The sequence below is a fragment of the Maribacter chungangensis genome, from assembly GCF_042676845.1.
Classification (GTDB): domain Bacteria; phylum Bacteroidota; class Bacteroidia; order Flavobacteriales; family Flavobacteriaceae; genus Maribacter; species Maribacter chungangensis.
In genome coordinates this window covers 115,343-164,960 of sequence record NZ_JBHTHY010000024.1, presented here as the reverse complement: position 1 = coordinate 164,960, position 49,618 = coordinate 115,343, and the positions used below count along the sequence as shown (strand labels likewise).

The 49,618-nt window shown below is 39.7% G+C and carries 44 protein-coding genes and 2 tRNA genes; 27 read left to right on the top strand and 19 right to left on the bottom strand.

Annotated features, from left to right (window positions below; all coding sequences use genetic code 11):
- Positions 1-525: 525 nt before the first annotated feature.
- The 6 genes from tpx to ribB all read left to right on the top strand — a co-directional run bounded on the left by tpx (position 526) and on the right by ribB (position 7,233).
- Positions 526-1,029 carry a thiol peroxidase gene (tpx, locus tag ACFQZJ_RS18740; RefSeq protein ID WP_379936502.1) on the top strand — a complete coding sequence of 168 codons (504 nt, stop codon included), beginning with the start codon at positions 526-528 and terminating at the stop codon, positions 1,027-1,029.
- A gap of 16 nt (positions 1,030-1,045) precedes the next feature.
- Positions 1,046-1,411 carry a diacylglycerol kinase gene (locus tag ACFQZJ_RS18735; RefSeq protein ID WP_379936501.1) on the top strand — a complete coding sequence of 122 codons (366 nt, stop codon included), beginning with the start codon at positions 1,046-1,048 and terminating at the stop codon, positions 1,409-1,411.
- Between the two features lie 62 nt (positions 1,412-1,473).
- Complete coding sequence (locus tag ACFQZJ_RS18730) at positions 1,474-3,855, top strand: FtsK/SpoIIIE family DNA translocase (RefSeq protein WP_379936500.1); 2,382 nt, start codon at positions 1,474-1,476, stop codon at positions 3,853-3,855.
- 75 nt (positions 3,856-3,930) lie between these two features.
- Complete coding sequence (locus tag ACFQZJ_RS18725) at positions 3,931-4,575, top strand: LolA family protein (RefSeq protein ID WP_379936499.1); 645 nt, start codon at positions 3,931-3,933, stop codon at positions 4,573-4,575.
- A 26-nt stretch (positions 4,576-4,601) separates the two neighbouring features.
- Positions 4,602-6,113, top strand: coding sequence for an LptF/LptG family permease (locus ACFQZJ_RS18720; protein ID WP_379936507.1), 1,512 nt, complete (start codon positions 4,602-4,604; stop codon positions 6,111-6,113).
- Positions 6,091-7,233: a 3,4-dihydroxy-2-butanone-4-phosphate synthase gene (gene ribB, locus ACFQZJ_RS18715; RefSeq protein WP_379936498.1), complete on the top strand. Its 1,143-nt coding sequence runs from the start codon at positions 6,091-6,093 to the stop codon at positions 7,231-7,233. Before ACFQZJ_RS18720 ends, ribB begins: the two co-directional genes overlap by 23 nt.
- Position 7,234: 1 nt before the next feature.
- Here ribB and ACFQZJ_RS18710 read toward each other — a convergent pair whose 3' ends face one another.
- The 4 genes from ACFQZJ_RS18710 to ACFQZJ_RS18695 form a co-directional block, all read right to left on the bottom strand.
- Positions 7,235-8,434, bottom strand: coding sequence for a DegT/DnrJ/EryC1/StrS family aminotransferase (locus tag ACFQZJ_RS18710; protein ID WP_379936497.1), 1,200 nt, complete (start codon positions 8,432-8,434; stop codon positions 7,235-7,237).
- 273 nt (positions 8,435-8,707) lie between these two features.
- A complete protein-coding gene (locus tag ACFQZJ_RS18705; RefSeq protein ID WP_379936496.1) occupies positions 8,708-9,463 on the bottom strand; it encodes a sulfite exporter TauE/SafE family protein in 756 nt (251 codons plus the stop codon).
- 156 nt (positions 9,464-9,619) lie between these two features.
- Positions 9,620-9,705, bottom strand: a tRNA-OTHER gene (locus ACFQZJ_RS18700).
- 123 nt (positions 9,706-9,828) lie between these two features.
- Positions 9,829-10,194 (bottom strand): pyruvate kinase, encoded by a 366-nt coding sequence (locus ACFQZJ_RS18695; protein WP_379936495.1) that lies wholly within the window; start codon positions 10,192-10,194, stop codon positions 9,829-9,831.
- Between the two features lie 197 nt (positions 10,195-10,391).
- Here ACFQZJ_RS18695 and ACFQZJ_RS18690 point away from each other — a divergent pair, with 197 nt between their 5' ends.
- Entirely contained in the window at positions 10,392-11,912 is a 1,521-nt protein-coding gene (locus ACFQZJ_RS18690; RefSeq protein WP_379936494.1) for a sulfatase family protein, read from the top strand.
- 1,021 nt (positions 11,913-12,933) lie between these two features.
- On the opposite strand, the gene ACFQZJ_RS18685 is transcribed toward ACFQZJ_RS18690, so the two are convergent.
- The 5 genes from ACFQZJ_RS18685 to ACFQZJ_RS18665 all read right to left on the bottom strand — a co-directional run bounded on the left by ACFQZJ_RS18685 (position 12,934) and on the right by ACFQZJ_RS18665 (position 20,981).
- Entirely contained in the window at positions 12,934-14,151 is a 1,218-nt protein-coding gene (locus tag ACFQZJ_RS18685; RefSeq protein WP_379936493.1) for a glycoside hydrolase family 18 protein, read from the bottom strand.
- A gap of 653 nt (positions 14,152-14,804) precedes the next feature.
- Positions 14,805-15,764: a sterol desaturase family protein gene (locus ACFQZJ_RS18680; RefSeq protein ID WP_379936492.1), complete on the bottom strand. Its 960-nt coding sequence runs from the start codon at positions 15,762-15,764 to the stop codon at positions 14,805-14,807.
- Positions 15,765-15,871: 107 nt separating this feature from the next.
- On the bottom strand, positions 15,872-16,306 hold the full coding sequence (mscL, locus tag ACFQZJ_RS18675; protein WP_379936491.1) for a large-conductance mechanosensitive channel protein MscL: 435 nt from the start codon (positions 16,304-16,306) through the stop codon (positions 15,872-15,874).
- A gap of 8 nt (positions 16,307-16,314) precedes the next feature.
- The gene (locus tag ACFQZJ_RS18670) at positions 16,315-19,083 is read right to left on the bottom strand and encodes a DNA gyrase/topoisomerase IV subunit A (protein ID WP_379936490.1); all 2,769 of its coding nucleotides are present in this window, start codon (positions 19,081-19,083) and stop codon (positions 16,315-16,317) included.
- A 38-nt stretch (positions 19,084-19,121) separates the two neighbouring features.
- Positions 19,122-20,981, bottom strand: a complete 1,860-nt coding sequence (locus ACFQZJ_RS18665; RefSeq protein WP_379936489.1) for a DNA topoisomerase IV subunit B — start codon at positions 20,979-20,981, stop codon at positions 19,122-19,124.
- 241 nt (positions 20,982-21,222) lie between these two features.
- On the opposite strand from ACFQZJ_RS18665, the gene ACFQZJ_RS18660 reads away from it, so the two are divergent.
- Positions 21,223-22,119: a DnaJ C-terminal domain-containing protein gene (locus tag ACFQZJ_RS18660; protein ID WP_379936488.1), complete on the top strand. Its 897-nt coding sequence runs from the start codon at positions 21,223-21,225 to the stop codon at positions 22,117-22,119.
- The gene (locus ACFQZJ_RS18655) at positions 22,119-22,412 is read left to right on the top strand and encodes a chaperone modulator CbpM (protein ID WP_379936487.1); all 294 of its coding nucleotides are present in this window, start codon (positions 22,119-22,121) and stop codon (positions 22,410-22,412) included. The genes ACFQZJ_RS18660 and ACFQZJ_RS18655 overlap by 1 nt, the downstream gene beginning before the upstream one ends.
- On the opposite strand, the gene ychF is transcribed toward ACFQZJ_RS18655, so the two are convergent.
- On the bottom strand, positions 22,409-23,503 hold the full coding sequence (gene ychF, locus ACFQZJ_RS18650) for a redox-regulated ATPase YchF (RefSeq protein ID WP_379936486.1): 1,095 nt from the start codon (positions 23,501-23,503) through the stop codon (positions 22,409-22,411). The two genes, ACFQZJ_RS18655 and ychF, sit on opposite strands and share 4 nt — an antisense overlap.
- Positions 23,504-23,760: 257 nt before the next feature.
- Positions 23,761-24,114 carry a 4Fe-4S dicluster domain-containing protein gene (locus tag ACFQZJ_RS18645; RefSeq protein WP_379936485.1) on the bottom strand — a complete coding sequence of 118 codons (354 nt, stop codon included), beginning with the start codon at positions 24,112-24,114 and terminating at the stop codon, positions 23,761-23,763.
- 137 nt (positions 24,115-24,251) lie between these two features.
- Between ACFQZJ_RS18645 and ACFQZJ_RS18640 the strand changes: the two genes are divergently transcribed.
- From ACFQZJ_RS18640 to ACFQZJ_RS18605, 8 genes are all read left to right on the top strand, one after another.
- A complete protein-coding gene (locus ACFQZJ_RS18640) occupies positions 24,252-25,316 on the top strand; it encodes an acyl-CoA reductase (protein ID WP_379936484.1) in 1,065 nt (354 codons plus the stop codon).
- 205 nt (positions 25,317-25,521) lie between these two features.
- Entirely contained in the window at positions 25,522-26,586 is a 1,065-nt protein-coding gene (gene serC, locus ACFQZJ_RS18635; protein WP_379936483.1) for a 3-phosphoserine/phosphohydroxythreonine transaminase, read from the top strand.
- 2 nt (positions 26,587-26,588) lie between these two features.
- A complete protein-coding gene (locus ACFQZJ_RS18630) occupies positions 26,589-27,539 on the top strand; it encodes a D-2-hydroxyacid dehydrogenase (RefSeq protein WP_379936482.1) in 951 nt (316 codons plus the stop codon).
- 62 nt (positions 27,540-27,601) lie between these two features.
- Entirely contained in the window at positions 27,602-28,237 is a 636-nt protein-coding gene (locus ACFQZJ_RS18625; RefSeq protein WP_379936481.1) for a DUF937 domain-containing protein, read from the top strand.
- A 68-nt stretch (positions 28,238-28,305) separates the two neighbouring features.
- On the top strand, positions 28,306-28,776 hold the full coding sequence (locus ACFQZJ_RS18620) for a DUF6146 family protein (protein ID WP_379936480.1): 471 nt from the start codon (positions 28,306-28,308) through the stop codon (positions 28,774-28,776).
- 29 nt (positions 28,777-28,805) lie between these two features.
- On the top strand, positions 28,806-29,132 hold the full coding sequence (locus tag ACFQZJ_RS18615) for a DUF6787 family protein (protein WP_379936479.1): 327 nt from the start codon (positions 28,806-28,808) through the stop codon (positions 29,130-29,132).
- Positions 29,133-29,549: 417 nt separating this feature from the next.
- Positions 29,550-31,946 (top strand): TonB-dependent receptor, encoded by a 2,397-nt coding sequence (locus ACFQZJ_RS18610; RefSeq protein ID WP_379936478.1) that lies wholly within the window; start codon positions 29,550-29,552, stop codon positions 31,944-31,946.
- A 16-nt stretch (positions 31,947-31,962) separates the two neighbouring features.
- On the top strand, positions 31,963-32,535 hold the full coding sequence (locus ACFQZJ_RS18605; RefSeq protein WP_379936477.1) for a type 1 periplasmic binding fold superfamily protein: 573 nt from the start codon (positions 31,963-31,965) through the stop codon (positions 32,533-32,535).
- Between the two features lie 5 nt (positions 32,536-32,540).
- Here the strand turns inward: ACFQZJ_RS18605 and ACFQZJ_RS18600 are convergent, their stop codons facing one another.
- From ACFQZJ_RS18600 to folE, 3 genes are all read right to left on the bottom strand, one after another.
- Positions 32,541-33,425, bottom strand: coding sequence for a sterol desaturase family protein (locus ACFQZJ_RS18600; protein ID WP_379936476.1), 885 nt, complete (start codon positions 33,423-33,425; stop codon positions 32,541-32,543).
- Between the two features lie 178 nt (positions 33,426-33,603).
- A complete protein-coding gene (locus tag ACFQZJ_RS18595) occupies positions 33,604-33,903 on the bottom strand; it encodes a hypothetical protein (RefSeq protein WP_379936475.1) in 300 nt (99 codons plus the stop codon).
- Between the two features lie 105 nt (positions 33,904-34,008).
- Entirely contained in the window at positions 34,009-34,608 is a 600-nt protein-coding gene (gene folE / locus ACFQZJ_RS18590) for a GTP cyclohydrolase I FolE (RefSeq protein WP_379936474.1), read from the bottom strand.
- A gap of 236 nt (positions 34,609-34,844) precedes the next feature.
- Between folE and ACFQZJ_RS18585 the strand changes: the two genes are divergently transcribed.
- From ACFQZJ_RS18585 to ACFQZJ_RS18575, 3 genes are read left to right on the top strand one after another with little or no spacing between them, the layout of a single operon-like run.
- Entirely contained in the window at positions 34,845-35,525 is a 681-nt protein-coding gene (locus ACFQZJ_RS18585) for an ABC transporter ATP-binding protein (RefSeq protein ID WP_379936473.1), read from the top strand.
- 13 nt (positions 35,526-35,538) lie between these two features.
- Positions 35,539-36,093, top strand: a complete 555-nt coding sequence (locus tag ACFQZJ_RS18580; protein ID WP_379936472.1) for a CPBP family intramembrane glutamic endopeptidase — start codon at positions 35,539-35,541, stop codon at positions 36,091-36,093.
- On the top strand, positions 36,090-36,854 hold the full coding sequence (locus ACFQZJ_RS18575; protein WP_379936471.1) for a TIGR02757 family protein: 765 nt from the start codon (positions 36,090-36,092) through the stop codon (positions 36,852-36,854). The genes ACFQZJ_RS18580 and ACFQZJ_RS18575 overlap by 4 nt, the downstream gene beginning before the upstream one ends.
- Before the next feature lie 51 nt (positions 36,855-36,905).
- On the opposite strand, the gene ACFQZJ_RS18570 is transcribed toward ACFQZJ_RS18575, so the two are convergent.
- A complete protein-coding gene (locus ACFQZJ_RS18570) occupies positions 36,906-38,039 on the bottom strand; it encodes a Gfo/Idh/MocA family protein (RefSeq protein WP_379936470.1) in 1,134 nt (377 codons plus the stop codon).
- 122 nt (positions 38,040-38,161) lie between these two features.
- On the opposite strand from ACFQZJ_RS18570, the gene ACFQZJ_RS18565 reads away from it, so the two are divergent.
- A complete protein-coding gene (locus ACFQZJ_RS18565; RefSeq protein WP_379936469.1) occupies positions 38,162-39,649 on the top strand; it encodes a S10 family peptidase in 1,488 nt (495 codons plus the stop codon).
- Between the two features lie 3 nt (positions 39,650-39,652).
- On the opposite strand, the gene ACFQZJ_RS18560 is transcribed toward ACFQZJ_RS18565, so the two are convergent.
- A complete protein-coding gene (locus tag ACFQZJ_RS18560) occupies positions 39,653-40,111 on the bottom strand; it encodes a hypothetical protein (protein ID WP_379936468.1) in 459 nt (152 codons plus the stop codon).
- Between the two features lie 110 nt (positions 40,112-40,221).
- Between ACFQZJ_RS18560 and ACFQZJ_RS18555 the strand changes: the two genes are divergently transcribed.
- Positions 40,222-40,677 (top strand): hypothetical protein, encoded by a 456-nt coding sequence (locus ACFQZJ_RS18555; protein ID WP_379936467.1) that lies wholly within the window; start codon positions 40,222-40,224, stop codon positions 40,675-40,677.
- A gap of 193 nt (positions 40,678-40,870) precedes the next feature.
- Positions 40,871-41,536: an SGNH/GDSL hydrolase family protein gene (locus ACFQZJ_RS18550; protein ID WP_379936506.1), complete on the top strand. Its 666-nt coding sequence runs from the start codon at positions 40,871-40,873 to the stop codon at positions 41,534-41,536.
- A gap of 200 nt (positions 41,537-41,736) precedes the next feature.
- Here the strand turns inward: ACFQZJ_RS18550 and ACFQZJ_RS18545 are convergent, their stop codons facing one another.
- Entirely contained in the window at positions 41,737-42,606 is an 870-nt protein-coding gene (locus ACFQZJ_RS18545) for a phytanoyl-CoA dioxygenase family protein (protein ID WP_379936466.1), read from the bottom strand.
- Between the two features lie 356 nt (positions 42,607-42,962).
- On the opposite strand from ACFQZJ_RS18545, the gene ACFQZJ_RS18540 reads away from it, so the two are divergent.
- Positions 42,963-44,507 (top strand): M28 family peptidase, encoded by a 1,545-nt coding sequence (locus tag ACFQZJ_RS18540; RefSeq protein WP_379936465.1) that lies wholly within the window; start codon positions 42,963-42,965, stop codon positions 44,505-44,507.
- Between the two features lie 122 nt (positions 44,508-44,629).
- Here the strand turns inward: ACFQZJ_RS18540 and ACFQZJ_RS18535 are convergent.
- Positions 44,630-44,705 (bottom strand) — tRNA-His (locus ACFQZJ_RS18535).
- Between the two features lie 344 nt (positions 44,706-45,049).
- Here ACFQZJ_RS18535 and ACFQZJ_RS18530 point away from each other — a divergent pair.
- The 3 genes from ACFQZJ_RS18530 (at position 45,050) to ACFQZJ_RS18520 (ending at position 49,084) form a co-directional block, all read left to right on the top strand.
- Positions 45,050-47,086 carry a tetratricopeptide repeat-containing sensor histidine kinase gene (locus ACFQZJ_RS18530; RefSeq protein WP_379936464.1) on the top strand — a complete coding sequence of 679 codons (2,037 nt, stop codon included), beginning with the start codon at positions 45,050-45,052 and terminating at the stop codon, positions 47,084-47,086.
- A 468-nt stretch (positions 47,087-47,554) separates the two neighbouring features.
- Complete coding sequence (locus tag ACFQZJ_RS18525; RefSeq protein ID WP_379936463.1) at positions 47,555-47,818, top strand: helix-turn-helix transcriptional regulator; 264 nt, start codon at positions 47,555-47,557, stop codon at positions 47,816-47,818.
- Positions 47,819-47,821: 3 nt separating this feature from the next.
- Entirely contained in the window at positions 47,822-49,084 is a 1,263-nt protein-coding gene (locus tag ACFQZJ_RS18520) for a type II toxin-antitoxin system HipA family toxin (RefSeq protein WP_379936462.1), read from the top strand.
- Between the two features lie 285 nt (positions 49,085-49,369).
- Here ACFQZJ_RS18520 and ACFQZJ_RS18515 read toward each other — a convergent pair whose 3' ends face one another.
- Complete coding sequence (locus ACFQZJ_RS18515; RefSeq protein WP_379936461.1) at positions 49,370-49,582, bottom strand: Arm DNA-binding domain-containing protein; 213 nt, start codon at positions 49,580-49,582, stop codon at positions 49,370-49,372.
- Positions 49,583-49,618 lie beyond the last annotated feature (36 nt).

Here is a 49,618-nt window from a genome sequence, read left to right as displayed (position 1 = left end):
ACAGTAAGATAACGTACTTTTATAAACCAATTAAAGGCTTCCGAGGTACGAGGATTAGTTCAACAATGCTATAGCAAATAGGGCATCAGGTCCTGTTCTCATTGGTTTAGGCGTGTTTGCCAGCACCGCCGAATCTTATGGATTCGGCATTTAAAAAGGAAAAGATAAATACGAACGCAAAAGATTCTGCTAAAGGCTCGGCGGAATGGCCGGTGCCGCCCAAACACCCTACTTGCCATAGCCTGACCGGTATCTAGTATAACGCTCCTTGGATAAACGGATATCCCTATTGCCAGCACACAAAACGGGTCGTGGCCACACCCCAAAACATCCATTTAAACTCAAATCGGTGCATTTTAAAAGGCAAAAAACATCCCAATCATCAACAGAACTCTTACGGAAAACTACCGCAGGGAAAACAAGCACCCTAGAAACACCAAGACACGCAAAAAAATTACTTTCATAAAGCCTTACATTTCCTACTTATATTTTTTAATTTCACATTAAAATATAAAAGACAATAACATGGCTACAGTAACATTAAAAGGAAACAGTATACATACACTAGGAACTTTACCTGCAAAAGGAAGCAAAGCTCCCGATTTTCATCTGACCACAAATGATTTGGCCACGGTTAAACTCTCGGACTACGAGGGTTCTAAAGTGGTACTTAATATTTTCCCAAGTGTAGATACCGGTACTTGCGCACAATCCGTTAGGCAATTCAATACCGAGGCCGCGGAACTGGATAACACTATTGTACTTTGTGTTTCCAAAGACCTACCCTTCGCCCAAGCTCGTTTTTGTGGTGCGGAAGGCATTGAAAACGTTGAAATGCTTTCGGATTTTAAAGATGGTAATTTTGGAAAAGCCTATAACCTTGAGTTTACAGATGGGCCTTTAGCACCATTACACTCAAGAGCGGTTGTAGTGCTAGACGAGAAAGGAACCGTATTGTACTCGGAACAAGTGCCGGAAATCGTAGACGAACCCAACTATAAAGCGGCCCTAGAGGCATTAATGGCGTAAAAAGCTTCAACGTATTATGCCCAAAGAATCCTTTCTAGTGAATAGAATTAAGAGTGTTGGCTTCGCAATTCGCGGAGCCATACTTTTGGTACGTACAGAAGCCAGCATAAAAATTCAGGTATCCCTTGGGTTGATTATGACCGCTGCCGGTTTTTATTTTGATATCAGCGCAACGGAATGGATGGTACAACTCTTCGCTATCGCCCTTGTTTTGGGTACCGAAGGCATGAACACCGCGGTAGAGAAATTATCGGATTTTGTACAACCGGAGTTTGATGAAAAAATTGGTTTCATAAAGGATATTTCGGCCGGAGCGGTCATGTTGGTATCCATTTTAGCAAGTATTATAGGTTGTATCATCTATTTTCCTAAGATTTTTTAAGTAAACAAAGCGGCCGGCTTAGGTCGTAAATTTGTAATTTAGCCCCAAGAATAAAACAGTTCATGGCAAAGAAGGCAACTAAAAGAAAGCCCACACCTACGAAAAGAAAATCACCTTTTATCTTGTCCAAGCAGAATAAGATTATATTGGGCAGTCTGTTGGCACTTTTTAGTATTGCCCTGTTTTTCTCTTTTATCTCTTTTTATTTTACGTGGCAAGAAGATCAAAGTATGTTAACGGAGTTTAAGAACCGTAACGAAGAAGCCAAGAATCTATTGAACAAATTTGGTGCAAGTGTAAGTCACTTTTTTGTGTATAAAGGTTTTGGAATCTCAGCCATAATCTTTCCAATTTTGCTATGCATAAGTGGCATTTACATGTTTTTGGGCCTAGACAGGAACGGCCTCCTCAAAAAATGGATATGGGGACTCATTTTCGTTATTTGGATTTCGGTAACCCTTGGATTTTTTGCTACGGAAAGTCCGCTTCTGGGTGGATTGATAGGATACGAAATAAATGATTTCCTTCAGGATTATGCCGGGAAAATCGGTGTACTCCTGCTACTGGTGTTTGGTCTTGTTTTTATAGCTGTACGCCTCTTTAAACTTACCCCCGAGGGAATCGCCTCTTTTTTTAGGTCAAAAAAAGAGGCCTTGGCATCAGAATTTAAATCGTCTAAAAAACCAGAGCCCGAAACAGAAGAATCATTTTTACCATTGGGACAGGACGACGAACCGATTATTATAGACACCTACACGCATAAAGCGGAAATCCCGCATCTAGAAAAAGAACCGGTAGAAAACGATTTTGAAATTACGGTGCAGACCGAACCACAGGCAGAGGAACCCCAGTTGAATATGGAAGTGGAGCACATCGTAGAAGAACAGGAAGAGATAGATCTTCTCGCCAATAAACTAGTAGACGATTTTGGTGAATTTGACCCTACCCTCGAATTAGGCAATTACAAATTCCCGACGCTGGAACTATTGGACCAACATGGTGTTACGGGCGGCATTACGATCAATCAACAAGAGCTGGAAGAAAACAAGGACCGTATAGTAGATACCCTTAAAAACTATAAAATTGGGATTGCCCAAATCAAAGCGACCATAGGCCCAACGGTAACTTTATACGAAATTGTTCCTGAGGCAGGAGTTCGTATTTCTAAAATAAAAAACCTAGAAGACGATATTGCCCTATCCTTAGCTGCATTGGGCATACGTATTATTGCCCCGATACCCGGAAAGGGAACTATTGGTATAGAGGTGCCCAACAAAAATGCGAGCATAGTTTCCATGCGTTCTGTAATTGCTTCCAAGAAATTTCAAAACGCAGAAATGGAACTCCCTATCGCTTTTGGTAAAACAATAAGCAACGAGACCTTTGTGGTCGATCTGGCAAAAATGCCACACTTACTAATGGCGGGCGCTACAGGTCAAGGTAAATCGGTGGGGCTTAATGCTGTTTTAACCTCGCTGCTGTATAAAAAACATCCAGCGGAAGTAAAGTTTATTTTGGTCGACCCAAAGAAGGTAGAACTTACACTGTACAATAAAATAGAACGTCATTTCTTGGCTAAACTACCGGATTCCGAAGAGGCCATAATCACGGACAATACCAAAGTGATACATACCTTGAATTCGCTTTGCATAGAAATGGACAACCGTTATGAGCTGCTTAAATTAGCCATGGTTCGAAATCTTAAAGAATACAATACCAAATTTAAGGCCAGAAAATTAAATCCTAACGATGGACATAAATTTCTACCGTACATTGTTTTGGTTATCGATGAGTTTGCCGATTTGATTATGACAGCGGGCAAAGAAGTAGAAACTCCTGTTGCCAGACTAGCACAGCTTGCCCGGGCCATTGGCATTCACCTTATCATTGCCACCCAAAGACCTTCCGTAAACGTAATTACGGGGATTATTAAGGCAAATTTCCCAGCACGATTAGCATTTAGGGTAACCTCAAAAATAGATTCCAGAACTATTTTGGACGCCCAAGGAGCGGACCAACTTATAGGTCGTGGAGACATGCTCTTTACCCAGGGCAACGATGTTACACGTATACAATGTGCCTTTGTAGATACACCGGAAGTTGCTAAAATCACGGAATTCATAGGTAGCCAACGCGCCTATCCGGAGGCACATGAACTGCCCGAGTACGTGGGTGAGGATTCTGGCACGAGTGTTGATAATGATATTTCCGAAAGAGATGGTAAGTTTCGCGAGGCGGCAGAGGTAATCGTAATTGCACAGCAAGGCTCCGCTTCATTAATACAAAGAAAGTTAAAGCTTGGCTATAATCGTGCGGGCCGCATTGTTGATCAATTGGAAGCGGCCGGTATCGTAGGCCCTTTTGAAGGCAGTAAGGCAAGACAGGTGTTAATTCCCGATCTTGCTTCATTACAGATTTTCTTGGATAACGAAGGAGCTTCCTAAGCGCTTCAACATTAGGCCCAGAAGTATAGATTAGGACATAGTATATTAGCTCGACATATTTATAAAATTAAACCAATGAACAAATTAAGAGTAGTATTCGCTTTTTTATTTATCGCTAGTTTTTCACAAGCCCAGAGTTCAGAAAAGGCAAAAGCCTTGCTGGACGAAGTGTATGCAAAAGTCAAAAGCTATGATAATATATTTGTGGATTTTAAATTTGACCTTAACAATACAGAAGCCGGAATAAAGCAGGAAACCCGTGGCGATGTTACCTTGGCAGGGGAAAAATACATTTTTAATTACTTGGGCGCGCAACAATTATATGACGGCAACAAAGTGTATACGATAGTACCTGAAAATGAAGAGGTGACCATTGAGGACCAAGCCGAGGACGAAAATGCTATGACTCCCTCAAAAATGCTAACGTTCTATCAGTCCGGTCATAATTATGAGATGGACATTCTACAAAACGTACAAGGCCGTAAAATACAGTATGTAAAACTTACGCCTATAGACTCGGATACCGAGATAAAATCCAGATTGTTGGGCATAGATCAAGAAACAAAGCATATTTACAGACTTATTGAAACAGGTAAAAACGGAACAAAGACCACCATAACTGTTAATTCTTTTAAAACGAATCAACCTTTATCCAAAACCTTATTTACTTTTGATGAGGCAAAGCACAAGGAAAAAGGCTACTACATCATTAGAAATTAGGACATTTGAGAATTCTAGACCGGTATATACTATCAAGGTTCGTTTTTAATTTTATCACTTCGTTCGTAATATTGATGTTCATCTTCATATTCCAAACGATTTGGCTTTTTATAGACGATTTAGCCGGCAAAGGTCTGGATATTGTTATCATTGGTAAATTCCTGTTTTATTTGACACCCGATCTCACGGAAAAAGTACTCCCTTTAACCGTATTGCTATCCTCTATACTAACCTTTGGGAACCTTGCCGAAAACTATGAATTTGCCGCAATGAAGGCTTCTGGTATTTCCTTACAGCGCGCAATGCTTACCCTAATTATTTTCGTAACCCTTCTGGGCGGCGTTACGTTCTTTTTTGCCAATGACGTTATTCCCACATCACAACGAAAAATATTTAACCTTAGACGCAATATTGCGAAGGTAAAACCTGCAGTCGCGGTAGCAGAAGGGGTATTCAGTGATTTTGAAGGTACCGGTATGAACATCAAAGTAGATGAGAAATACGGGGACAACGACCGATTTCTGCGGAATGTTATCATTCATGAAAAATCGGATAGAAACGTAAATACTACCGTAATTAAAGCGGAGACCGGCGAATTAAAGAGTAGCGAAAATTCCGATATTTTACAGTTAATTCTTAAAGACGGGCATTACTATAAGGATGTCATTAGCAAATCGAACAAAAACAAGCTTAAGTTCCCCTTCGCTCAAGGAGATTTTGACACGTATATCATAAATATTGACCTCTCAGATTTCAATAACGTAGATCTGGATGAGGAACGTGACATAAGTACGGCAAAAATGAAGAATATCTCTAGGTTGACCCTGGATATAGATTCCATCAAAAAGGATAATTATAGGATTGTACGTGCCTTCTCCAAAAACATAAGCTCAAGGGCAGGCATGTTTGTAGACCTAGCCCCAGACACCACCATTGTTAAAAGTGATGCAAGTCTTAGAAAAGATTCGATTTTAGCCGCAAAAATAAAAGCAGTTAAGGAGAACCCTATAAAACAGGACTCTATAAAAACGGATATTCTACATTTATTCCCGGAATGGCAACGGATTCAATTAATGAATAATGCAAAAAATGCAACCACTGGTATCCTAGGTTCCATAAGGGGGAAAAAAGAAGAAATGGAAAATAGGTACAAGAATTATAACCTCCATATCCTATCGTTACACAACAAATATGCCTTGGCATTCTCCTGCATCATTCTCTTTTTTGTGGGAGCACCCTTAGGGGCGATCATTAGAAAGGGAGGACTAGGACTGCCCATGGTCATCGCTATTGTACTGTTTTTAATATACTATTTTATTGGCGTTTTTGCTGGAAATTATGCCAAGGAAGGAAATATAAATCCTATTTTAGGAGCCTGGTTGTCTACCCTGATCATGCTGCCGTTAGGGATTTTCTTAACAAAAAGAGCCACAGAGGATAAGGGAATGATAAACTTTGGTGCCGTTACGGATTTTTTCCAAATGATCTATAAAAAATTGAAGAAAAAGAAAGTTGATGACAACGAAAACACAGCGTAAAATACAGTTGGATAGCATAAGTGATGCCATTGCGGATATTCAGAAAGGCAAAGTAATCATTGTGGTCGATGATGAAAACAGGGAAAACGAGGGAGACTTTTTAGCAGCCGCGGAACTGGCAACCCCAGAGACCATAAATTTCATGGCCACCCATGGCAGGGGACTTATTTGTGCCCCGTTAACGGAGGGCAGATGTAAAGATCTAGGACTGCACATGATGGTTACCAATAATACAGATCCTATGGAAACTGCATTCACCGTATCGGTAGACCTTAGGGGAAAAGGGGTTACTACGGGGATATCTGCTTCGGATAGATGCAAAACCGTTTTGGCGCTTACAGAAACCGTTACCAAACCACATGATCTGGCCAGACCGGGTCATATATTTCCGTTGGTAGCCAAAGAAGGCGGAGTACTTAGGAGAACCGGGCATACAGAAGCTGCTATAGATTTTGCTCGTTTGGCAGGATTACAACCGGCAGGAATCATTGTGGAGATAATGAACGAGGACGGTTCCATGGCCCGCTTACCAGAGCTTATGAAAGTAGCCGAAAAATTTGACCTGAAAATTGTATCCATTGAGGACTTGGTGGCGTATAGGATGGAACACGATAGCCTCATCGATAAAGAAACGGATTTCGATATTACCACCCGTTTTGGTGAGTTTAGGCTACGCGCTTACAAACAAACTACGAACAACCATGTGCATATTGCATTGACCAAAGGCCACTGGGGCAAGGAGGAGGAAGTACTTACTCGTATTAATTCTACCTTGATCAACAATGATATTTTAGGCACCTTGACCAACAGTCCAGATGAGAAATTGGAGAACATGTTCAAAGCTATCAACAAGGAAGGAAAAGGAGCCATCGTTTTCATAAACCAGGATTCGGAGTCCTTAAATCTGTTAGCGCGTTTAAAGGAACTTAAAGAACTTCAAAAACAAGGAGAATTCAGGGCTCCTAAAATAGAAATGGATACGCGCGACTTTGGAATAGGCGCACAGATACTTCATGATCTCGGTATTTCTAAAATGAGGCTAATGACCAACAGTCAACAGGCTAAACGGGTTGGTATTGTGGGCTACGGATTGGAAATTGTAGATTACGTCTCCTATTAAATTACGGTTTTAAGGTATCGGCAATTATATTGGCAAGCAATTCCGCTCTTTGTTCCACTTGTTGCTTCGTCCAACTTAATTTCACCAATGAGGATATGGTTCTTCCCATCCAAGCATCCGACTTCGAAAAATCAGCAGTTTCATAGTTGGGCATACCATGAATTATTTCATGTGGAAACTTACCTAAGGTCCTTAAACCTGTTAAGTGTTCCCATTTTCGATAATAATGCCAATTGTTATCGAACCAGTAAAAACAGGCGTCCACACCAGCTGCACCTAATGCTTTATGTGCTTTTCGTGTTAGCTCCTCGGTTGGCAAAAAGAAATTAAGGAAGGAATAATTTTCCACTCCACCTTCTGGCACACGTCTAAAGGTGACACCTTCAACACCTGTTAGTGCGTTACGCAATACCGAATAATGTTCCTTTTGAATGGCTATAAATTCATCTAAACGTTTTATCTGAGCGCAACCAACAGCAGCATTCAATTCAGAAATTCTATAATTATACCCCAAGAACGGATGGGCCTCGGCTCCCCTATCGTTACCCATGTGATCATGGCCGTGATCGGAGTAATGGTCCGCATGTTTATAATAAACTTCATTATTGGTAATTAAGGCCCCACCTTCTCCACAGGTAATGGTCTTGACAAAATCAAACGAAAAACAACCCAAATCTCCGTAACTGCCCAAAGGTTTTCCTTCGTAAGTACCACCTATCGCCTGACAGGCGTCCTCTAAAAGCAACAAATTATATTTTAGGCAAATAGCTTTCAAAGCCGATAAATCTGCCATGGAACCGCACATGTGCACGGGCATCACCACTTTGGTCTTTGGGGTAATCGCTTTTTCTACCGCTACCGGATCCAGGGTTAAGGTATCATCAATATCGACCAGTATAGGGATAGCACCAATAGCGAGAATAGATTCAAAACTTGCTACAAAGGTAAATGTTGGCATAATCACCTCATCACCTGCTCCTATTCCCGCTGCTTGCAGGGCTACGGTAAGTGCAGCCGTTCCGCTACTAAGCAATTGTGCGTACTTGGTCTGCATGCGTTCGGCTACCGCTTTTTCCAATTCTTTTGCTTTCCAATGACCGTTTCGCATGCCATCGAATCCATAGCGCATCAAAACACCGGAATCCAATACATCTTGCACCTGTGCCTTTTCCGCTTCCCCAAATAATTCAAATCCTGGCATCTATTTGTACGTTTTATAGAGTATTAGCCTTAACCAAGGTATTTTTCAAAGTTACGATACATCTTTAGAAGGGCAAATATAAAATCAAATACAAGTTCAGAGTTCAAGTTCAAAGTTTCGGGCGTAGACATGAAATAAAAAACTTGATTAACTCTTACGGAGTTCTTAAAAATAGTGTTGAAGTACAGAAAATATAGGTAATTTGACTAGGAGTTGACAATAAAAACGACTAAAGAACTACAACGTAAATCTCCATTAACGAGTAACATCCTATTATGTAAAAAACCAAAGTTTAACTGCCATAATAACGACCATAACAACCAAAAATACTTTTATAAATCCGTCGCCCTTTTTTACGGAAAACCGACTTGCCAGCCACGCTCCACTGCCGTTGCCTATGGCTAGGATAAGGCCTATTTTCCAATTTACCTTATCGTTGTACGCAAACACTGCCAACGCTGAAAGCATATACAAAAATACAACTGCCACTTTGGTAGCATTGGACCGCACCAAGGACATTCGGTTAACGTAATGCAAGAATAGCATCATAAGAAAACCAAGTCCAGCATTAATGAATCCGCCATAAATACCAAAAAAGAAAAAGGCCAGCATCCCAAGCCAAAGATACTTGCCGGTAAGCCGTTCCTGTAGGTGTACCATGCTCATCTTGGGACTAAAAACAATAATGAAAACAACCGCGATCATTACGATGGCAAGGATACGGTTAAACAGTTCCCCACTTACATCTACCGCAATGTAGGCCCCTATTATAGAACCGAGAAATGCGGCTGTACCCAAATAAGTATTAAACGGGAACGTAGAAACACCCTTGCTCCTAAAGCCAGCGGTAGCCATGGCCGTCTGCACTACTATCGCAACCCGGTTGGTACCATTGGCAATATTGGACGGCAAACCAATAAATATCAAAAAAGGGAGCGAGAGCAACGATCCACCACCCGCAACGGTATTTATAAATCCTACCGCAAAACCCACTAAAATAAGTAGGGGATAATGGTACCACTCTTCCATAGCGCAAAAATACGGTTTGAAAGTGAATTTGATACAATTGACCTTACCATTGGTTTATATATTAACTATTATATAATTCCGCAGTTACGGTTATGTTATTTTTTACAAAAAACGACCAAAAAAAAAACCTCACGAATTACGTGAGGCGTACTTTTGCGGAGGAAGAAGGGATTCGAACCCTCGGAAGCTTGCACTTCACAAATCCGGAGATTTGCTACATTAGACCACTCTGCCATTCCTCCATTATTTCAAAACTTAAAGTATAACGGGCATAGATTTGGTTTAGTATCCCAAACTCAAAAAAAAAATTTATGAAATAACAGTTGTTGTACCAAAATGGCTAAAAGGCAAGCCAATCAAAACAGTTATTGCTTATTTTCTTTAACGGCGAGTTTTTTGAACTGTTTATAGATAAATCTCTTCTCTTCCAAGCTAAACTCCTTTCCTTCGAACCAATCGTAAGCGGCAATTTTTTCGTTTTCGACCTGCGCTTTTCTGATGGCCTCCAAAGACACCAAATGCCAATGTAAACCTCTCTGTCTGGAAACAGAATAGCCTACTTCCTCGGTAATATATGAGATTCGTGGTTCATTGTATAATTTAATTCCGTTTTTAAGAACGGCCAAGGTTTTGGTCAGCGCTACTACTTCGGAAAAAGAATACCTTACAAAATCCGAAAATCCGTTTTGTCTTGCGTTATACACTTTATCGCCTATTTCCAGTTTTCTCATCTGTTTATAAAATCGACAAAAATAGCAGCTTTAGCACCTTTGCCCCAAGAGCACTACGGATATGTTATCAACAAAAACGAATATCCTATTTAAGGTTTGCAAGCCTAATGCTGGCAGATTGAGCATTATCCTTAGGCTGCAACAAACCTTATATTTGTTTATATTAGATATTTTATTCATTCTCAATACATATCGTTATGAAAATTTCGAACCCCATACTAACCTTTGCTGTCTTTTGCTCACTGTCCCTAGGCGCATGCAAAAAGACAGCCACATCACAAAAAACCGCTTCCGCGCCACCGAATATTGTAATTATCTATGCCGATGATCTGGGATATGGAGAACTGGGTGCTTACGGTGCTACAAATTTAAAAACACCTAATCTGGATAAACTGGCCAATGGCGGTATCCGTTTTACCAATGGGTATGCTTCTTCGGCTACCTGTACGCCAAGCAGGTACGCCCTATTAACAGGCATCTATCCCTGGCGTAACCAACGGGCAAAGATTCTACCTGGCACAGCCCCTTTAATTATAGATACCGCTCAAATGACCCTCCCTAAACTGTTGAAGCAGGAAGGCTACCATACCGGAATCGTGGGAAAATGGCATTTAGGCCTTGGTAATGGAAACGTTGATTGGAACCAATATATAGCACCTGGCCCAAATGAAGTGGGTTTTGACCAGAGCTACATCATGGCGGCAACACAAGATCGTGTGCCAACGGTGTATATTAAAAATGGCAGAGTAGATAATCTTGACCCTACAGATCCCATAGAAATTAATTATGTGGAAAATTTTGAAGGAGAAGTAACCGGAAAGGAAAATCCCGAGCTCCTGAAAATGAAGCCATCGCATGGCCATGACAACAGTATCGTCAACGGTATTTCCCGTATCGGATACATGAAGGGCGGCGCGGATGCCAAGTGGATAGACGAGGATATGGCCGACCAATTTTTGGCAAAAGCCCAGACCTATATAAAATCACATAAAACCGAACCTTTTTTTCTTTATTATGCCCTACAGCAACCACATGTACCAAGAACTCCGCATCCAAGATTCGTAGGCACATCCGGCATGGGGCCTCGCGGAGACGTCATTGTCGAGGCAGATTGGTGTGTTGGGGAATTAATAAATACCTTAGAGGAAGAAGGACTCTTAGAGAATACGTTAATTGTATTTAGCAGTGATAACGGGCCTGTAGTAGATGATGGTTACCACGACGATTCCGTAGAAAAATTAGGCGACCACAAACCCGCCGGCCCTTTAAGAGGCGGGAAATACAGTCTCTTTGAAGCCGGCACACGTGTTCCCTTTATCACCTATTGGAAAGGAACCATACAACCTGGGGTATCCAATGCCTTGGTGTCACAGCTAGACCTTCTTAGCTCTATAGCAGCGCTAACGGGAAGTACGGAAAGAGGAAGGGATAGCGAAGACCTTTTGGACACATTTTTAGGCAAGACCAAAATCGGAAGGAAAGAAGTAATTATAGAAGCGACCTCTAGAACTGCATTTAGACAAGGAGATTGGGCCATGATTCCCCCTTATAATGGAAGACGCGTAAATACGCAGGTTAATATTGAGCTTGGAAATGATACCATTTACCAATTGTACAATCTCAAAGATGACCTTGAACAGCAAAACAACCTGGCAGAATCCCGACCGGAAGTGTTAGCGAAAATGATTTCCGAGTATGAAGCCATTCTGCTTAAATAACAGTGCATCTTGGCACACCTGGCTTACCGCACCAAAGTATGTGCCAGCGCGCTAACCTAAGGCTGTATACGTGCATCAATTATTCAGGTTCTAATACGAACGTTTTTGAAACTAAAATCAGATTATCTCGCTTAGGACTAAAAAATGTAGGAACTAAGAAGTCATTTAAACTTTTTCCGTTTGTTGAAAAATTGCTCTTTTTGGTTGCGCGCGGCAGCTGGCTACTCATTCAAAAGCCAAATTGTCGGCATTTGTTTAGGCCCTGTCCTTTTTTCCTTCCATAGCGATGCTATGCAATTCAAAAAAGTATTCAAATATTCAAAAAATCTCTAGTCTTTGTTTGAACGCAAAAAGTTTAGGTAACTTGTAATACCAATTTAAATTCTAGATGTCGTATAAAACAAGTTTCTTTTTAACTCATTTGTCGTCATAATATAGAACCATAGCTAATGCTATGCTTAGATTTCATTCCTAAACTGAGAAAAAATAATTCAAATTTTCAATACGACATTCAAAACTTAAATTGCTATAAGACAAAATATGTTCAAATACAGAACACCATAAGGTAAATTGTTATAAATAATACCATTTCTTGAAACTGACTATCCCCGAGGCAAGCCGTAGGGGTATTTCGCAAGTTTCATTTTGGCCAAAGGGGCCAAAACCGAAATTTTATATTTTGCCTCACCCGGAACTGCAAAAATGCAGTTCCGACCTATCCCAACGAGAGCTGCATGGTAAACTTCGAGGCACGGCCGTCGGGAAATGATTAAAATTCATGCACATAAAATTTAATATACTTCCTCCGCCCAGCCAGAGGATGAATCAGGAGTAATTAGCTGCGCAAAGTAATAATAGAACAATTCGTATACATCTTAAGTACGGGCGGGCAGTTATGAGAATTAAGGCCAATGTGAATGAAGCTCAATCAAATAAATCTATCAAGCGTATTGACTTGAAATAGTTTGAGAAGTATACGATTTTATTTCGACCAATTACACGATGTTTTTTTACAACATATTTAATTTTGGGCGGCTTTATGGATAGCATCAAGCAAGCTTCCATCTTCCTTGGTATCGTTTCCCAATTCCCAAAACATAATTCCACCTAATCCCTTTTCCATGGCGTACCTGGTTTTTCTGGCAACGGAAACGGTATCGTCATAAGAAAGCATCAAACTATCTACTGCATTATACATATAGGGCGCTTCTGCATTTTCGTCCCAATACCGCTTAAAATTAGCATCCTCTTCATAGGATTTCCTAATTTGATTGTAGGCCAACCAGCCAATATGCATACCCCCACTACGTTGGTACAACCCGTTATTTTCCGGTACTACCCCTTTCCAAACCCTGCCATAGAAAGCTCCACCGATTACTATTTGCTTAGGGTCTACAGATTGCCCGATCAAATAGTCCACAATTTTTTGTGTTGAACGTGGGTTTGGATCCGAATACCGACCGTTCTTATAAAGACTATCCAAATGTTTATGAAATGGCGTGCCCAATATATCATTGCTAGCTACATCTCCCAAAGCCGTGTGATGACCCGTATATTCCGAAACACCGGAAACCAAGTCGTAAGTCATCACGTTCATATAATCTGCATACTTCATCACCTCGTTGGTTTCGATAAAATCATAGTAGCGTTTCCAACCGGCCGATGCAAATGTTAGCACTTTTGACGTTTCGAATGCATCCAACATCTCACGCAGGCCTTTCATCAAGGCCGTAAAATTTTGGGTGTCCTCATCACGTGCCATAGTTCCCGCTCCGGATATACCCGGATACTCCCAATCCATATCCAAACCATCTAGCTGGTATTTCTCTATAAACTCAGATGCACTAGCTATAAATTTTGTCCTACCTTCTGTAGTGAGTGCCATATCGGAAAAACCATCTGCTCCCCAACCTCCACATGCTATCATTACCTTTAAATCCGGATTACGTTGTTTTTGCTTTACAAGCGCTTCCAGCTTTGGACCAGCAATATCCGGATTCCTAAATTTCATTTTCCCATCTATTACATTCGTAAAGGAATAAATGATGTGGGTAAGCTTTTCTACAGGTATCTTTTCCGGTTCATAATTAGGTTCCGGCACATAATACGCCATAATTACCGTTCCCAAAGAGGATTTCACCACTTGGGCATGCTCCTTGTCTTTCTTTGCTTTTGGGGAACAGCCCAGCACAAATACTACGATTAAAAGTTGAGCGATGATTGTTTTTTTCAAAGTCATGAGCTTGTGTTTTATCTTATTCGTAACTAAATAATGTAGTCTTTCGGCTATTTTAAAAATAACTTTAAATCTACTTAAGAACGGCTCCCACTATAATGAGGAGCATAACAAATATCCTTGTACTATTAATGACCATCCATCGTAAAATTAAATCAAAATACCCTATTGTAGCACAATACTACAACATATTACGCCTCCAAAACGGTTCAGAATTTCCCCATAGCGACAAAGCGGCTCATTTGACAAAGCTATGTAGTTGCTGGGAAAAGATTTCCAAGACTAAACATTGCAGCAGAAGACCACAACCAATCATAAAATACTCGAGGGTGATTATGAAGTCATTTAAACTTTTTCCGTTAGCTAAAAAATTGCTCTTTTTCGCCGCGGGCTGCAGCTGGCTCCTCATTCAAAAGCCAAATTGTTGGCTTTTGTTTCGGCCCTGTCTTTTTTTCTTTCCTTAGCTATGCTATGCAACTCAAAAAAGCCTTCAAATGGTCATAAAATTTCTAATTTTCGCTTGAACGCGAAAAGTTTAAACCACTTCTATAAACTAAATCTAAATTCCAAAGGTAATGAAGACTAATCAAAACTTTTATAACTGAACAAAATAACCGCAACTCCTATCTAAATTAGAGACCTAAGGAACCTATAGCTTAATTAGGCCTACTAAACGCAACTTCGGGATTCTTGCTTTTTTGCTCCCGAAAAAGCTTTTGCTGTTGTTTTACGGTCATAGTACTGCCATCATGGCTCCATCCCGGAGGACCAAAAATATACATGAGCTTATCCCCTATTTTGCTGGACTTCTTTGTATCGTTCCAGATATCCTTGAACTCATGTGTTAGGATAACGATCGGGTTGTTGGAGTTAGGAGCATGAATTACACCATATTTTACATCTATAGAATCATCCAAAGGCAACCAAGTACCGAACATTCTATCAAAAATATTCAAGAAACCGCCATGGTTCTTATCCAGGTATTCTACGTTCTGTGCATGGTGTACCTGATGCATGGTGTGGGTGTTCATGAACTTCTCAAAAATTCCAAGTTTAGGGAGTAATACGGTGTGTAGTTGAAATTGCCATAAGGCTTCGATTCCTAAACAGAAAACCACCATTTCCGGGGCAAAACCGAGTGCCGGCATCCACATGTAGAAAAAAGGTTTATACAAAAGGGTAAACCAACCGTTGCGTACCGCGGTTCCTAAATTAAAGTTGTCTGAGGAGTGGTGTACAATATGTGCCGCCCATAATATTCTAATTTCATGATTTGCCCTGTGAAACCAGTAGTAGGTAAAGTCGTCCGCTAATTGACACAACAACCAAACATACCAAGCATAGCCAAAAGATTCGTACCCTAAAACATGGGTGCGCACACCATCAACCAAAGGATTGAACAGCTCGTAAACATAAGTGAAAATAACAATAGCGGATACTACTTTCAAAAGTGCTGCAAGAACCGCAGAACCAACACCCATGAATCCACTGGCAAAAAGATCTTTCCAATCATAAAGATCGTGATGTTCATCATGATTTTTGCTGTAGGTTAATTCCAGTAAGATAAATATTATAAAACAAGGTGCGCCGTACACCAACGGGTTTGTCAAATCCATATATTCCAATCAATTTTTTATAAATATAGCTATTAATGTTCCTAAACAACAACTTGTTTAACCTTTGGCTTTCGGCAATTAGGATTACAGCTGTATGCCTAAACAAGCTACTCTCCTTTTGATTTTTTCAAAATCTGATTTTGCTCTGTCATCAATTTTTCAAGGTTCGATAATAATTCTATCTGCTTTGGTGTCTCAACCTCTTTATTACTAGGATCCTCGGCCTTATCCTTGAATCTGTTTACGAACTTAAGCACAATGAAAATTGTAAATGCAACTATAGCAAAATCTATCATTACCTCTAAAAATTCTCCGTAACCAACTGCGACCTCCTCAACCCCATTCGATGCTTCTCGCAAGACCATTTTCTTATTGCTCAGATTTACGCCATCCGTTAACAAGGAAAGCGGCGGCATTACAATTTTTTTCACCAATGCGTTCACCACATTATTGAAAGCTGTTCCTATAATGATACCAATGGCCATATCTATCATATTTCCTTTGACCGCAAAATTCTTGAATTCTTTAAAAAGGCTTTTCATAGTCTATTTTAGAAAAGTGTGATCTGACCTTCGCCGCTGTCCTCGGTATCCGAATTAGTTTCGGGACCTTCGTTTTTTGAATCTGAAGTTTTGGTCGTAGCAGGTTTTATTTCCGATAGATTTTCCTCATCTACCACTTCCATATCATTGGCTTCCTCCACGGGAGCCTCCTCATAAGGTAAAGCTTCCAATGCATTGATATTTTTAACCTTCTCCGATGTCAACTGATTACCTAAAGCTTTTATCCCTTTAATCGCTATAAAATCTTCTATATCAACTTTTTGACTTTCCTTAGGGTCTTTTCCCCTAGGTTTTGGAAACTCTAGTTCTATCATAGGCCTCCAATCGGTGGAGACCAGCTCCAAGTATGATTTTGGGTGCTCGGAAATAAAAAGATCTTCTCTGTTTCCGCTTTCGATAAGGAATCGTTTTACATAGAATCGTTCTTTTTCTCCCTCCCAGTAAATGGCCGAAATTGGCTTGTTGGGATTCCATTTTTCCAGCACGATCATATCATCATCAAAATGGGTGGTGACTACTGGCAAAATGGTTTTTGCTATACCTTTTTGAGTGATAATCAACAATAGATCCTCTCCCTTAAACTCTCCAATAAGCTCTCCCCTGCCATCAACATTCAACCGTCTTACCACATCATCGAACCAAATTTTTCTTGGTTTTAAGGTAGAAACTCCTTTTTCCTTTAGTTCGATACGCTTCACCGTATATTTTGTAACGATGTTCCCTTTGGAGGTGCGCCCTTTAATACGCACGTCTGCAAAATCTATGTCCCATTTCAGTTTTTTTATACTTCCGGCCTGGCGTAAATTTACGGTTACCACTTCTGCCTCCCCGTTCGGGTTTGCTGAAAAATAGAGTATACTGGAGTTGGGACTACCTGCGGTTAGGTCATAAGGTTTGTCTCGGGTAATGGAGGTCACATTGAACCTCTTAATGTAAGAGGCCCCGCCTTTTCCATCTTTATAGACCAAATTATATATGGTGCGTTTATCCTTTTTCTTAAAGACGGCTACATGTATGATATTCTTTCCTACAAAAATTTTAGCATCTACCTTGCTTACCTGCATTTTACCATCTTTGGTAAAGACGATTATATCATCAATATCACTACAATCCGTTACATACTCGTCTCTTTTAAGGGCGGTGCCCACAAATCCTTCTTCACGGTTAACGTAAAGCTTGGTATTTCGGATAGCTACTTTAGTTGCTTCAATATCATCAAAAACCCGAATTTCAGATTTGCGCTCCCTACCCTCTCCGTAGGTCTTTTTTAATCTAGTGAAATAGGTAATGGCCCAGTCTACCAAGTTGGCTAAATGATGCTTTACCTCAGCTATTTTTTCTTCTAAATTGTCTAGGTATTCCTGAGCCTTGGCTAAATCGAATTTTGATATTTTCTTGATCTTGATTTCCGTTAATCGAAGAATATCCTCTTCGGTAACGGCACGTCTCAGGTGTTTTGTATGCGGTGCCAAACCTTTGTCGATTGCAGCAATTACGCCTTCCCATGTTTCCTCTTCTTCAATATCCCGGTAAATCCTGTTCTCGATAAAAATTCGTTCCAAAGAGGCAGCATGCCATTGCGCTTCCAGTTCCGACAATTGAATTTCTAGTTCTTGCCGCAACAGCTCAACGGTAGCATCCGTAGAACGTTTTAGCATTTCCGTTACCCCTATGAACAAAGGCTTATTATCCTCGATGATACAGCCCAATGGAGAAATAGAGGACTCGCAAGCGGTAAAGGCATATAGGGCATCAATGGTTTTGTCCGGTGATATACCTGATGGCAAATGGACCAAAATTTCGACCTCTGCAGCGGTATTGTCCTCTATCTTTTTGATTTTTATCTTTCCCTTTTCGTTCGCTTTAAGGATAGATTCAATTAAAGAAGAGGTATTGGTTCCGTACGGTATTTCACTGATAACCAGTGTGTTTTTGTTTAAGGTAGAAATTCTTGCGCGCACTCTAATTTTCCCACCTCGGAGTCCGTCGTTATAATTGTCTACATCAATAATTCCAGCGGTTGGGAAGTCGGGGAACAATTTAAATCGTTGCCCTTTTAGGTGTTTTATGGAGGCGTCTATGAGCTCTATAAAGTTATGCGGAAGTACTTTTGTAGATAAGCCTACCGCAATACCTTCCGCTCCTTGTGCCAAAAGCAATGGAAACATGACCGGAAGGTTTACAGGCTCCTTTTTTCTACCATCATAGGATTGCTGCCATTCCGTAATTTTGGGACTAAAAACAACATCCAAAGCAAATTTTGATAGTCGCGCCTCAATATAACGTGATGCCGCAGCCCTATCGCCTGTTAGTATATTTCCCCAGTTTCCTTGTGTGTCTATCAATAGGTCCTTTTGACCCATTTGCACCATTGCGTCCGCAATACTTGCATCACCGTGCGGATGGTATTGCATGGTGTGCCCAACAACGTTCGCTACTTTGTTGTATCGCCCGTCATCTAACTCCTTGAGCGCATGCATAATTCTGCGTTGCACAGGCTTGAACCCGTCTTCTATGGCGGGTACCGCACGTTCTAAAATTACATAAGAGGCATAATCCAGAAACCAGTCCTTGTACATACCGGTAACTTTGGTCAAAGCTATGTCCTCTTCCTCTTCAATGGCAGGGTCTTCGGCAGTAATATCATCTGAATCACCTTCGGAAATAGGGTCTTGATTCTCATTCAAGCCTTGCTCATTCTCCGATTGGTTTTCATCATCAGCAGGTAAATTCAAATCTTCTTCATTTTCTTCCATAAAGGACTACTATCTGTATTGGTTTTTTTTGTGTTCGTTTAGATGTTTTCTTCGACCAAGTCGATCTCCACTTTAAGATTTTCGATAATAAATTTTTGACGGTCGGGCGTGTTCTTGCCCATATAGAAACTCAATAGTTCTTCAATGGACATTGCCTTGTCCAGCATTACGGGCTCTAGCCGGATATCATCCCCAATAAAATGCACAAATTCATCGGGCGAAATTTCCCCTAATCCTTTAAAGCGGGTAATTTCCGGTTTTCCGGTTAATTTCTCAATGGCGTCTTTACGCTCCTCCTCGCTGTAACAGTAAATGGTTTCTTTTTTGTTACGGACCCTAAATAATGGGGTTTGCAAAATATACAAGTGATTCTCCTTTATCAATTCTGGAAAGAACTGTAAAAAGAAAGTGATCAACAGTAACCGAATGTGCATACCGTCAACATCTGCATCCGTGGCAATAACGATGTTATTGTATCTTAGGTCCTCTATCGACTCTTCAATATTCAACGCAGCTTGCAGCAGGTTAAATTCTTCATTCTCGTAGACTATTTTTTTAGAAAGTCCGTAGGAATTTAAAGGTTTCCCCTTTAGACTAAAAACCGCCTGTGTGTTTACATCGCGAGACTTGGTAATGGATCCCGATGCGGAGTCGCCCTCCGTAATAAAAAGTGTGCTTTCTAGATTTCTGTCTTTTTTTGTATCGCCTAAATGAATGCGACAATCACGCAATTTTTTATTATGAAGATTGGCTTTTTTGGCCCGGTCCTTTGCTAGTTTGCGAATACCGGAGAGTTCCTTGCGTTCGCGCTCGGCCTGTAATATCTTTCGCTGTATGGCCTCTTTTGTATCCGGGTTCTTATGAAGGTAATTGTCCAGGTATTTTTTGACAAAATCGTTAATGTACGTGCGAACCGTGGGCAGATCTCCTCCCATATCCGTAGAACCTAATTTTGTTTTTGTCTGGCTTTCAAATACAGGTTCCATCACTTTTATGGCGATAGCGGAGATGACGGATTTGCGAATATCGGAAGGATCGTAATTCTTGCCATAATGCTCCCTGATCGTTTTCACCAAGGCCTCCCTAAAAGCTGTTTGGTGCGTACCACCTTGTGTTGTGTTCTGTCCGTTCACAAAAGAATGGTACTCCTCGCTATACTGGGTTTTACTGTGGGTAATGGCAATTTCTATATCCTCGCTTTTCAAATGTATAACCGGATATAGGAAATCCTCTACATTGTTGTTGTCCTCCAACAGGTCTTTTAAACCGTTTTCCGAATAAAATTTCTCACCATTGTAATCTATAGTAAGGCCAGGGTTCAGGTACACGTAGTTTTTGAGCATGCGTTCAACATACTCGTTACGGAACTTATAGTTTTTAAAGATAGCTTCATCCGGACGGAAAGATACCTTGGTACCTTTTCGCTGTGAGGAGTCGACCGGCCCTTCTTCTTTTAAAAGATTCCCTTGACTAAATTCGGCCGTTTTAATTTTGTTGTCCCTTGAGGATTGTACTTCAAAAAAGCTAGAAAGCGCATTGACCGCCTTGGTTCCCACCCCGTTGAGTCCTACCGATTTTTTAAACGCCCTGGAATCGTATTTACCGCCAGTGTTCATTTTCGACACCACATCCACCACTTTTCCTAGGGGAATACCCCTACCGTAATCGCGTACTTTTACCAATCCATCCTTGATACGGATTTCAATGGTCTTACCGGAACCCATTACAAATTCATCGATGCAGTTGTCAATGGTTTCTTTTAGGAGGATATAAATACCATCATCTGCCGAAGAACCATCACCCAGTTTTCCAATATACATACCGGGACGCAATCGGATGTGTTCTTTCCAATCTAACGAGCGTATATTATCCTCTGTGTATTTAGTGTCTTGGGACATGTTGTTATAGCGTTTGTGAAAGTGTCGTTAAAGATAAGGCGACTAAGAAAAAGAACAAACCCCAAGCAACTAAAGTAATTAACAATGAATTTCGCCTTTTTGTTGATAGTGGCAGCAATCCTACCGGATTTATTTTCATTTGATAGTGCTTTTTAACTATGATTTCCGAATTACCAAAACCTGACCAAAATCATTGTAACAAAAACTATCTTTTTATAAATTCACCACCTATTTAAAGCCTATGGAATTTATTGATTATTACAAGGTTTTGGGCATTGATTCCAAAGCCTCCCAGGCCGACATAAAGAAGGCTTACCGGAAGCTGGCGCGCAAGTTGCACCCTGATCTAAACCCTAACGACGCAGCCGCGCAACAGAAGTTTCAACAGATAAACGAAGCCAACGAAGTGCTTAGCGACCCTGAAAAAAGGAAGAAGTACGATGCCTATGGCAAGGACTGGGAACATGCAGATGCTTTTGAGGAAGCCAAACGCTCACAACGTGCCTCACAAGGTAGAGGAAGGCGCTATACCACCGGCGGAGGTGCAAGTAACCAAGATTTTTCCGACTTTTTTGAATCGATGTTCGGTGGTGGCTTTAGCAGCGGCGGTAGGAGCACGGCACAATTCAAAGGCCAAGATTTGAACGCCACCTTGAACCTAAAACTTTCACAAGTATTGGAAGACCAAAAACAGACCTTGGATTTAGGAAATAAAAAAATAAGGATAACCATTCCCGCCGGGGTTGAAGACGGACAGACCATTAAAATCAGCGGATACGGTGGCGATGGCGTAAATGGCGGTCCCAAAGGCGATTTATACCTCACCTTTCAAGTGTTTAACGATACCCCGTTCAAGCGCGTAGGAAGTGATTTGTATAGCACTAAAACCGTAGACCTTTATACCGCATTACTAGGTGGCGAAATAGAAATTAAAACCCTTACGGGCAGGGTAAAACTAAAGCTGAAACCGGAAACACAAAACGATACTAAGGTAAAATTAAAAGGGAAAGGCCTACCTGTGTACAAAAAGAAAAACAGCTTTGGAAACCTCTATGTGACCTACAAAATCAACATGCCAACAAATTTGACCGAAGAAGAAAAAAAGCTTTTTAAACAACTATCACAATTACGAAACTGATGGAAAAAGAAAATCTGATTTTGGTAAGTCATTATTGCCAGCAAACGAGAACGTCTGTAGAATTTATAGAATCCCTACAGGAATATGGATTTATAGAAGTGCTTTTAATCGAAGAGCATAACTATGTTAATACTCAAGATATTGTAGAAATAGAACGGGTGAATAGACTACAACAAGAACTAGGTATAAATCTGGAAGGAATAGATGCCCTTAACCATGTATTGCGCAAGGTAGATCAATTAAAAAAAGAGTTGAAGACCCTACAAGACCGACTGCGGATATATGAGTCCTAAACGTTGAACCTAAAGTGCATTACATCCCCATCCTTAACGATATACTCCTTCCCTTCTACCCTCATTTTACCGGCTTCCTTTACTTTGGCCTCACTGCCATAATTGACGTAGTCTTCATAAGAAATAACCTCTGCGCGAATAAATCCTTTTTCAAAATCGGTATGTATAACACCTGCAGCTTGGGGTGCCGTGGCACCAATAGGAATTGTCCAAGCGCGCACCTCTTTGACACCCGCCGTGAAATAGGTCTCAAGGTTCAATAATTTATAAGCGCCACGTATTAATTTACCGGAACCCGGCTCGTCCAAACCAAGGTCCTCCAAGAACATTTGACGTTCTTCATACGTTTCCAATTCGGTTATATCTGCCTCTGTACCAACAGCAAGTACGATTACCTCCGCATTTTCATCTTTTACCGCATCTTTGACTTGTTCTACATAAGCATTTCCATTGACGGCAGCACCCTCTTCAACATTACAAACATACATCACGGGCTTATCGGTAATAAACTGCAAAGGTGTGATAAATTCCGCCTTGTCCACTTTGGAAATTTCCAACGCTCTCACGGATTTTCCTGCCTCTAGCCCTGCTTTGATAGCAAGGAGAACAGCTTCTTCTTTCTGGGCTTCCTTATTTCCTGTTTTGGCAGCTCTTTTTACCTTTTCCAACTTTTTATCGACCGTCTCCAAATCCTTTAGCTGCAGCTCCATATCAATGGTTTCCTTATCTCGGATAGGATTTACGTTTCCATCTACATGTACTATATTATCATCATCAAAACATCGTAATACATGCAATATAGCATCCGTTTCCCTTATATTACCAAGAAACTGGTTGCCTAGGCCCTCCCCTTTGCTAGCACCTTTAACCAATCCGGCAATATCCACGATTTCAACTGTTGCAGGCAATACGCGTTCCGGGTTCACCAGACTTTCTAACTTTTGCAACCGTGCATCAGGTACGTTTACCACCCCGATATTGGGCTCAATGGTACAGAACGGAAAGTTTGCACTCTGCGCCTTTGCATTTGATAAACAATTAAAAAGTGTTGATTTACCTACATTCGGCAATCCTACGATACCTGCTTTCATAATTCTTGATATTAATTGCTAAACGTTATACGCCAGCCTGTTCATCGATAAAAAATAGTTAAAACCGTGCTGTAGAATTAAATAAAACTTCACTTCATTAATTAGCCTGATTATATAACTAAGGTCTAGATAATACAGGATGCTATTTTTATATCGAGCGCAAAGATAGTTTTTCGCGTCACATAACAAAAAGAAAAAACCCGAACAACATTCGGGTCTATACAACGCTTTTAAGCTTAGTAACACACAGGTTTAGACTACCCGTCCGGGTGCATGAATTTTTGTTTTGCAGACAGCACCTCCTCGGATTCTACATGGTCATCGTCTGGAACACAGCAATCTACAGGACACACGGCAGCACATTGAGGTTCTTCGTGGAATCCTATACATTCGGTACACTTATCCGGAGCTATATAATACACCTCATCGCTAATGGGCTCTTGAACTTCATCGGCATTTACCGCCTTGCCATCTGGCAATACCACATCTCCTTTGAGTGAGGTACCATCGCTGTAACGCCATTCGTCCGCTCCTTCATATATCGCCGTATTTGGACATTCGGGCTCGCAGGCCCCACAATTTATACACTCATCGGTTATTATAATAGCCATAATTTTCTTTTTAGCATCTGTTGTTCAACAACGTAAAATAATCAGGAATATTCCATAGACCTTCAGTTCATTTGTTTTGCCCAAGTATCCTTACTTTTGCACAAAGATAATCCCTAAAAAATCCTTTTACAAATATAATGACCCGTCTCAATCCTAACATAGAAGCTTTTGTTAAACTTGGCGAATTTCTAGGAGAATTCTGTAAATGCATCGACAGTAAAACTGTTAGCTTAACTGTCGATAGTGCCTGGTTCGAAAAATTCAAGGACGTTATTACTACCTCACATCATCATAACGGCTGGTTCACCAAAGCTAATGTACTGCATGCATTAAGGTCATGGTCCGTGGCACTTTCCGTAGAAAATTTGGAACGCTGGCTCACGCATTATGACCTTTCCAATAACAGGAGCAAACGGGTTGCACTTGTTTTGGCGGGAAACATTCCAATGGTAGGTTTTCATGATTTGCTTACGGTTCTGGTTACGGGAAATACGGCCGTGGTTAAATTATCCAGTAATGATACCTTATTATTACCCTTGCTTGTAGAATATTTGACGGAAATACACCCGGGTTTTAAAGATAAAGTAGTGTTCACCAAAGACAGACTAACCCACTTTGATGCCGTTATTGCGACTGGGAGTAATAACACCGCGCGCTATTTTGAGTATTACTTTGGGAAAAAACCGAACATTATACGTAAAAACAGAAACGCTGTTGCCGTCCTCACTGGAAACGAAACAAAAGAACAACTAACAGCCTTGGCAGATGATATATTCAGATATTATGGCCTAGGATGCAGAAGCGTGTCTAAATTATTCGTTCCTAAGGGTTATGATTTTGATTCTTTTTTTAAAGCCCAGATCGGGTACGATCAAATTATTAAACAACACAAGTATGCCAATAACTACGATTACAACAAGGCAGTTTACCTCATGAGCGAGTTCAAGTTTTTGGACAATGGTTTTTTAATGGTAAAGGAAGATGCCGGTTACGCTTCTCCCATAGCTACGGTTTTTTATGAAGAATATGAGATGCAGGACGATGTGAAAACCAAAATATCAGCGGACAAGGAACACATACAGTGCGTGGTTTCCAAAGGACTGTTCACTGACGAAGTGCCTTTTGGAAAAACACAAAGTCCGGAATTATGGGATTATGCAGATGGGATAGACACTGTTGAATTCCTGTTAAAAACATCCTAGAAATAGTTGAGTACCAGAAGGTCTGTTATTTAGAAAATTCCAACCTTTGCAATCGTAGTTGTTATGAACAAAAAAGCGCCGTAACGGTTCTTGATTGATTTCAACATTTTAATTGGTTCAGCTATATTCAAGAGGGTTGCATTTTGTACTTTCTAGGTCCTTAACCAATATATCGAATAAACAAGTTTTACTAAAACACAAGTAGATGAAAAAACATAATTTTAGTGCAGGCCCTTGTATTTTGCCACAAGAGGTGTTGTTAAAGGCATCTGAAGCTATTATGGATTTTAACGGCTCAGGACTTTCATTGATCGAGATATCGCATCGGAGCAAAGATTTTGTTGCGGTCATGGAAAAGGCAAGATCATTGGCCTTGGAACTATTGGGCTTGGAAGGTAAAGGATACCAAGCATTATTTTTACATGGTGGAGCTAGTTTGGAGTTCTTAATGGTTGCCTATAACCTACTGGAGAAAAAAGCTGGTTATATAAATACAGGTACGTGGAGCGATAAAGCAATAAAAGAAGCGAAGATTTTTGGAGAGGTTGTTGAAGTGGGTTCCTCAAAGGATGAAAATTTTAATTTTATCCCAAAAGGCTATAACGTACCAAAGGGTTTGGACTATCTGCATTTAACCAGCAACAATACTATTTTTGGGACTCAATTTAAAAAATTTCCAGTTACCGACTGTCCACTTGTATGCGATATGAGTTCCGATATATTTTCCAGGGTATTGGATTTTTCTCAGTTCGATTTAATCTATGCCGGAGCACAGAAAAATATGGGTCCAGCAGGAACAACGCTGGTTGTGGTAAAAGAGGATATCTTGGGCAAGGTTTCAAGAAAAATTCCGTCCATGTTAGATTATCAAGTACATATCAGCAAGGATAGCATGTTTAATACACCAGCTGTTTTCCCCGTTTTCACTTCGATGTTAACCTTGGAGTGGTTGAAAAACTTGGGAGGTATCGAGGCAATTGAAAAAATAAATGAGAAGAAAGCACAATTGTTATACTCCGAGATCGATTTAAATCCTGTTTTTGATGGTTATGCCAATAAGGACGATCGCTCTATAATGAACGCCACATTCAACCTTACAGAGCAAGACCTAAAGGACACCTTTGAAAGTATGCTCAAAGAAGCGGGAATCAACGGTTTAAACGGTCATAGATCCGTGGGAGGGTACCGGGCCAGTATGTACAATGCTTTATCGCTAGAGAGCGTAGGCGTTTTGGTAGATGTAATGAGTGAAATGGAACGCAAAGGATAAATATGAAAATATTAGCAAACGACGGCATTGCCCAATCTGGAATTGATGCGCTAAGTAAATCCGGTTTTGAAACGATCAACACCCATGTGGCTCAAGAACAATTGATATCTTTTATCAATGAACATCAAATTACAGGTCTTTTGGTGCGCAGTGCCACACAAGTAGGTAAAAATGTAATAGACGGTTGTAAAAGCCTAAGATTGATAGGTCGTGGCGGTGTTGGCATGGACAATATCGATGTAGCCTACGCCAAAGCCAAAGGTCTTCATGTGATCAATACCCCTGCGGCTTCCTCGGAATCCGTAGCCGAACTGGTTTTTGCCCACTTGTACGGCGGCGTTCGTTTTTTATACGATAGCAATAGAAATATGCCTTTAGAGGGGGATAGCAACTTTAAGCAACTAAAAAAAGCGTATGCTACGGGAACAGAACTTAGGGGCAAAACCCTTGGTATTATCGGATTTGGAAAGATTGGCCAGGCCACGGCCAAAATTGCCCTAGGAGCCGGAATGAAGGTCGTGTATTGCGACCCGGAGATTGCCGCATGCACTTTAACATTACATTTTTTTGACCAACAAGAAATCTCCTTTAAGCTTACATCTGAGAGCAAATCCAACGTATTAAGGAACTCTGATTTTATATCGATACATGTTCCGCACCAAAAAGATTATGTTTTAGGAACAGACGAGTTTGAGGAGATGAAAGATGGAGTAGGCATCGTAAACGCGGCACGCGGGGGTGTATTGGATGAAGTTGCCTTGATCAATGCCTTGGAGAACAAAAAGGTTGCTTTTGCCGCATTGGATGTTTTTGAATCGGAACCAAACCCGGAAATAAAGATCTTAATGCATCCCAATATTTCTTTAAGTCCGCATATAGGCGCGGCTACCCTAGAAGCACAGGAGCGCATAGGTTTAGAGCTTGCATCGCAAATAATTACACTTTTAAAATAATACTGCAACAATTTTAAAAGTCTTTTTTTGTAAATTGGCACGAACATTAAATTAACTATAACATGTCAGCAGGATTATTAGATTTACTGAACAGCCCAATGGGCAAACAATTAATAAGCGGTGTTGCCGGACAAACAGGACAACCAGAAGCACAAACATCCAACGTCTTAAGTATGGCCATGCCCTTGCTTTTAGGCGCCATGAAAAAGAACGTTTCTACCCCTGAAGGTGCCGCGGGACTTATGAGCGCGTTATCCGGAAAACACAACGGAAGTATTTTGGACAATCTAGGGGGGCTTTTTGGAGGCGGTGTAGACGAATCCGTAATGCAGGATGGCGCAGGAATACTTGGTCATGTATTTGGAAACAAGCAACCACAAGTAGAGAATGCACTTAGTCAAAAATCGGGACTGGATGCAGGATCAGTTGCCCAAATACTTAAAATAGCCGCACCGATAGTAATGGGTTTTTTGGGAAAGCAGACCGCACAAAGCAATGTGAGCGACTCTAGCGGAATGAATGCCTTATTGGGAAGTATGTTAGGTGGCCAACCACAAGAGAACCAAAGTTTGATTACCTCCCTATTGGATGCTGACGGTGACGGAAGTATTCTAGACGACGTTGCCGGAATGGTAATGGGTAGCAACAAACAAAAAGGAGGTCTCGGCGGACTTCTGGGCGGTTTGTTCGGAAAATAACACCTTTTAAAATGATTTATAAAAAGCTGTTCGTAGTCACGAGCAGCTTTTTTTTGTATTTTGACATTATGAAAAAGAAAAACATATTTGCGAACCTATTAGTTGTTGCTGCCTTTGGTATGTCAACTATAACGTTTAGCGGCTGTGGAAGCACAAAAGAGGCGCTATCGATATCGGAGGAGGAGAAAATGGCTTTTGCCGTAGAGGAAGATGAACCTGTAACCATTTCGAACGAAGATGTGGAGTATGAGATTACCATCATAGATCCCGGTTTTTTCACATGGCTCAATTCCGTGGCAAGACCTCCAGGTTATTATTCACAAACATTCTTGGAAAACAGAAATATATTGATGGTTTTGGAATGGAACCAAAGGGTTTTGCAGCCCAACCGTTTTAATCCTGATTTATATTTAATGCAAATAGACTACCAAAGAGGAATAGACTATGGCTATGATGTAAATTACCAGTTGTATAATTATTTCATCTTTTTCCAAAGAAAATACAATCAACGCCTAGGACCTTTTGTTCCTCGCATTTAAAAAGTATTTTTGCACCTCTTACGGGAGCTATGAAAAAACTAAAGGAACGTTGGGGTATTGTTAGTAATTGGCAATTAGCGGTAATATTCGTTGTATTTGCTATCACAGGCTCCTCTTCGGTGTATGTGGCCAAACCCTTCTTGTATTGGATAGGTATGGACCAAGGTAACTTTCCGGAAGCCTGGTGGGGACAGAGCTTATATTGGTTATTGCGTATTCTACTTATTTTCCCCTTCTATCAAGTACTATTGGTAGTTTTTGGTTGGCTATTTGGCCAATTTAAGTTCTTCTGGGCCTTCGAGAAGAAAATGTTGGGCAGAATGGGGTTACAATTTCTGTTCAATAAGAAGAGTTAGCTTTTATTTAACAAGAAATACTAATGCATTGACTATTTTCGTGTTGTGAACTCAAAACTATTTTCTAACTGCATAGCGGCACTCCTGTTTACCTTGATGCTTTTCAAGGTATCGTCTTTTCATGCATATTCACACCAAGATAATATATCGGATGACATAGAGAATTGCGCAATTTGCGAATTAGCCGTCAAAAATCAGCAAACAGAAATACTAGCGCCTTCAGCAGAAACTAGTACATTACCATTTTTTTACCTAGAGATCAAAGAACAGGTAACCGTGTATTCAGCTGTTCTACTTTCTTCCTATCTACGCTCTAGTTTCTTTGGCAGGCCGCCGCCAAGCATGATATAATATTCCAATATCAGAACCGCTTAGAGGCAAAATACCATTGCCTTTTCTACCCGTAATATTCATATAATGAAACATAGTATGCTACTAGTGTTTGTATGCCTTTTTGGGCTTACAAGTGCAGCTCAAAATTGTGAGTCGATCCTTTTGGGGGAAATTATAGATTTCCATGATAACACTCCCCTAGCCGGGGCAAGCATAATCATTACAGGAAAAAACCAACAAACGGTATCCACTAATGAAGGTAAGTTCAGGTTTGAGAATCTATGCGATGGTGTTTTAGAGCTAGAAGTTTCGCATCCGGAGTGCACTACCAAGTTTGTTGTCGTAACCATAAGCGGTGACTCCTATAAAAAAATATTATTGGAACATCATTTAGAAGAGTTGGATGAAGTTAAAGTCACAGGAACAATTAGCACTAATACATCCTCTGCACAAGAGGGACATTTATCCCTGCAAGAAGTCGAGAAATATAGCGGTAACAGTCTTGGCGATGCATTAAAGAGTTTAACGGGAGTTTCTTCGCTAAATACAGGTGCAAATATTGTAAAACCAGTTATCCAAGGACTTATGGGCAGTAGAGTGCTAGTTTTAAACAATAACGTTCGCATGCAGGATATGGAATGGGGAGAAGAACATGCGCCCAACGTAGATATTAACGCCAACCAAGACATTAGCGTCGTAAAGGGTGCAGCTGCGTTGGAATATGGCGGTGATGCCATAGGAGGGGTAATTATTATGAACCCCTTGCCGATTGTTCGTACAGATTCACTTTACGGGAAAACACAAACCAATCTTTTTTCAAATGGTCGCGGAGGAAACATTACTACTTCTTTGACCAAATCCTACAATTCAGGATTATACATTAAAGGACAAGGCTCGTTTAAAAAACTTGGAGACCTAGAAGCTCCGGATTATCTGCTATCCAATACGGGAATTTTGGAAACAGGTGTTTCATTTTCCGTAGGTAAACGAGATTTTATACAAGGCTGGGAGGCGTATTATTCCTATTTTGATTCGGATATTGGAATTTTAAGGGCCTCCCATATTGGTAATGTTGACGATCTTATACAATCCATCAATAGTCAACAACCCAATGTTATTAATGATTTTAGCTATGACGTAGAAAGACCCAACCAAGAAGTAAGCCACCATCTTGGTAAACTGAATTATTATAGACGGTTTGAGGGTTTGGGCAAATGGAATCTTCAATATGATTTTCAAAAAAATCGACGACTGGAATACGATATTAGGGTCGGTGACGATGCCGATAAAGCTTCATTAGATCTAAGTTTAACCACCCATTCCGTTTTGACCGATTTTAGGTTTGATTCCAAAGATGGACTAGAGGTTAAAACCGGATTAATGGGTAGATTTCAAAATAACTTTGCAAATCCGGCTACTGGTGTTAGACGCTTGATACCCGATTATAAGAAATTTGATTTTGGCGCTTTTGCCGTGGCGGAATACCAGACAACCAAAAACTTAGTACTAGACGCCGGCATTAGGTATGACTATTCCCGTGTAGATGCCAAAAAATTCTACAGAAAATCTAGATGGGAGGAACGTGGATATGATACCGATTTTGCAAACATTTTAATTGAAGATTTGGGCACTCAGCTATTGACAAACCCTATATTCAACTTTAACAATATTTCGGCCACCACGGGCTTTGAATATGATTTTGGAAAGGAGACCCAACTTCGTTTTAACTATTCACTGGGACAACGTGCACCAAATCCATCAGAACTATTTAGTGAAGGGCTGCACCATTCTGCTGCTCGTATAGAACTCGGGGATTTAAGGACTACCAGTGAAACGTCTTCCAAAATATCCCTATCGATAGAAAAAAACAGTTCCAAATGGGGTTACACTATAGCTCCCTACTTAAATGCGATAAACAATTTTATTATTTTGGAGCCTACTGGTGTCGAATTCACCATTAGAGGTGCCTTTCCGGTATGGGCATATAGGCAAACCAATGCGCAACTTTTTGGTTTAGACGCATCGGTATACTACAACTGGACCTCAAAACTAAGTACCGGTCATAAATTCTCTTGGGTAAGGGGTACGGATGTAAGTACCGATATCCCTTTGATCAATATGCCCCCAGCTAACCTTAACAATAGTATTTCCTACCGAAATCCTAAACTAAAAAACTTAGTACTTGGACTGGAAAGCATGTATGTATTTGAACAACAACGGTTTCCTGATAACATTTTTGTGTTCTCCCCAGAACAGCAACAAGAAGTGGAACTCGCTATCAATACACCCCCAGCAGCCTATCATCTGCTGGCGTTTGATGCAGAAACTTCACATTCTATTCGCAATAAGGATGATTTAAAACTTGGCCTAAGGGTAACCAATCTTTTAAATACTTCCTATCGCGATTACCTAAACCGGCTGCGCTATTTCGTAGACGATCTAGGTAGAAATATAAGCTTACGTATTATCTATAACTATTAATATAAATCCTTATCAAATGAAAACAACAAAAAAAGTGCAAACACAGATGAAACTTAGAAAATCCTTAGCTTTATTAAGTATTGGTTTACTTACTCTCGCTTGTTCCAATGATGATGACAACCCAGATGCAGTAGATGAGGAAGAAGTAATTACAACTATGACAATAACCTTGAGCGAAGGCGCTAACACGGTTACCTTACAAACTAGGGACTTGGATGGAGACGGACCAAATGCCCCAGAAATCACAACCGGAAATTTAGCCGCTAACACTACATATACAGGTGCCATTGTACTCTTAAACGAAACAGAATCACCTGTAGAGGATATAACGCTAGAGGTTGCCGAGGAGGATGACGAACATCAGTTTTTCTTTAATGCAAGTGGTGCCATTACAAGCACAGCGTACGCAGACGAAGATGGCGACGGAAACCCATTAGGACTGCGTTTCACCCTTACCACAGGCGATGCCGGAACTGGAGCCTTACAGGTAACTTTACGTCATGAGCCTAAAAAACCAAATGATGGCACGTTAGCGGATGCCGGGGGAGAAACAGATATAGCCCAGACCTTTAATGTCGTAGTTGAGTAATTTATTTAGATATCCTTCGGTTTGGATTTACCCAGACCGAAGGTTATTTGTTTCCAAAATCCTTTGGGCACTTCTTCATCCCCCTTAAAGCCTAAAGGCACCTTACCGCTTTCTTCCGGAATATAATTGGTTTTAAAAATATAGTCCCACATACTAAGGCTGATTCCAAAATTGACCCCAAATTTTCCTTCTGGTAGTTCATAGGCGTGATGGTACAAATGCATCACCGGGTTATTTACTATATATTTCAAGGGGCCCCATGAAATTTTCACATTGGAATGGTTAATATGCCCTATGGTTATGGCTATAAAATGTACAATATAAGCCTGCTCGGGCTCAAAACCACCTAAAAGCATAACAGCAATAGTCTTCAAAGGCTTATAAAAGATGTTTTCCATCCAGTGATACCGAAGATGAGCCGCAAAACCCATTTCTTTAACACTGTGATGTATTTTATGAAATTGCCATAAGAATGGATATTTATGCAACAGGATATGGGTAAACCATTGTACAAAATCCAATAATATAAAGAAAACCAGCAGTTGCAACCATTGTGGCAAGGAAGATATGGGAATCAAAGAAAGAGAATCCAGATGTATTCCTACACCATTAAACAATACTTCCAAAATGCCATACACGCCACTAATGACAATGCTAAAAGCAAAAAAATTAAAAAACATGTAACCTGCGTCCAACCAAAAATCTTTTCTGAATATAGACTGGTCCTTACGCCATGGAAACAGAATCTCCAGCCCCCAAACCAGTAAAGAAATTACAATGAGTCCCCAAAAGTAATTCGTGTACCAAGGCACTTCAAAAATTATTGATTTCCATGTCCACTCAAGGCTACCGTCTATAGCGGAAACAAATATTTCCCAAAGCGCGTTCATTACTACTATTTTTAATTTATATCAAACGAACCAAGTATACTATCTCTTATTATTCTTTTAAGGTCAACGCAACGTAAACATATAAACAACATCATACGTTGGAAGTTCGCACCTAAAACATCAGAACATTTTATTCATTGGCGCGTACATTGTATTTGTAGGCATACACCAGTAAAACTTACACTTCAATAGTCGCTTTAGGGCTGTCTTTTTTTATCAGGTATGTGTATACCCACATTATGGTAAATGTTGGAACAACATCGAGACCTGGAATAATTTCTTCAACGAAGGCTACAACTCCCGCAATTTGCCCAATTTTACCTTTGTACATCCGTGTCATTAGCCAACCCGCCAATGGTGCCCATAGGACATCCGAAAAATCACCAATAAAAGGTAAGGCAAAAGAAAGCATTCCAATTGCATCAAAAAGAAGTCCCAGAAATAGATGTTTGTATTTTTTATCTTTAGTATTCGACATCTGTAATTACTTAAAAATCCAAAGATTGTATTATAACAAAGATGCCAAAAAAAATATTAATCTATGTTTTCGATGTCTAAAAAAGTAGGTATCCTAGATTCCTGTTTAGGAAAGGTTAGAGCTGATAAGTTTCAAAAATTCGTTTCTGGTTTCTATTTTCTCAAATTGTCCTCTAAATCCTGAGGTCGTAGTTACCGAATTCTGTTTTTGAACACCACGCATCATCATACACATGTGGGAGGCCTCTATAACAACAGCAACACCTTTTGGCTGTAACGTTTCGTTTATACACTCCAATATGTCATGTGTTAAGCGTTCTTGCACTTGCAACCTACGGGCAAAAACATCGACCACACGGGGGATTTTACTTAATCCTACAATATGTCCGTTGGGGATATACGCAATGTGGGCCTTACCAAAGAAAGGTAACATGTGATGCTCACATAAAGAATATAGTTCAATATCCTTTATAATAACCATGTCATCGTAATCTTCCTTGAACATGGCCCCCTTTAAAATCTCCACTGCATCTTGCTTATACCCCTGAGTTAAAAACAACATGGCTTTTGCAGCTCGCTCGGGTGTTTTTACTAATCCTTCGCGCGAAACATCTTCGCCGATTTCATCTATAATGGAAGAATACCTACTTCTAACTTCATCCGTAATCTCTAAATTATACTCTTCTAGGTTCTTATATGGAGACATATTTTTTTGTTTAGGGTATTTAATTAATCTTTAAACAAATTTAAAGATTAATTTAATAGTATGCGCTAATTAACGATTAAAAATGTTCAATAAGACGTTACAAAAACCAAAGTCTTACACCTTGACACGAATTTTTCAAATTTGAAATCTGTTTTACGTAATATGAACTGTCTATTATGGGTTTATTTTGTAATGTCCTACCCATTGTCTAATTTCACTTCTTAAGATACCAAACAATGATAAAGGCTTCCAATATTCATAAATATTACGGAAATTTAGAGGTGCTCAAAGGAGTAGACCTGCATATTAAAAAAGGTGAAATCGTATCGATTGTTGGCGCATCTGGAGCCGGAAAAACAACCCTACTTCAAATTTTGGGCACCTTAGACGGACTTTCCAATAAACAAGAAGGAAAACTTCTGGTAAATGGAACGGAAACTACAAGCCTAAATGACAAGGCCCTAGCTAAATTTAGGAACGAACATATTGGATTCATTTTTCAGTTTCATCAATTATTGCCCGAGTTCACGGCCTTGGAAAATGTATGTTTGCCGGCCTTTATAAAAAAAACAAGCAAATCCGATGCAGAAAAACGGGCAAAGGAACTGTTGGATTTTCTGGGACTTTCGCAAAGGCACAACCACAAACCTGCGGAATTATCCGGTGGAGAACAGCAGCGTGTTGCCGTAGCCAGAGCACTTATTAATAACCCTGCGATTATTTTTGCCGATGAACCCAGTGGCAATCTAGATTCTGAAAGTGCGGATAAGTTGCACCGTTTATTTTTTGAACTGCGCGAAAAATTCGGACAGACCTTTGTTATTGTTACACATAACAAGGAACTTGCCGAAATGGCCGACAGAAAACTAACCATGGTCGATGGAAAAATAGTGGATAGCATTACGGTATCTGCCTAAACCTTTAAACCAAATGATTGCAGCGGTTTGGGGATTTTTACAACATCCAACAAATGAAAAGCTGGAGGCAACTAGCGAGGAACGTAATACTTTGTTCGTTCGCCTACTTGGTACTATGGTATTTTTGAGTATCCTGTTTGGGCTACTGATAGGCAGCTTTTCCGAACTTTTCGATTTGGATTTTGGAGACCATGCCGTGGACGAATTGTTTAAGAACTACTCCCTTTTCACAGTACTTTTATTGGCGGTAGTTTTAGCCCCGATTCTAGAAGAACTCCTGTTTAGGGCACCATTGACAATTTTTAAAAATCCTGCCCATTTTAAATATGCCTACTATGTCTCCATTTTACTTTTTGGTGTCATACACATTAGTAATTATTCAACGATAGAAGGCCAATACTGGGCGATACCAATTTTAGTTTCACCACAGCTTTCCGCAGGTGTTTTCTTAGGTTATATTCGGATAAAATTGGGGCTTTTTTGGAGTATATTACTACATGCAGCACATAATTTAGTGCTCACAGCCCCACTACTTGTTTATTTATTTTTAGAAATACCTTTAGAATGAAAAAAAGCGAACTAAAAGAGTTTTTAGATGCAAAAGTGATGCAATACAACCATCCAAGCTTTTTAAAAAGCGATCCTATCCAAATTCCACATCAATTCAAAAACAAGGAAGATATTGAAATCAGCGCCTTTTTAACGGCCACTATTGCATGGGGCAATCGCAAAAGCATCATAAATAATGGCCAGCTTTTAATGGACATTATGGAGCAAAGTCCTTATGATTTTGTATTGAACCATACCGACGCCGATCTGGAAAAACTAAGCAGTTTTGTGCACCGAACATTTAATGGAACGGACCTTCAATACTTCATAAAAAGTCTTCGCAATGTATATGCTGCACATAAGGGTTTAGAAGCTATTTTTACCACACATCAAGGTAAAGATAGTCTACAACCTACCATTTCTAAATTCAAAAAAGTATTTTTTGAGCTCCCACATGAAACACGAACAACTAAACACGTTTCCGACCCGCTAAGAGGTTCAGCGGCCAAACGTATTAATATGTTTTTACGCTGGATGGTGCGTGACGCCAGTACTCAAGTAGATTTTGGTCTTTGGAAAAATATACCCGCCTCCAAATTATCCTGTCCGCTAGATGTGCATTCCGGTAATGTAGCACGAAAACTAAAACTTTTAAAACGAAAACAAAACGATGGTAAGGCACTGGCCGAGCTAGATACAGCGCTCAGAAAACTGGATGCTGCCGATCCCGTAAAATACGACTTTGCATTGTTTGGCTTGGGTGTGTTCGAGAAATTTTAAGACGTGTACTAGAGTGTACTAGAAAGGATAATAAGTCAAAACCAAGGTGGTTCAGCTCACTATTCCCATAGTTCCCAAATCCAACAGCTGTTTGTTTCCACCTTCGGCTATCGATTTGTAAATAGCCTCCACAATAATCATATCTCTTTTACCCATTTCCCCAGGCGCCATATTTGTGGTCCCTAACTGAATATGTTTGGCAAAATCATCCATTTGAAGGGCCATTTGCATTTTAAGTGGAAATTTAATTTCCGTTCCGGCAGACGTTCTTCCGCTTATGGGTCCATAACTATGCGCCGGGTCCAACTCAAACCAGCCCTTGTCACCATGTACTTTTAATCTATTGCCGTTTATATTATGGGAGGTCATCATGTGACCTACAGCGCCGTTAGGGAACTCGAACTGGGCGGTGATCGTTTCATCGGTATCCTTAAAATACCCTGGTCGTGTACTAAACTCCTGCGCAGTTACGGATATCGGATTTTCTCCTGTACCATAAATAGATGTTTGGATGGAATACACGCCCATATTCATTAAGGCTCCACCGCCGGACAAGGCCTTGTTCAAACGCCATTGATTTGGATTACCCTGTGAGATATAGGCAGCATCGGAAGACACAAAATTTACATCCCCAAAGGTTTTTTCCATAACATATTTCTTTACCTCTTTGGTATATGGGTCCGATTGCATTCGGTATCCTACACTAAGTTTTACATTATTATCTTCACAGGCCTTAATAATTGCATCGCACTCTGCTACGTTCATAGCCATAGGTTTTTCACAAATAACGTGTTTTCCGGCTTTTGCGGCACGTATACAAAAATCTGCATGCATACTATTGGGCAGCACTACATACACTATATCCACCTTTGGATTATCAATGATAGTATCAAAATTCCCGTAATTATAGATGCAATCCTTTGCGAGGTTGTACTTTTCCTTCCATAATTGCTCCTTTTCCTTTGTACCGGTAACAATGGCGGACAAATAACAATAATCGGTATCTTGTAAGGACGGCGCCAATTGATAGGTGCTATAGCTACCAAGCCCAACAAGTGCTACTCCTAACTTTTTTGTAGTGGTGGTACTGTAAGCTAACGAGGAATATAAGGGACTAATGAGGGCTGTCGCCGCCATACCCTTTCCCAAGGTATTTGCAAAACTTCTTCTTGTAACTTTTTTCATTGGTCATCAGGTATATGGTACATTCTAAAGATAAGAATTATTCGCACTTAAAAAAGGGTTTTTATAAGGGGGTATATGTTGATATTTCTGTATTTTTAAGGCTGACTAATTCTATTTAAACCATGAAAACAAATTACATTTTGTTACTTACCGTTCTTGTTACGCTAAGTGGCATTTCCCAAAACAGGAAATTACCGGTCGATACTGTTGTTACCACACAACACAGCGTTACCATAAACGGTACCGCTATCAATTACACGGCCCAAACAGGCACCCAACCCGTTTGGGACGAAAACGGCGAACCTACCGCCGCGCTGCATTATACCTACTACACACGCAATAATGTAAAAGATCGTGCCTCCAGACCCTTACTGATCTCTTTTAATGGAGGTCCAGGTTCCGGCTCCGTGTGGATGCATTTGGCCTATACAGGTCCCAGAGTGTTAAAAATAGACGACGAAGGCTATCCGGTGCAGCCTTACGGGGTCAAGGAAAATCCATTTTCTGTATTGGACGTTACGGATATCGTCTACGTAAACCCTGCAAATACAGGTTATTCACGTACCATCCCAGAAACGGGCAAAGAGGTTGATCGCTCCAAGTTTTTTGGTATCAATGCGGATATTAAATATCTAGCAGAATGGCTAAATACCTTCGTAACCAGGAATAACCGATGGCGTTCCCCTAAATACATAATTGGTGAAAGCTACGGCGGTACGCGGGTCATGGGTCTTGCAAAGGCATTGCAAGACCAACAATGGATGTATTTAAATGGCGTAATCATGGTTTCCCCGGCAGATTATAAGGTAATTAGGGAAGATGGTCCTGTTTCACAGGCCTTAAACCTACCCTATTTCACAGCAGCTGCATGGCATCATAAGGTTTTACCGCCCGCATTACAGCAAAAAGATTTGCTGGAAATATTACCGGAATCCGAGGAATACACCATCAACACGCTCATTCCGGCGATTGCTAAAGGCGGATTTATATCCGATGAAGAGAAAAGAAGTGTTGCCAAAAAAGTTGCCTACTATTCGGGTATTTCGGAAGAGGAGGTTTTGGATATGAATTTAGAGGTCACAACATCCTATTTCTGGAAAAACCTATTAAAGGACAAAGGAGATTACAATATAGGTAGACTGGATTCCAGATACTTGGGAATTGACAGGCAGAACATGGGAATGCGTCCAGATTATAGTGCAGAGCTGACCTCGTGGTTACATAGTTTTACGCCGGCCATTAATTATTATCTTCAAGAGGAACTAAATTTTAAAACGGATATTAAATATAATATGTTTGGCCCGGTGCGCCCTTGGAACAATGAAAATGATACCACCAGAGACGATTTAAGACAAGCTATGGCCCAGAACCCCTATTTAAAAGTATTGGTGCAATCTGGCTATTATGACGGTGCAACCACTTATTTTAATGCAAAATATACCATGTGGCAAATAGACCCTAGCGGGAGAATGAAGGATCGTTTTACCTTTAAGGGATATCGTTCTGGCCACATGATGTACCTGAGAAGAGAGGATCTAAAAAATTCCAATGACGATATACGTGAGTTTATTGCAAAAAGCTTGGCAAACGGTAAGAGTGCAAAGTACTAAGGTTTAAGGAATACTAATACGTACGCGATTAGAGATGCCCAGTAGACTCAGGGGTTCCTGAACCGCTATCGTATTCACTTTTAAAGGCGCGATGAGTTCAACATGGTCAATGGCCTGTTTGTATAGGGCATCGCGCTTTCTTTTTTTCTTTTGTTTAAATATATCTATCGTTACCCCTACGGAGGCGCCTCCCAAAACCGTAGCCAACAAATCGGCATTGTCCCAACCGTTATATTGATTCTGATCTATTGCTTCCTTTGCCAATCCTATGAGTAAACTTCCTCCGAGAGAACCCGCAAAGGTCCAAGTCCTGTTACCCTTGGATATTTGCGAGGCAACACCGGCCCCTACCAAGCCATATAGATTACCCCCCAGAAAATGCAGTGCCTTGTCTTGCTCCAACTGTCCGTAAGAGTTTGTAATCCAAAAAAATACAATAACTGCTGTTGAAATTTTGCCCATGATACGTGCAAATGTATTAAAACTTATGGTAAAGCCTTTTATTCACTAAATTCAAAATAACAAAGGACCAAAAAATTAATGAACTATCTTAGTCATTTAAATTAAAGTATATGATCAAGCGGTTTCTTCAAACTCTCAAATTAATTCATATATTCCTTGTTACAGGTCTTACGCTGTTTTCTTTCATTGCCTTTGTCCAAAACAATGGATTCAATGCCGATATAAATACAAACAGCACCCTACTCTATTTAGTCCCGGCCGTTGCGTTGCTGGGCTACTTTGGCAGTCAAATACTTTTTAATAAAATGATATCCAAAGTACTGGAATCCGATGCGTTACAAGTTAAACTTAATCATTATCAAACAGCATCGATTATAAAATACGCATTAATAGAAGCCCCTACAATCATAGCTTTATTCGTCTATTATGCAACAGGAAATGCCCTGCCCTTGGTCATTGCCCTATGCCTACTTGCCTATTTATTTGTGCAAAGACCTACTAAAGAGAAAATAATCGCTAGTTTACCGTTAAACCCCGAAGAGCGAAGAGCAGTATACGACAACTAAAATGGTATGACCATAGTTGAGGAATAAGTAAACTACCTCAGGGCAAGCCCACGAGGCATTAAATAAGAAAACGATTTTTAATTTCGAGGCTAGCCTCGGAGTATCAAACCCTTTGGCGGTGCCAATGAAAAACAAAACCAGGTAAATAAATACAACGATGAGAAAACAAAAAATAATGGTAGTAATGGGATTGATGGCTTCACTTTTTGGAATTCAAAAAATTACCGCGCAAGAACCGGCACAAGATTGGGCGAATTTAAAAGAGTTCCAAGAGGCCAATGCGCTGATCAGCACTACGGAAATAGAACCAAACCGTGTGGTTTTCATGGGAAACTCCATCACTATTGGATGGTTAAATTCACGTCCTATGTTTTTTAAAAATAAACCTTATATAAACAGAGGTATCAGTGGCCAGACCACCCCGCAAATGCTCATTCGATTTCGCCAAGACGTTATCGATTTAAAGCCAAAAGTTGTTGTTATTTTGGCCGGAACTAATGATATAGCGGGAAACACAGGTCCATCTACGATTGAAATGATCGTTGATAATATTAAAAATATGGCGGAACTAGCACATACGAACAATATCAAAGTAGTGCTGTCTTCAACGCTCCCTGTTTACGATTATCCGTGGAAACCTGGGTTGGAACCGGCCCAAAAAATAATAGCCTTAAACGCTTTACTGAAGGAATATGCAAAGGAAAAAGGTCATCTCTACTTGGATTATTTCTCCGCGATGGCAGATGAACGTAACGGACTCCCCAAAAAATATGCCGAGGACGAAGTACACCCTACTATAGCAGGTTACCAAGTGATGGAGCCTTTGGTAGAAGCTGCAATTAAAAAAGCTTTAGAGTAGTTTAATGCATTAGCTGCCAGTAGGGTACAGTTAAAAAATAGATTTTTATTCTTATTGGCACCCGTACGAATATTGTAAACAATATGGAGATAACATAGATTATTACAGAGAGTTTAGACAACTCTTAAATATCATCTTGTCTACATCTGTTTAAACCTGCTCCAAGATGCTTCCTTGGTTATGTAGGGCATTATTTACTTTTAGGGATAAAGCAAAGGAAAAAATTTCCCTTGCATTTTATCGCCTTTCTTTACAGGCGGCACTCCTTTTAAAAGTTCATCGTTGGTATTGCTTACCGTACCATCTGCAAACGCATTCAATACAAATGCCCGCCTGGGCCTTTTAGATTTATTTTCATAAGATCCATGTACCAACAGAGGATGGTGAAAGGAAGCATATCCTTTTTTTAATTCAATCGGAACCGGATTAAATTCCTTTTTTTGATCCTCTGTTAAATAGGCCAGCAGCCCTTCCATATCCCCAGCCAGCTCGGGTGCTTTTAAAAGTCCCCATTTGTGACTTTTGGGTATATATTGTAAGCAGCCATTTTCTTCTGTAGCATCATCTAAACCCGTCCAACAGGTTAAATGCTGCATGGCTATGGTACGGGTCCAATAGGAATAGTCCTGGTGCCATGCCACAACCCCACCATGTTCGGCAGGTTTATAGAACAACTGGTCGTGCCAAAAACGAACCGGTTTTTGCTCCAGTAACTGATGTGCCGCCATTACAAATGCAGGATTCCATAAAACATCATGAAAACCTTCCGTAATTCTCCAATGTCCCAATGAGTGGAACAAAACACTATCGGAATTACCAGATTCATTACTATGAAATTCGTAAAACAGAGCGTTGCCAGGGTGTTTAGGATCAACCAATTGGTCCAATTCTGCACGCAATTGACCAATAACCTTGCTATCCAAAAGTTTGATGCCGGACACGAATCCAAATTCATGAAAATGTTGCACCTGTGCCTCGGACAACCGATACGGTTCCCATTCCGCATCGTTTGTTGGCCATTTGAACAGTTCGGAGACCAACGCATGTACGTCTGCTAAATCCTTTACCATAATCACTTTAATATGATGATTAACTCTTAAAAGTAACAAAATTTTACAATACCTACCATTTTAGTTTTATCAAAAGAACAATACAAACATTGTTGTACTACATCAGAAAAAGATAACCATTTGAAATTTATTTAATCCGCCGATTCCCCGGCATGCATGCGCAATTTTTTTTACAACCGAACGCAGTTCGTTCAACCGGCCAACAAAAGTTCATGGACGGTAAAATCTAATCAAGTTATCTTTATCTAAGCTTTGTCTCTATGATTGTGAACACAAAATACAAATTGATTATTTCAATGAACGGTACACTCTCTGTTTCTTTTGTTTATTTTTGAGAAATTTTATTGATAACAAAAATGAAAAAAACACTATCCATTACAATCCTTGGCCTGTTTTTGGCTTGCAACTCTTCTCAAAAAACCGTGGCTCCTAATGTAAAACAAGCGGCAAGCCAAGAGGTCTATGCCGAAACTATTACGGAGGCAGAATTAAAGGAGCACTTATACGTCTACGCTTCAGATGAGTTCGAAGGACGGGACACTGGTGCACCTGGGCAAAAAAAGGCAGTAGCCTATTTGAAAGCGGAATACGAAAAAATGGTTGTTCCGGCGGCAAAACCAAATGGCGATTACTTCCAAAAGGTGCCCTTAGAAGTAGCTCAAATGCCAACAGGATCGCTCATGATTAACGGCACTTCCTTTACCTTGGGTGAGGATTTTGTTAGTTTTAATGATGCAGGTGCAAATTTTAACGAAATCGTTTATGCTTCTTATGGAATTGAAGAAGGAGGGTATTCAGATTTTAAAAATATAGATGTAACGGACAAATTGGTTTTGATCAAGGATGGCGAACCTACCAATAGTGATGGTACATATCTCCTAACAGGTACGCAAGAACCTTCTAAATGGAGCAAAGACCCCATGGGTAGGATACAGTTTATTATGGACAAAGGGGCAAAAGGAGTTCTATTGTATTCCCCTACATTATTTCCAAGAGTGTTGGCCTACTATAACAGATCTAAAAATAGCTCCTCCGGTAGAATGAGCGTGAAAGGTTTAGGCAAAACTGGTTTTAGCGCAAGTATAAGCGACACCATGGTAAAGGCAATTTTACCTGATATACTAACAGACAACAACCCACGAATTTTGAACAGTAAGGTAGCATCCGATATAATAGGGAATTCAGAAGCTATAGACTCGGAAAACGTAGTGGCGGTAATAAAAGGAACAGAAAAACCCGATGAGTACGTTGTTATCTCCTCCCACTTGGACCATATAGGTGTAAATGCAGACGGACAAATAAACAACGGAGCGGACGATGACGGATCCGGCACTGTTGCCATGTTAGAAATAGCCGAAGCGTTCAAAGCAGCCTCAGATGCCGGTAACGGCCCAAAACGTTCCGTTGTATTTTTGCACGTAACGGGAGAGGAGAAAGGTTTGCTGGGGTCCTTGTATTATACAGATGTAGCACCTATTTTTCCCCTATCCCAAACTGTAGCGAACCTAAATATAGATATGATCGGTAGGATCGACCCAAAAAGAGAGGGAGAAAGAAACTATCTGTATTTAATTGGATCCGATAAATTAAGTACGGAATTGCACGAGTTATCCGAGGCGGTCAACGCAAAATACACCAATATCGAATTCGATTATACCTATAATGACGAAAACGACCCAAATCGGTTTTACTACCGTAGCGACCATTACAATTTTGCAAAAAATAATATCCCCATTATATTTTATTTTAACGGAACACATGATGATTATCACAAACCAGGTGACACCCCCGATAAAATAAACTACGACTTATTGGAGAATAGAACCAGGCTCATTTTCCATACCGCTTGGGAAATAGCAAACCGCGATAAAGCCGTTATGGTAGATAAGCCGGTAGAATAGCCGAAAAAACCCCAAAAAGAATGTCCATCAAAGCTAAGATGGGCATTCTTTTATACCATAATCCAAAGGTTGATAGAAACAAAAAATCCTAAGTTTTACCTTAGGATTAATGAGCTTGTTTAGGGTGGAAGACCGGGTTCGAACCGGCGACCCTCGGTACCACAAACCGATGCTCTAACCAGCTGAGCTACAACCACCATTTGTAAGCGAGTGCGAAGGTAATTTTTTTAAAATACTTTTCAAAATAAAAAGAAAGAATTGAGAATTATATTTACACCGTTAAAATAACTACTATATTTTGATTATAGTTGTCTTAACAGTATAATACTGTACATCAATGAATTATTTATACACAGATGGCCGTAATCAAAATCAGATTTAAAAATCACGTCAAACCCTATATGTTCTTAGGTAATAGAATACATACCCTACATCTAGGATAAAAATGTAAAGAGCCTCAAGAATACAACTATTTTAACTACATTTAACGTAGGGTTTTTCAGGAAATCTGTAAGTGCGTCACACTTTTTATTTATTACTGCATGTTCAAGAAAAGGGTTCTTTTTTTTTTATTTATACTATCCTTTAGTCTTTGCGTAAAAGCGCAATTCGATAGTATTATATTTTATAAAGAACAAATTAACAACCTCAAGGAAACTAAAGCTTTTACGCCTAGAGATACTTCTTATATAATTCTACTTAATAAATTAAGCTCAAGATTAAAGCATTACGGAACAGATTCCTTGGGTATACTATCTAAAGAAGCATTGAGCTTAAGTAGAGCTATCAATTATAAAAAAGGAGAAAACGATGCGCTTGCAAACTTGGCAATTTTTGAACTCATCAACGGTAATTTTGAAAATTCCTTAAATTACAACAACGAAGTTTTAAACAACATTGCCAACGACGACAACCCAGAACTAGCAGCCAACATTTATAACATCATAGGGCAAATCTATTTTTCTTTGAATAATTATCCAGAGTCCTATAAAAACTTATATCAATCATTATTGTTGGCGCAACAAACAAATAACACTGATTTAATTATTAAAATCAACTCCAACTTAGGCACCTTGTTTTCTTTACTGGAAGAATATGACGACGCTGCCTATTACTATAAAATTGCCTTAGATAGCATAGGTGACAGTGATACTAGTATTATTAAAGCCGGTATCCAATGTAACCTTGGATACCTATATTTAAAGAAGAACGATTCAACTACCGCATTAGATTTCCTTAGAAAGAGTCTTCCTACACTGGAAAATCAGCAAATAGTAGCACTATTACCTATAGTTTACCTCACTTTTGGCGAGGTATACTCACAATTCGGTAATTTTGAAAAATCCATAGAGTATTTTAACATGGCTCTGCCATACTATAAAACCTTGAACGATGCTAGAAACAACGGTAACGTTTTAAAGGGGCTTGGAACTTCTCATTTAGCCTTGAACAATCTTAACAAGTCGGAGCAATTTTTAAACGGGGGGGTTCAGTTATTTAAAAAAGTGAATTACAAAACAGGATTAGAGCAATCTTACCATGCACTATATCAATTATATAAAACAAAAAAATCATTAAACACCGCTCTTTCTTTTTTAGAATTATCGCAAGGTTACAAGGATTCCATATTTAAGGAAAAAAGTGTTCGCGATATTGCGATGCTAAAAGCAAAATTAATTTTTGAGGAAGACCAAGAGGCAATAAAACGCGAAAGTGAAAAGAAAATTATGGAACAGAAAAAATATGTTCAATGGGGAGGCTTAGGTCTCGTCTGTACCATTTTTATTACCATTTTGGTGTTTCAAGTAAATAAAACAGAAAGAAAGTTAAATAAGGAATTAGAGTCACAACGTAAAAGCTTAGCTTTAAAACAAGATGAACTTAATAAAATTAACAACAATCAGGATAAACTTTTCTCCATTATTGGTCATGATTTAAGAGGTCCTATTGTTTCTTTGAAACAACTACTTGGACTTGCGCTGCAAGACGAAACAGGTATTCAACATTATTATAGGTTTGCCCCCAAATTAAAAAAAGATGTAGACCATATCCATTTTACCGTTGACAACTTGCTTAATTGGGGTAAAACACAGATGCAAGGAGAACCGTTGAATCCTGTTCAAATCAATGTCAAAGAAGAATTGTTCCTTATTGAAGTTCTTTTCAGGGATATCTTGGATAAAAAATCAATTATCATCAACAAAGAGAATCTTGATGATTTAACCCTTGTTGCCGACGCCGATCACTTTAGAATAATCTTCAGAAACCTTATTAGCAATGCGCTTAAATTTACACCGCAAAATGGGCATATTTGGTTAACATCCTACCAAGAAGAAGATACAGTGGTAGTCCAAGTTAAAGATAATGGTATTGGAATGTCAGAAGATGTGGTAAACAAGATTTTTAACCCATCAGATTATCATACAACTTTTGGCACTAACAATGAACGGGGAACGGGCCTAGGTTTGAAACTGTGCAAGGAAATGGTTCTTAAGAACAATGGGGATATTTGGGTCAAAAGCACCGTTGGAAAAGGAAGTGTTTTTTCTGTTCGGTTTTCTCGGAAACCCTTGGTCTAATCACCATCTTTATTCCAGGCGAGAGCCTTGGGTTTTAACCCGTATCGAAATGCACTAATGATTGTATTCAAGGCTGTTCACTTCTTGGTTTTATCACGAATGTTTGTTGATTCACTTAAACCTACAAAACCGAAATTTTAAGTCAAAAAAACAAAAAACTCGATTTTCAGAAGAAAATCGAGCTTTGCTCCAAGCGGAGAAAGAGGAACTATCCAGAATCTCAATTTGTCCCTGTTTTCGTGGCTTAAAAGCCACATCAAATTATATATCCACCAAATTCGCCCCTTTTTTTACAAAAGTTTGGGAATTCTTACAGGTTTTGCCCCCATTTGAATTCAAATGAAGGTATTTTGTATATTTCTAATTACTTATTTTTTTTCGTCTTATTAAAACTTTTAAAAACAACATGTTTACTATAATACACATTTTAGTTATTTTAATTATATTTGTGTAATATAATAAACAATTATGATTGATTCTATTACAATCAAAGACGTGAAATCAAAGCTGGGCGAGCTTTGTAAGACGAAAAGACAAAGTTTCGATATGTCTCAACAAGATCTTGGCGATGCTTTGGGGTTGTCTAGATATACGATTCAGAAATTTGAAAGCGGTAAAAACGCCACTTTGGATACTGTTTTAAAAATTGCCAATCATTTCGGCTTACTACAATCCATTTTTAAAGGCGTTAATCAAGTTGTTGATGAACAAAACGACATTTCACTCTATTAATAGATGGCTAGAGATAAAATCATAGATGTTATTGCTTTTGGTCAAGAAATTGGTAAACTAGGCTATGATATCGATCAGGGTAAGTCATTTTTTCAATACAATCCTGAATTTTTGGATTCGGGGAAATACTCAAAACTCTTTCCCTTTATTTTCAAACGTACCAAACCAGCGCAAGTTTTTACCGAATATCAACAAGATACCTTTCAGGGCTTACCACCAATGATAGCCGATTCCCTGCCAGACACCTTTGGAAATATTATTTTTCAAGAATGGTTAACAGCAAGAGGTATCCAAAAAGTGACACCTTTGGAACAGTTGGCTTACGTAGCGGATCGTGGTATGGGTGCTTTGGAATACAAACCTGTGAAAGAACTACCAAATACCACATCTATAAATATTGATGAAATCATTACTATTTTAGAAAAGGTATTGAAACTAAAAAAAGATACATCTGGGGCAGCCCTTGATGAATTGTCTTTACTTAACGTTTTCAAAATAGGGACTTCAGCTGGTGGAGCTAGACCTAAAATCTTAATATCCGAACATAAAGAAACTGGTAAAATTATAGCTGGGGATAGAGAAACAAGCGCGGACTACAACCACTATCTAGTAAAGCTACACCTTGATGAGAGCGATGGCTATAACAAAGAAAAAGTGGAATACGCCTATTATTTATTAGCACAAGAAGCGGGTATAGATATAATGCCTTCTAAGCTTATTGAAAATATGCACTTCGCCACACTTAGATATGATAGACAACACGGAGAAAAACAGCACGTATTAACCGTAACAGGTTTAACAGGTTGGGATTTTAAAAGTCAACCGGAGAACTCGTCGTATGAGAATGTTTTCAAGGTAGCCTTAGGACTAGAAGTCCCGCATAAAGATTTACAACAACTCTTTAAGCGTATGGTATTTAATGTCGTATTTAGAAACGTAGACGACCATTTAAAGAACCACAGTTTTATCTATAACAAAGAAGAAAACAAGTGGAATTTAGGCCCTGCTTATGATTTGACCTATGCACTTAATCCGCTATTTACATTTAAAACTACCTCTAGAGCTTTGTCTATTAATGGAAAGCGTACTGAGATTACTTTAAAGGACTTGCTAGCGATTGCCGAAGAATTTGTTATTAAAAACCCTAAAGGGATTATTGAGGAGGTGCAGGCATTGATTCCAAGATGGATAGAGATTGCTGGTGAATTAGAGATACCTGAGAACATAATCAAAGCAATTCAAAAAGAAATAAAAAGAATAGAATAATGGCAAATAGCAAGCACGCACATTTGAGATATACTATTCTGGATTATTGATCTTAGGGCTTTGAAGAGTTATTAAGAACCCTCAATGAAGGTCTTTCTGAACTATATCCTGGTGAAGAAATTTCAGAAAGAATTTTACAAGAAGATGTTAAAGTATTTAGAGATAAAGTGAATGGTTTCGATGCGCCACTTCCTTAAGGGCAAAGAACATATACATATTCTGATGCCAACTTTACCATCGCCAGCTAAAAACTTGTTTCTTAGGGTTTCGGTTGTAACCTCCTTATTATTTTAAATTAAGCCTCTTTGGCTTTGATATACTTAATGTAGTAAGTGAATCTAAATAAGCATTTATCTCTCGTATATCTTCTGTTCTTCCAATCGCTTTATTGGCTTCAACGCTCCATTTCTCAATCTCAATGGTACGTTTTGTACTAATCCCTGTACGCTTACCATCTATGGTAATACGTCGGTAAATAGGGCATTTTGCCCTGTGCATCTACTTTACTCTTTTTTCACTAGACTAATAATCCAA

Coding starts and splice junctions, on each gene's coding strand:
- ACFQZJ_RS18540 (WP_379936465.1), top strand. CDS start 42,963: ATGAAAAAAACACTATCCATTACAATCCTTGGCCTGTTTTTGGCTTGC.
- ACFQZJ_RS18555 (WP_379936467.1), top strand. CDS start 40,222: ATGATCAAGCGGTTTCTTCAAACTCTCAAATTAATTCATATATTCCTT.
- ACFQZJ_RS18570 (WP_379936470.1), bottom strand. CDS start 38,039: ATGAAAAAAGTTACAAGAAGAAGTTTTGCAAATACCTTGGGAAAGGGT.
- ACFQZJ_RS18730 (WP_379936500.1), top strand. CDS start 1,474: ATGGCAAAGAAGGCAACTAAAAGAAAGCCCACACCTACGAAAAGAAAA.
- ACFQZJ_RS18610 (WP_379936478.1), top strand. CDS start 29,550: ATGAAACATAGTATGCTACTAGTGTTTGTATGCCTTTTTGGGCTTACA.
- ACFQZJ_RS18560 (WP_379936468.1), bottom strand. CDS start 40,111: ATGGGCAAAATTTCAACAGCAGTTATTGTATTTTTTTGGATTACAAAC.
- ACFQZJ_RS18725 (WP_379936499.1), top strand. CDS start 3,931: ATGAACAAATTAAGAGTAGTATTCGCTTTTTTATTTATCGCTAGTTTT.
- ACFQZJ_RS18655 (WP_379936487.1), top strand. CDS start 22,119: ATGGAAAAAGAAAATCTGATTTTGGTAAGTCATTATTGCCAGCAAACG.
- ACFQZJ_RS18615 (WP_379936479.1), top strand. CDS start 28,806: ATGAAAAAACTAAAGGAACGTTGGGGTATTGTTAGTAATTGGCAATTA.
- ACFQZJ_RS18665 (WP_379936489.1), bottom strand. CDS start 20,981: ATGTCCCAAGACACTAAATACACAGAGGATAATATACGCTCGTTAGAT.
- ACFQZJ_RS18580 (WP_379936472.1), top strand. CDS start 35,539: ATGATTGCAGCGGTTTGGGGATTTTTACAACATCCAACAAATGAAAAG.
- ACFQZJ_RS18605 (WP_379936477.1), top strand. CDS start 31,963: ATGAAAACAACAAAAAAAGTGCAAACACAGATGAAACTTAGAAAATCC.
- serC (WP_379936483.1), top strand. CDS start 25,522: ATGAAAAAACATAATTTTAGTGCAGGCCCTTGTATTTTGCCACAAGAG.
- ACFQZJ_RS18735 (WP_379936501.1), top strand. CDS start 1,046: ATGCCCAAAGAATCCTTTCTAGTGAATAGAATTAAGAGTGTTGGCTTC.
- ACFQZJ_RS18660 (WP_379936488.1), top strand. CDS start 21,223: ATGGAATTTATTGATTATTACAAGGTTTTGGGCATTGATTCCAAAGCC.
- ACFQZJ_RS18530 (WP_379936464.1), top strand. CDS start 45,050: ATGTTCAAGAAAAGGGTTCTTTTTTTTTTATTTATACTATCCTTTAGT.
- ACFQZJ_RS18680 (WP_379936492.1), bottom strand. CDS start 15,764: ATGGATTTGACAAACCCGTTGGTGTACGGCGCACCTTGTTTTATAATA.
- ACFQZJ_RS18670 (WP_379936490.1), bottom strand. CDS start 19,083: ATGGAAGAAAATGAAGAAGATTTGAATTTACCTGCTGATGATGAAAAC.
- ACFQZJ_RS18595 (WP_379936475.1), bottom strand. CDS start 33,903: ATGTCGAATACTAAAGATAAAAAATACAAACATCTATTTCTGGGACTT.
- ACFQZJ_RS18565 (WP_379936469.1), top strand. CDS start 38,162: ATGAAAACAAATTACATTTTGTTACTTACCGTTCTTGTTACGCTAAGT.
- ACFQZJ_RS18550 (WP_379936506.1), top strand. CDS start 40,871: ATGGCTTCACTTTTTGGAATTCAAAAAATTACCGCGCAAGAACCGGCA.
- ACFQZJ_RS18705 (WP_379936496.1), bottom strand. CDS start 9,463: ATGGAAGAGTGGTACCATTATCCCCTACTTATTTTAGTGGGTTTTGCG.
- folE (WP_379936474.1), bottom strand. CDS start 34,608: ATGTCTCCATATAAGAACCTAGAAGAGTATAATTTAGAGATTACGGAT.
- ACFQZJ_RS18695 (WP_379936495.1), bottom strand. CDS start 10,194: ATGAGAAAACTGGAAATAGGCGATAAAGTGTATAACGCAAGACAAAAC.
- ACFQZJ_RS18630 (WP_379936482.1), top strand. CDS start 26,589: ATGAAAATATTAGCAAACGACGGCATTGCCCAATCTGGAATTGATGCG.
- ACFQZJ_RS18690 (WP_379936494.1), top strand. CDS start 10,392: ATGAAAATTTCGAACCCCATACTAACCTTTGCTGTCTTTTGCTCACTG.
- ACFQZJ_RS18575 (WP_379936471.1), top strand. CDS start 36,090: ATGAAAAAAAGCGAACTAAAAGAGTTTTTAGATGCAAAAGTGATGCAA.
- ACFQZJ_RS18710 (WP_379936497.1), bottom strand. CDS start 8,434: ATGCCAGGATTTGAATTATTTGGGGAAGCGGAAAAGGCACAGGTGCAA.
- ACFQZJ_RS18640 (WP_379936484.1), top strand. CDS start 24,252: ATGACCCGTCTCAATCCTAACATAGAAGCTTTTGTTAAACTTGGCGAA.
- ACFQZJ_RS18645 (WP_379936485.1), bottom strand. CDS start 24,114: ATGGCTATTATAATAACCGATGAGTGTATAAATTGTGGGGCCTGCGAG.
- ACFQZJ_RS18685 (WP_379936493.1), bottom strand. CDS start 14,151: ATGACTTTGAAAAAAACAATCATCGCTCAACTTTTAATCGTAGTATTT.
- ACFQZJ_RS18545 (WP_379936466.1), bottom strand. CDS start 42,606: ATGGTAAAGGATTTAGCAGACGTACATGCGTTGGTCTCCGAACTGTTC.
- ACFQZJ_RS18620 (WP_379936480.1), top strand. CDS start 28,306: ATGAAAAAGAAAAACATATTTGCGAACCTATTAGTTGTTGCTGCCTTT.
- ACFQZJ_RS18625 (WP_379936481.1), top strand. CDS start 27,602: ATGTCAGCAGGATTATTAGATTTACTGAACAGCCCAATGGGCAAACAA.
- ACFQZJ_RS18585 (WP_379936473.1), top strand. CDS start 34,845: ATGATAAAGGCTTCCAATATTCATAAATATTACGGAAATTTAGAGGTG.
- tpx (WP_379936502.1), top strand. CDS start 526: ATGGCTACAGTAACATTAAAAGGAAACAGTATACATACACTAGGAACT.
- ychF (WP_379936486.1), bottom strand. CDS start 23,503: ATGAAAGCAGGTATCGTAGGATTGCCGAATGTAGGTAAATCAACACTT.
- ACFQZJ_RS18525 (WP_379936463.1), top strand. CDS start 47,555: ATGATTGATTCTATTACAATCAAAGACGTGAAATCAAAGCTGGGCGAG.
- mscL (WP_379936491.1), bottom strand. CDS start 16,306: ATGAAAAGCCTTTTTAAAGAATTCAAGAATTTTGCGGTCAAAGGAAAT.
- ACFQZJ_RS18600 (WP_379936476.1), bottom strand. CDS start 33,425: ATGAACGCGCTTTGGGAAATATTTGTTTCCGCTATAGACGGTAGCCTT.
- ribB (WP_379936498.1), top strand. CDS start 6,091: ATGACAACGAAAACACAGCGTAAAATACAGTTGGATAGCATAAGTGAT.
- ACFQZJ_RS18520 (WP_379936462.1), top strand. CDS start 47,822: ATGGCTAGAGATAAAATCATAGATGTTATTGCTTTTGGTCAAGAAATT.
- ACFQZJ_RS18515 (WP_379936461.1), bottom strand. CDS start 49,582: ATGCACAGGGCAAAATGCCCTATTTACCGACGTATTACCATAGATGGT.